Consider the following 56,111-nt stretch of genomic DNA (forward strand, 5'->3'; position numbering starts at 1 on the left):
GTCTTCGACCGGGTGATCGAACCGGACACCGTGGTCCGCCAGCTCATCGACCTGGTCGACCATCGGCCACCAGGAAACCTCTGGTGGGGACGGCCGCGGGCTCGGACCGCGACCGGCTCCGGTCACCTGAGCGGCGGCTCAGTCTCAGGTCTGCGGCCGGGTGAGCAGCACGCTCAGCGCGCCGAGCTCCCCCCGGTTGGTGATGCCGAGCTTGCGGTAGACCCGGTGCAGGTGGTTCTCCACCGTCCGCACCGACAGCACGAGGGTTCGGGCGATCTCGCGGCTGGACAGCCCTCCGGCGGCGAGCTCGGCGATCTCACCCTCGCGGGGCGTGAGGCGTGGCGGCGCCAGCGCTGACAACGCGGGCGAGCGGGGGATCTCGTCGCAGTGGCGCATGAACATGAGGGCGCGGGCGGCGGCGGTGGACGCCATGGCCAGGCGGCCATCGGACCGGTGCCGCTCGGACTCCTCGGCGGCGGCCTCCGCGGCCAGCAGCGGGCTACCCATTTCGGCGAAGTCGGCGGAGGCCTTCGCGAGCGCCGCCGCGTCGCCCTCCGCCATCGCCCGGGCGTGCAGGGCGTAGGACTTCCCGAGGAGTCGCCCGGACTGGCCCGCGAGCGTCCGCAGCCGGTCGGCGGCTGGTCGCGGAGCGCCCAGGCGCGCCGCGTCGTGCAGGGCCAGCGTCTCGAAACCTGCCGAACCCCGGTCCCGGGCCAGTCGCGCGGTCCACTGCGCGTGCGCGGCGGCGTCGCCGTGCCGGGCGCCGATGACCCAGGCGCGGTTGAGTTCCGTCCAGGGGCTCAGCAGCCGCAGGGACACCCCGTCCAAGCGGTCGGCCTCGGCCAACGTGCTGGCCGCGGCGTCGGGTTCGCCGGTCAGCGCGTAGCTGTGCGCGAGCAGCCCCAGCAACACCGCCAGCATGTTGTTCGACCTCTGCTCACGGGCGATCGAGATGCCCTCACGGCACCAGGACGCCTGGTCCCGCAGCTGCCCCCGCATCCGGGCGACCAGGCCGCGCAGCAGGCACGACACCAGGGTCGCGAACTGCCACCGGTTGGCGAGCGCCCGTTCGTAGCTGATGCGGGCCCGCTCCTCCGCATCGGCGAACTGCGCGGTCCACAGCATGCCGTGGACGGTGCCCAGGTCGGCGAGAACGGAGAGCCACGGTGCCTCGTCCGGCCACTCGCCGGCCAGCAGGTCGAGTCCCTCGTGTGGGCGGCCGGAGAAGACCATGGCCAGGCCGGCGGCCACCTGGGCTTCCGGCTCGTCCGGCGCCCCGGCGGCGAACTCCAGGGCATCCTTCGGGGCGTCCGAGAGAGCACGCAGCAGCGCCTGCCGGGCGACCAGCCGCCGACGGGCGACCGGGTCGACGACCTCGTCGACCGCCGCCGCCAGCAGCGCCTCGGCGGGCCCCTGCCGGTCGAGTCCGAAGTAGAGGTTGAACGCGCGCACCATGGCGACCCGGGCCCGGTCGAAGTCGCAGTCCAGCCGACCGAGACCGGACAGCGCGGACTCGGCTTCCGCCGGGCGGCCGGCGAACAGCAGGCCGTAGCCGAGCGGTTCGATCACCGCCGTCCCCCGACCGGCGGCCAGCTCGCGCTGGGCCAGCTGCCCGGCGAGCTCGAAATCCAGTGCCGACCGTGCGGCCCTGGCGGCGACCGCAGTGTTCTCCGGGGACGGCCGCTGGCCACAGGCCAGCTGCCACCGTACGGTCCGCGCGAGGTCGACCGGATCGTGGCTGCTCGCCTCCATCAGGCTGGCGCACTGACCGAGCCACCGTCGCGCGCGCAGACGCGGCGTGACGGCACGCAGGACATCTCCATAGATCGGGTACGTCAGGCGGGCGAGGTCCTGGCCACCGCTTCGCTCGATAGTGATGAGACCGTGCGCTTCCGCTGCTTCGAGCACGTCAGCGGAGACCAGCTCGCCGAGCACGTTCGGGCCGATCGGCTCGGTGACGGCGAGCAGCTCCATGGCGGAACGGCATTCCGGCGACACCGCCGCGAGCCGCTCGTCGATCAGCCCGGTGAGCCAGGACGGGATGGCGAACGGGCCACGGAGCATCCACATGCCGTTCTCGGTCACCAGCCGGTTCGCCTCCAACTGAGCGGTCAGCAGCTCGCGTACCAGCAACGCGTTGCCCGCGGTGGCCTCCCAGAACCGCTGAACCAGAGCACCTTCCACCTGGCCGGACAGCGCCTCACCGAGGATCTGGTGGACGTCGTCGCGGCTGAGCGGGCCAACCTCGATCCACTCGGCCAGCCCGTCGGTCCACAGGTCCGCGATCGGGCGCGGCAGCCGCCGGTCGGGACGCACCGCGGCGAGGAGGAAGAGTTCGCCGCGCCGGGCGAGCTGCACCGCCAGCGCGGCGGATGCCTCGTCCAGCAGGGGAGCGTCGTCCACGAGAAGCGTCAGACGGCGCTTGCCGGCCGGCTTGAGCAGTGCCTCGGCCGCGACCCGGAGCGCGTCGCCCGTGAACGGTGAGCGGAGCAGCCCGGACGGTAGGTGTTCGGCGAGCGCGCCGAACGGGACGTTGGCGGTCGCCACGGTGGTGACGGCCCGGATGACGTGGTGTCGCGCCGGGTCCGCCCGGTGGGCGGCCTCGGTCTGCAGCCGGCTCTTGCCCACGCCTTCCGGGCCGATCAACGCGATGCCGGCGGATCCGCGCCGGTCGGTCGCTGCGCAGATGCGCCGCAGCTCTGAGTGCCGGCCAGCGAAAACATCTCGGAGGCGGTCCCTGATCGTTACCTCGGTGGAATCCACCACCCCACTGTCTTATTGGTCGCTATCGATCGGCTTTCGTCAAACCATCACCCGGGCGGCCTATCGACGAACCGCGAGGCCAGCGCGCTCCTGAGTACCGAATGCGGCCCCTGTGTATCGAGCAGCCGGACCGGTTGAGTACTTCGTCGCGATAACCCGGTAGCGATGAGCAAGCCTTTCCCGCAGAGGTTTCCCAGTATCGTCGCCACTGCCGGCAAGCCCGACCAGAATCAGCTCTCGTGAATTGGGGCGATAATGTCGTATCTGAAGCCGACCGATCCTGCCGTACTGGCGAAGGCCGTCGCTGACAACCTCGTCGTCGCGGCCGACCCCGACGCACCCGCCTCGGGCCTCTACTACTGGGAGATCTCCCGGCCCTGGCGGGACAAGGTCGTCGACGCGGTCCGGACGTGTGGGGCCGACGCGATCCGCACGCTGGGTGAGAGCCTGCTGGCCGACCCGACGGACCACCGACGGTACTGGGCGCTGCACGCGGCGCTGGCGGAGCGGCACGGCCGCGACTCCGCCATCGACAACATCATGCACCTGGGCTGGCGTGCGGAGTGCAACTCGCGTCTGGGCCACGTGCTGAACGAGGACTACACCAGCGACGCCGTCCCGGTGACGGTGGAGGAGATGGCCGCGTTCGACCCGGGGCCGCGGCTGCCCGACGGCGCCGCGCCGGAGGTCCTCGTGGTGATCCCGTTCCACAGCCGGCTGGAGGGCGGCGGCGAGCGGCTGCGCAACCTCCTGGCGTGCCTGCGGTCGCTGCGTGACCAGTCGTTGCCGCGCGAGCAGTATCAGGTGACGGTCGTGGAGAGTGACGAGCAGTCCCGCTGGCGTGACGTGATCAGCCGCTTCGCCGACAACTACATCTTCGCCCCCAAGAGTGGGGTGTTCAACAAGTCCTGGGCGATGAACGTCGGCGTCGCGAACACGCCCGGAGACACCGAGATCATCTGCCACATGGACGCCGACGTGCTGGCCGACCGTGACTTCCTGGCGCGCAACGTCGACCGCATGCGCGAACCCGGCACGATGGGGCACCTGCCGTACCGGGACATGGTGGCGATGGACTACCCCGCCACCTGGCGGGCGATCCGCGAGCGGCTGCACGGCGGCGCGGCGGCGCCCGACCCGCGGCGGCTGCGCGCCTTCACGCTGCGCCGTGGCCCGGGGCTGTGCTTCTTCGCCCGTGCCGAGCTGTACTACCGGACCGGCGGCATGGACGAGCGCTTCCAGGGCTGGGGCGGCGAGGACATCGAGTTCAACTACCGCTTCGGTTTCGACGCGGCGTACGACGCCTTCGACGAGCCGCTGCTGCACATGCGGCACCCGTCCTACTCCGAGCTTCGCGGTGACGGCAAGTTGATCAACGCGCACCTCGTGCCGGGCAGTTGGCAGCCGACCCGGCCGATCGGTCAGCTCGACCAGTTCGCCCCGGCCAGCGTCTAACGTTCGGAGGACGGCGTGACCACAGAGACAAGTACGGCGGTCCGGCGACTCCAACCCGCCGGACCGCACGACGACAGGACCATGCTCGACCATCTCCGGGAGGCCGTGGCCCGGCATCCGCAGCGGTCGGCGGTGATCTGCTGGCACGCCGACGGCCGGGCGACCGAACGGCTGACCTACGCACAGTTGGGTGCGACGGTCGAGCGGTTGGCGGCCGGGCTGGCGAAGCTCGGCGTCCGCCGCGGCGAGGTGGTGACGCTGCAACTGCCCAACTCGTGGCAGCTCGTCGCCCTCGCCCTCGCCTGCGCGCGGATCGGCGCCGTCGCCGGTCCGGTGGCGCCGATCATGCGTCGGCGTGAGCTGGAATTCATGACCCGGCTCACCGAGAGTCCGGTGTACGTGGGGGCGGCCTCCTACCGTGGCTTCTCGTACGACGAGATGAGCGCGGAGGTGGCGGCGGCGGTGCCCTCCCTCCGCCATCGCGTCCTCATCGCTGAGCCGAGCACTCCGGGTGCCCTCGACTTCGACGCCGACCTGCTCAACCGGGCCTGGGAAGACGACGTGCCGCCCGGTGAGCTGGACGGCCGCGAAGCCGGCCCCGACGACCTGGCCCAGGTCATGTTCACCTCCGGCACCACCGGTGAGCCGAAGGGCGTCATGCACAGTCACCGGACGCTCTACGCGATCAACCAACGGCAGATCGAGGTGCTGGGGCTGACCAGCGACGAGGTGACGGCGATGGGCTCGCCCACCACCCTGCAGGGTGGATACACCTGGAACTTCGTCATGCCGCTGCTGCTGGGCGCGAGCGCGGTGCAACTGGACACCTGGGATCCGGCGCTGATGCTGCGGATCTTCGAGGCGGAGCGGGTGACGTTCTTCTACGGCGCGCCGACGTTCCTCAGCGACCTGATCCACGAGCAGCGACGCAGTGGGCGGGACGTCGGCGCCCTCAAGGCGTTCGGCACCGGCAGCGCGCCGGTGCCACCGGTCCTCGTGGAGGAGGCGCGGGAGGTCCTCGGCTGCCGCGTCTACGCCGTCTGGGGCATGACGGAGAACGGCTGCGTCACTGTCACCCGCCCGGAGGACCCACCGATGCGGGCCGCGGAGAGCGACGGCACACCGGTGCCCGGCATGGAGATCCGCATCGTCGACGAGAAGACCGGCAGACCTGTCGAGAAGGGTGAGGTCGGGCGGCTCCAGGTACGGGGCGACAACCAGTGCCTGGGCTACTACCGCCGTCCGAACCTGTACCGCCAGTCGCTGACACCCGACGGGTGGTTCGACACCGGCGACCTGGCGCGCGACGACGGACACGGCGGCATCCGCATGGTCGGCCGCCTGAAGGACGTCATCGTCCGGGGAGCCGAGAAGGTGCCAGTGGTCGAGGTGGAGGCAGCGCTGCTGCGCCACCCGGCGATCCGGGAGGCGGCCGTCGTCGGTTATCCGGACCCACGGCTCGGGGAACGGGCGTGCGCGGTCATCGTGCCGGACGGCGAGGCGCCCTCCCTCGACGAATTGCGTGCCCATCTCACCGAGCTGGGCATGGCCAAGCCGTATTGGCCGGAGCGGATCAGTGCGGTTGACGAACTGCCGAAGACGCCGTCGGGAAAGGTCCAGAAGTTCGTTCTGCGGGAACGATTGAAGGCGACGTGATGGATTTCTCTCTTACTGCTGATCAGCGCGCGCTGGCCGAACGGGTGCGCACCTTCACCGAGAAGCGAATAACGCCGTTCTATCAGGACAGCGACAGGCAGGGACAGTTCCGCCCCGATCTGCTGCCCGAGTTGGCCGCCGAGGGCCTGTTCGCCCTGCGCGTCCCGGTCGAGTACGGCGGGCTGGGGTTGGACGCGGTCAGCACCGGCGTCGCCCTGGAGGAGCTGGCCCGCGGCGACCTCACCGCGTGCTACCCGGTGCTGAACGCCGCCCTGGTGGCCGGCATCATCACCGCCAACGGGACCCCGGAGCAACGCGCGCGCTGGCTGCCGGCGATCGCTCGCGGGGACGCCGTGGTGGCGTTCTGCATGACCGAGCCCAGCCACGGGACCGACGCGGCCGCCGTCAAGCTGCGAGCCGAGCCGAACGGTCCGCACGACTGGCGGCTCGTCGGCGAGAAGACCTCGATCATGCTGGGGGCGTACGCCACCCACGGGATGATCTTTGCCCGTACCAGCGACGCGCCACGTGCCCGTGGGGTCACCGCCTTCTACGCCCGGTTGGACGACCAGCACGTCGTGCGGTCAACCCTGCGTGACCTGGGCAGCCGGTCCGGCGGCCGATCAACTCTGGTCTTCGACGGCCTGCCGGTCCAGGTGTCGGACGTGGTCGGCGAAACCGGACTCGGCTTCGCCCAGGGCATGCGCGGCTTCGACTACTCGCGGGCGCTCATCGCGCTCATGGCGGTCAGCGTCGCACAGGCCGCGCTGGACGACGCCATCTCGCACGCTCAGCACCGGCGGGCGTTCGAGAAGCCGCTCGGCCAGTTTCAGGGCATCGCCTTCCCGCTCGCGGAGTGCGCCACCTATCTGCACGCGGCCCGGCTCGTCGCGTACGAGGCGCTGTGGCGCAACGACGCCGGGCTGGAGCACCGTCTGGCGGCGAACATGGCCAAGTGGTGGGCGCCGAAGGTGGCCGTCGAGGCGACGCACCAGGCGTTGCTGACGCTCGGTCACTTCGGTTACAGCGAGGAGCAGCCGATCGCCCAGCGGCTCCGGGACCTGATCGGCACGCAGCTCGCCGACGGCACCGCCAACGCCACCAAGCTGGTGGTCGCACGGGAACTGCTCGGGCGGGAGTACGCGCCATGAGAACCTTCCCGTCCTATGTGGCCGGCAAGGACGTCGAGTCGGACCGGCACGTCTACGGCATCTCGGCGCGCGCGGCGCTGGAGGACACCTTCGGTGCGTTGAGCCTGAAGCGGCGGCTGGAGGCCGGTGAGTCCGGTGCCGAGGACGACCCGCGCGTTGTCGGACGATGCGCGTTGGCCGACCCGCAGACCGTCCAGCAGGCGTTGGCCGCGGCGGCCGCCGCCCAGCCGGAGTGGGGCAGGACGCCGCTGCGTACCCGGCTGCGTCTGGGCGAGGCGATCCGCCGGCGGCTCGTCGCGACCCGCGAGGAGTTCGTGGAGCTGATGGTCGCCGAGGGGCGGCCGCGCACCCCGTCGTACGCCGAGATCGACGGGTTGCTGCACATCTTCAGCGAGCAGACCCTCTCGTGGTGCGCCGAGCTGCTGCACCGCGAGTTCTCACACGACGGCAGGCGGATCGTTGTGCGCCGCCGTCCGGACGGGGTCGTCTGCGTGGCGCCGCCGCAGAACGCGCCGCACTCGAACGCCATCTACGGCGCTGCCGCCCTGCTCTCCGGCAACACCGTGGTGATCCGGGCGCCGCGCAGTCTGCCGCTGGGCGTGATGTACGCGATCCGGGAGATCATCGCCCCGGCCCTCGACGAGGTGGGTGCGCCACCGGGCACCGTCAACGTCGTGTGCGGACCGCCGATGCTCGACGACTGGCTGGCCAGCCCGCACGTCAACGACATCATCTACTTCGGCGGCAGCGAGAAAGGGCTGGCCTTCCAGAACGACTGCATCGCCGCCGGCAAGAAGCCCATCCTGGAGCTGGCCGGCAACGACTGCGCAGTGGTCTGGCGGGATGCTGATCTCGATGTGGCGGTCCGCGCGCTGACCGAGGCGTTCAACGCCTCGGGGCAGATCTGCAACGTGCCCAACCAGGTCGTGGCGCATCCGGCGATCGCCGACGAGCTGCTTGACCGGCTCCGGGTCGCCGCCGGGCAGATCCGACCCGGCTACCCCGACGACGAGGGCGTGGAGCTCACCCCGGTCCTGGCCCAGCGGAGCTTCTTCGCGGTGCTCGAGGAGGCACTGGCCGGTGGAGCCCAGCTGGTGTGCGGCGGACGCCAGCTGGAGGTGGACGGGTCACCGTCCGACACCGGCTACTTCCTGGAACCGACTGTGGTGCGCGTCGACGGCCTGGCGCGCAGCCGCGAGCTGTCGGTGGTCCGCGCCGAGACGTTCTTCCCGCTGCTACCGGTGGTGGTTCCCGAGCCGGGCCGCAGTGACGACGCGCTGCTCGAGGATGTGCTCGACTTCGTCAACACCAACGCGTACGGCCTGCGCAACTCGTTCTGGTCGGCTGACGAAGCGGTGGTGGAGCGCTTCGTGGGTGGCGTGACCAACGGCGGCGTCATCAAGGTGAACGACGAATCGCACTCCGGCTTCTTTCCGTACCTGCCCTCGCACGGCGGCACCGGCCTCACCGGCGGCGTCTTCGGCGAAGCCAGCTACATGATGATCCGGACGACGCATCTGCAGGCGGTCTCACTGAGGAGCGGCTCATGAGGACGATTCGGGTGACAGCCGGAAGCGCGGTGTCGGCGGATGCCGCGTTCGATCGGATCAGGCAGTTCGACGATGAGTGGACGGTGCCGTTCCGCGGTGGGGCGATTCACTGGCGGCAGCGGTCCGAGCCGGCACCGAGCGAGCGCCGTATCTCGTTCACCCAGACCGATGGCGATTTCCGCAGCCTGTCCGGCGTGTGGCGGACAATCCCCGCGGCGGAGGGCTGTGAGGTGCTCTTCGAGCTGACGTACGACGTCGGGGTGCCGATATATGACCGGATCCTCGACCCGCTGATCGAACGGGTGCTGTCGAGGGCTGTCCGGAGGGCGGTCTCTGACCTCTAGGCGTGTCCCGCGCAGCATGAAGGTGGTCCCTCGAATCGGTTTCCGACTCGAGGGACCACCTCTCGTTGTGGGCGCCCGGCCCAAGTCGTCAGCCCCAGTTGGTATCACGGCTCATAATCTCGCTCCCCCTTCGATCTCGGCTACGGACCGAGTCCACCAGCGTCCGCTGTCGACCTGATATCTGATGGCTGTCGATCCGTCCTCGATGCGCTTAGCGCAAGATGGCGAAAGCGCTTGCCGACTTGATAGCGGGATGAAAGCGGTCAGCTGTAAGCTCACGCGAGCCGCTGCCATAAATGGAGGGACTTGGATGTCAAATGATTGGTGTTCGCATTATTGATGGCGCGTCGGGCCGACCTGTCCCGGGCGTGCTGGTGCGGCTGCACAGCCGCGATGATCGAGGCTGGGCACCATTGATGTCCGGGTTCACGGCAAATGACGGCCGACTGCCGGCGCTGGAGGAGCTTCAGGTGAAGCGCGGCGCCCATCAGCTCACGTTCGATCCCTCCAGTTACTTCGCCGGCCTCGGGACTGTCGCGGAATACCGCGACTTCTCGGTGTCCATCCAGGTACGCGAGATCGAGCTCGACCTGCGGATGGCCGTATACCTCAACGCTGCGGGTTTCGCCGTCTACGGAGAACGTGCATAACGCGCCGGCGGGAGCGGGCTGAGCGGGTCATCAGTGGATGGTGTGCGTGGTCTGGCGCCGCCGGCGGGATGGCGCGGTGTCTGCGCCGCATGGTTGCCCCTGGGCCCGACGGTGCTGGATCAGCGTCGACCGGGGCGTTTTCCGCGCGCTGACCCGCCGTCCCGGTTGCGAGGGAGAGCGGCGGCGGCGACCCCGAGAAAAGCTTGGCGGCCGCGAGCCCTCGGCCTCGCGGGACTTCGCCGCCCCACTCACGATCGCCGAGCGAGCCCCGGCGTGACGCGCCCGCCGTCGTCTGCTCGCTCGGAACTGCGCGCGCCATCGGGTGCACGTTGACGCCACGCCCGTCGGGCTGGTACGGCCCGCATGACCCGTCGAATCACCGTGTCGTACGTTCACCTGCGCCTGGCCAACACGTCATCTCATAGACGCTCTGAAACATCGGCGATCCCGAATCTCGCCTGGTGCCCGCCTGCATGCTTCGCTACCATGTAAAACGTTCTCCTATGCGGGGCGTCAAACGATCATCCGGCCGGCTCCGGGGGGTGCCGTTGGGCTGGCGATGTGTCGTTGTCGACGGGGAGGAAGCTTGTCGACGGGGAGGAAATTTGCAGGTTTTCCGCATACTTGGACCTTTGCACGTTGTGAACGCAAGCATCACCGCCTCCCGGCAGCAGACAGTGCTCGCCATGCTGCTACTGGAGGCCAATAATGTGGTCCCGCTCGGCCGGCTTATCGAGGCGGTATGGGAGGAATCGCCGCCATCGACAGCCAAAAGTCAGATTCAGATCTGTATATCGGCGGTACGACGTGCGCTCCGAGGCACCGGTCTCGACGATCGGATCGTCACCAACCCGGCCGGCTACCAGATCAGAATCGCCGAGGGTGAGCTGGACCTGCACATCTTCAACGACCTTCTGAGCGAAGCCCGCACGGCGCTGCGGGAGCAACGGCTGGAAGATGCCGCGTCGGGTTTTCGGCAGGCCCTGGCGCTGTACCGCGGGGCTCCGCTCAGCGGTGTGGACAGCCGGCTGGTCGAGGCGGCGGCAACCCGGATCGCCGAGCGACGGCTCGCCGTCGTCGAGGACTGCCTCGAACTGGAGCTGCACCTCGGCCGGCATCGCGAGACCATTGACGAACTGATGGCGCTCGTCACCGAGCACCCGCTGCGGGAACGGCTGTGGCAACAGCTGATCACCGCGCTCTACCGGGCCGGCCGGCAGGCGGAGGCGCTGGCGGCATACCGGTCGGCGCGGCAGGCCTCGATCGACGACCTCGGGTTGGAGCCGAGTGAGCCGCTCCGGCTGTTGGAGCGGGCCATCCTCAACGGAGACCTCGAGCCCGGCCCGGCAGTGGAGCAGGAATGGCCGAATCCGATCGAGCCGGCGCCCCCGGTGCCCCGAATGGCTCCGGCCGACATACCTGACTTCACCGGGTACGGGGAGCTCGTGACCGAGTTGGGCGACTTCTTGCGCTATGGCAGCGGTCATTCCGACCACGACTCCGTGCCGGTCCTGACCATCACCGGCCGCGGGGGTGCGGGAAAGACGACCCTCGCCGTGCACCTGGCCCACGAGTTGGCCGGCGAATTCTCGGACGGGCTGCTGTTCACCCGGTTGGGTCCGGAGCGGTCACACAGCGGCGGTGTTTCCCAGATCCTCGACGGTTTTCTCCGCGCGCTCGGCATGCCCGGGTCCTCGATACCCGAAGGGCTTGAGGCGCGCGCGGCGACCTTTCGGAGCCAGATCGCCGCGTCCCGGGTGCTGATCGTCCTGGACGACGTCGTCGACGAGCGACAGGTCTACCCGCTCCTGCCGGGCAGCCCCAGCTGCGGTGTGATCGTGACCAGTCGGCGCCGCCTGGCCGGCATCCCCGGCTCCCGGCTCGTCGAGGTGAGCGCACTCGAACAGCGCGACGCCGTCGAACTGCTGACCCGGATGGTCGGCTCCGAACGGGCCTCCGCCGAACCGCGCGAGGCCCTACGCCTGGTCGAGCTGTGCGGTCGGTTGCCGCTGGCGCTGCGGATCGCGGCCGCGAGGCTGATCGCCCGTCCGCACTGGCGGATGGCGCAGCTGACCGAGCGACTTGAGGACGAGGGCCGGCGTCTGGACGAGCTGGCGCACGGCGGCCTGGATGTGCGAACCAACATCGCGATCAGCTACGAGGGCCTCGACGAGCAGGCGCAACGGCTGTTGCGGCGGCTCGGCCTGCTCGAGACCCACGACTTCCCGAGCTGGACCGCGGCGCCGCTGCTCGACATCGACGTGGCCACCGCGTCCGACACGCTCGACGCGCTGGTGGACGCGCAGCTGCTGGAGGTCGTGGGTGGATTCGGCGTCGATACCCGCTACCGGCTGCACGACCTGGTTCGGGTCTACGCCCGTGAGCGGCTCGCGGCCGAGGAGACCGCGCCGGTCCGGCTGGAGGCCGCTCGGCGTCTCCTCGGTGCGTGGCTCTTCCTCGCCGACGAGGCGCACCGCATCCTGTACGGCGGCGACTACACCGTGATTCACAGCAGGGCGGAGCGTTGGAGTCTGCCACGACACCTCGTCCACGACCTCCTGCGCGATCCGCTGATGTGGTTCGAGAACGAACGAGCCGCCGCGGTGGCCGCGGTGGGTCAGGCATCCCAGGCCGGTGCTCCCGACTACTGCTGGGACCTGGCGATCACCATGGTGGCGCTCTTCGAGACCGGCAGCTACCTCGACGACTGGCGAGCGACGCACGAAATCGCCCTGCTCACCGCGCGGCAGGCTGACGACCGACTCGGCACTGCCGCGATGCTGTACTCGCTGGGCGCGGTGGACATCGTCGAGCAGCGCTTCGACGACGCGCGCGCCCGGCTGACCCAGGCGCTTGAGGTGTTTGACGAGATCGGCGAGGCGCGCGGCCGCGCCCTCGCCCTGCGGCACCTGGCCTTCCTCGACCGGGTGCACGGTGACCTCGATCAAGCGTGGGCGCGCTACAGCGAGGCACTTGCCGCGTTGCATCCGCTCGGGGACGCGGCGGGCACCGCGCACATCCTCAGCGGCATGGCGCGCATCAAGCTGGAATGGAGCGAGCGCGGCTCCGCCGCCGAGCTGCTGGCTGAGGCGCTGCGGAAGGTGACCGAGGTCAACAGCACCCGTGTCCAGGCGATGGTGCTGCATCGGCTGGGTGAACTGCACTTCGAGGACGGTGACCTGACCCGGGCCGAGGAAGAGCTGACCAAGGCCCTGAAGCTGGTACGCGGCGGCCACGACCGGGCAGGCGAGGCGCACGTGCTGCATGGGCTCGGTCTCGTGAAACTGCGGCAGCACCAGCATCACCAGGCGGCGGTGACACTGAACCACGGGTACGCGATCGCCCGCCGAAACGGCGACCGGCTCGCCACCGCGCGATTCTGCCTGGCGCTCGCGCGGGTGCACCGGGCTCGACGGGACTACTCCTCCGCACTGGAGTGGGCCTCCCAGGCGCTCGGGATCTTCGACCAGTTCCACGCACTGCTGGGTCGCCTGGAGGCCGACGAGCTACTCGGGCAGATTCGCGACGAGGCGGCCGGCCGGCACGACGTGCGCGAACAAGCTGTTCTTCCGCCCGCTGTCTGAGGTAGCGCCAGTCCGTCGCAACGGTAGGCGTGCGGGCCCGTTGAGTGCTGGTCGAGCCGCGTGCAGAGTACCCGGCCGACAGTACGTTCATCCCACCGGAGAGTGGGCTCAGCCGTCGCAGCATTGACGCGGCGGTGCGATAAGGCTCCGCGTAGCCGAGGTCCAACCCACTTTCGACAGGGATTGGAGGTTCCCGTGTCGCAATCCAGCAGATTCCGACGAGCCTTGGTGACCGGCGGTGGAGGATTTCTCGGCTCGTACGTCTGCGAGCAGCTCCTCTTCGCCGGCGTGGAGGTGATTGGCGTCGACAATTTCTCCACCGGGCACCGTAGCTATATCGAGCACCTGATGAGCCGACCGGGTTTCACGCTCGTGGAGGCGGATGTCTCCGAGGAATTCGACACGCCGGGATCGGTCGACCTGGTGATGCACCTGGCGTCGCCGGCGTCGATTCCCGAATTCTATCGGCTGCCGATCGAGACCATGCTCGTCGGTAGCTACGGCACCCACAACGCGCTGCGCATCGCCCACCGATGCGGAGCCCGCTTCGTGCTGGCCTCCACCTCGGAGGTGTACGGCGACCCGCTGAAGCATCCGCAGGACGAAGAGTACTGGGGCAACGTCAACCCGATCGGCGCGCGATCCGTCTACGACGAGGCGAAGCGGTTCGCCGAGGCATTCACCACTGCCTACGGCAAGAAGCACGACGTGAGCGTGGGTATCGCGCGCATCTTCAACAGCTACGGCCCGCGGATGCGCCCGGACGGTCGGGTGATCTCCGGCTTCATCGCCCAGGCCCTCGACGGCGTCCCCCTGACGATCCACGGCGACGGCAACCAGACGCGTTCGCCCTGCTACGCCGAGGACACCGCGCGAGGCCTGTTGGCGATCGCGGAGAGCGACTACGGGCAACCGGTGAACATCGGCAACGTCCACGAGGTCACCATCCGTGACCTGGCTCAGATGATCCTCGAGGTGACGGGCAGCCGGTCACCGCTGAAGTTCATCGAGGCCGACGAGGACGACCCTCGGCAGCGCTGCCCCGACATCACTCGAGCCGAGCGGGAACTGGGCTGGCGGCCACAGGTCGCCCTCAAAGAAGGCCTACGGCGGACGGCAGCGGCCGCCAGCAAACCATCAGCGGACTGGAATTAGGAGGCACAGTGCTTACGATCTCCGTGCTGGGCTGCGGGTATCTCGGTGTCACACACGCCGCCGGTATGGCCGAGTTGGGGCACCAGGTCATCGGGATTGACATCGACCCGGAAAAGATCGCCGCGCTGGCGGACGGCCGAGTGCCGTTCTTCGAGCCTGGGCTGGACGAGCTGATCACCCGCAATCTCGCCGAGGGGCGTCTGCGGTTCAGCACCGCGTACGAGGACGCCGCGAGCGCCGACGTGCACTTCATCTGCGTGGGCACGCCGCAGCGCAGTGACACCAGCGCAGCCGACCTCAGCCACCTGCACGCGGCCATCGAGGGTCTGGCACCGTCGCTGGCGGACGGGTGCCTGGTCGTCGGCAAGTCCACAGTGCCGGTCGGCACCGCGGCTCACCTGGCCGAGATGCTCCGCGTTCTGGCGCCCGACCGCGAGAAGGTGGCGGTCGCCTGGAACCCGGAGTTCCTGCGCGAGGGCACGGCGGTGGCCGACACCCTGCGCCCGGACCGCCTCGTGCTCGGCGTGGCCGACACGTCCGCCGAGGCGGTGCTCCGCGAGGTCTACGCGCCGCTGATCGAGGCGGGCGTCCCGGTGGTGGTGGCCGATCTGCCCACCGCCGAAGTCATCAAGACCGCCGCCAACTCCTTCATGGCCACGAAGATCTCCTTCATCAACGCGATCGCCGAGTTCTGCGACGCGAGCGGCGCCGACGTCACAGTCGTCGCCGAAGCGCTCGGACGCGACCCGCGTATCGGCGAGCAGTTCCTCAAGGCCGGCCTCGGCTTCGGCGGCGGCTGCATCTCGAAGGACATCCGGGCCTTCCGGGCCCGCGCCCACGACCTCGGCGTCGGCCACGCCCTGGCCTTCCTGGCCGAGGTCGACGCGGTGAACCTGCGGTGCCGCGACCGGGTGGTGGAGTTGCTCCGCAAGCAGTGCGGCGGCGGGTTCAGCGGACGGCGGGTGGCGGTGCTCGGCGCAGCCTTCAAGCCCAACACCGACGACATCCGCGACTCGCCCGCGCTGTACGTGGCTGAGTTGATCAGCCGTGAGGGCGGTGTCGCCGCTGTCTACGACCCGCGGGCGATGGGGAACGCGCGGCGTGCCTTCCCCCACCTGACCTACACCACCAGCCCGCTGGACGCGGCCCGCGGCGCCGACGCGGTGGCCCTGTTGACCGACTGGCAGGAGTTCGCCACCCTCGACCCACGGGTGCTGGGCAAGGAGGTCAAGAGCCGCAACATCGTGGACGGGCGGCACCTGCTCAACGCCGAGGAGTGGCAGCAGGCCGGGTGGCAGTACGTCGCGCCTGGCCGCCCCGCACTGCAGAACTGACGGTGCCGCGTCACGGACGTGCCTGACGGCGTCGAGTTGCTGAACCAGGAACCCGTCGCCGTCGGCATGTCCCACCGCGCCATTGGCGCGGACGCCGTTGACCCGAGTCATCGTGGTAGCCGCCGGTGGCTACCACGATGCGTCAGTATGCGAGCATCGGCCAATCTCAGGCTCCGGCAGCGGTGCAGCTCGCCCTTTTTCCGTTCCACGGAGGCGTATGACCGGCGCGCTTTTCGAGTAGCGCAACGGGTTGACGTGGAGGACGCCCGAACATATAGCTTTCCCGCCATGAGGACTGTGGAATTGGGGCGTACGGGTGAGCAGGTCAGTCAGATTGCTCTCGGGTGCATGCTGATGGGAACGCTCACCGACGAGGCGTCGTCGGTGGAGATGCTGGACCGTTATCTCGATGCCGGGGGCAATTTCGTCGACACCGCCAACTGCTATGCGTGGTGGCCGTCACCGGGCAACACCGGTGGCGAGAGTGAGGAGTTGATAGGCCGCTGGCTCGCCCGCGGCGGTCGACGCGACAAGGTCTTTCTCGCCACCAAGTGCGGTGCGCGGTTGGCCGATCCGGAAGAGGCGCGTGGCAAGACGTGGGAAGAGGTCCAGGCCCGTTTCGAGGGTGCCGGCGCCGACACCGTACGCCGGGGCATCGACGACAGCCTGCGGCGGCTCGGCACCGACCACGTCGACCTGTTCTACGTGCACGTCGACGACCGGTCGACGCCGCTGGAGGAGACGCTGGCCGCCCTGGCGGAGATCGTCAGCGCCGGCAAGGCGCGGTACATCGGCTGGAGCAACGTGCGCACCTGGCGACTGGAACGCATCCGGCAGCTCTGTGACCGCCATGGTTGGCCCGCGCCGGTAGCGGTGCAGCAACAACACAGCTACCTCCGTCGCCGCGCCGGGCTCGACCACAAGTCCATCGTCGACGACGAGCAGCTCGACTACCTGCGGACGCACGACGACCTGACGTTGGTCGCGTACTCGCCGATCCTCAAGGGGGTCTACGACGATCCGGCGAAGCGGCGAAACCACGACATCATGGATCCGTACCAGGGCCCGGATGCCGAGGCGCGCCTCACGGCTCTCACCGCGCTCGCCGCCGAGCTGGGGGTCAAGCCCAACCAGTTGGTGCTCGCGTGGCTGATGCACCAGACGTCGCCGAGCATCGTGCCGCTGATCGGGCCGCGCACCCTCGACCAGTACGCGGCTGCCATGTCGGCGATCGACGTCAAGCTCGACGCGGCACACGTCGAGCGGCTCGACACCGCCGGCGCCCATGCCGCGTGATCGGGGCAGTGGCGTAGGCGTCCGCTCACCGCACTGGTCATGTGCCGATCGCCTGCGCCGCCCGCTGCGGTCCGACCGGATGACGGCGGGGGTCTCGCCGCCGTCACCGGCCCCGGGCCGAGCCGCAGCATAACCTCCTTCGACGGTTTAGGTGGTAGCCTTGTCGGCATGCCACTCGACGTGTGTCAGCTGCCGTTGGTCGGCGGGCACCCTGTGCTCGATCTGGTCAACACACTCGAGCGAGGGGGCGAGTCGCCGCACGACTTCCTGTCCGACAGCTCCGCCTTGCTGCGCTGGTCGGGTCGGGTGGGCCTGATCAGCGACGCGGAGGCTGACCAGGTTGCTCAGGCGTGGCGCGACGAGCCCGCGGCGGCGCACGCCGGGTTGACCGCCGTGCGAGACATCCGCGAAGGGCTGCACCTCGTGCTGCTTGCGGCGATCATCGACCCGGACGGTGGTACGCCGGGTGACCCCATCGCGGCCGGTGCCGCACTCGTCGCCCTGCACCAGCGCTGGTCCGGCGCGGCCGCCCGAGCGCGATTCGTGCTCGAACCGTCACGGGTGCGGCTGGCGTACGGCACGGTGCCGGCCATGTTGGTGCCCGACCGGATCGCCGAGGCCGCCTTCGACGTCATGCTGACAGCCGACCTGACCCGGGTGCGCCGCTGCCCGGTGCTCGAAGGTGGCTGTGGCTGGCTGTTCCTCGATCAGAGCCGCAACGGTTCCCGCCGCTGGTGCCGGATGGCCGACTGCGGCAACGCGGTGAAGGCGCGACGGCTCACCGAGCGTCGCCGCGCCGCCCGACCCCCACGCTCGTAGGCTGGCGGCCTGCTGCACCGGGCGCCCCGGTGGATGTCAGGCCGACACGCCATCCTCGACAGACCGTCGCGAGCCCCCACGGAGAAGCGGCTCGTGATGACTCCACAGCCACTGCAGATACTGCTGCAGCTCCTCAAGCGTCGCGATCCACCCCTGGTCCGCGTACGTCAGCATGCGCTTCACCTCCCCGGGCACGAGGTCGTAGGCGGTGGCTCCGGTTTCCGGGACCAGCCGGTCCGGGGGCACCGCCACCGGCACCGGAATGATGGGAAGGCGAACGCCTGACTCGGTGAACGCTTTGAGGAGCGTGAGGTAGGCGCGGGGCAGGTGGTAGGGAGAGACGGCGAGCGCCAGGCTCGTGATGCCGTGGGCCTTGACCTGGTTGACGATCCACGCGGCCTGGAGGGCGGTGTTGGGAGCCGGCTCGGCCTGGACGTGAACTCCACCGACGCGACGGAGGCCGAGGCTGCGCAGGTAACCGAGTGTGATGTCGACGTAGGTCTTCTCGGTCGGGTTGCCGTTGGCCACCAGGAGGTAGCGGAGATCGAGGTTCGTCTCCCAGCTGCGGATCGCGTGGGTGAAGCGCCATTCCTCGCCCTGGCCACTGGCGATGACGAGCGCATCGACGTGATCGGCGGCTGACGGCGGGAGAGCCAGAATCATCGTGAGGGCTTTCGTCACGGCCAGGAACTGGCCGGCCGTGAAGCCCGCGAGGTCGTCTTCCCTTGCGATCCGAGGAGTCGTGCTGCTCGGGCTCATCAAATCCCTCGGCCTCATCCTGTAGTTCGAACCATGGACTCTACTCGGTATTGAGTAGATCCATTTCAACACGTAGGTGGTGCTGGCCGCCGACATCCGCACTGGCCGCGTCGAACCCGCACCCAGCGGGGTGAGCGGACACGGGGCGGGGAACGGTCATCGTCGGCACCGCCACAGGCGGGCACCGCAGCCGACCGCCCCCGGTGGCGAGGTCAGGGTTCGCGTGCTCAGGATGTGGTGCTGGGCTGGGCAAACAGGGGCCCGGGCGAGGTGGGTGAACGTCTGCCACTCCCTGCCACCCCAGGTGACCCCCCAGGTCGCTAGACTTGGCCCTCGCGCCCCCGTAGCTCAGGGGATAGAGCATCGGTTTCCTAAACCGTGTGTCGCAGGTTCGAATCCTGCCGGGGGCACCAGGCGAAACGTAGATCCTCTTGGTGAGCTTGTCGGCGCTCGCCGGGTGGCGCAGCGTGGGCGAGCGCCGTCAGAGTGGGTCGAGGCGGCTACGGAGCAGGCAGAACTCGTTGCCCTCCGGATCGGCGAGCACGTGCCACGAGGCATCGGCCGGCTGACCGATGTCGACGGGTACGGCCCCGACGGCCAGGAGGCGCTCAAGCTCGGCGGCCTGGTCGCGGTCGGTGGGGTTGACGTCGATGTGCAGCCGGGCGTGCCCGCTCTTCGGATCGTCGTTGCGGATGAGGAAGATCGTCGGCTGCGGGCCGCCGAACCCTTCGCGCGGGCCTATCTCGATGTAGACGCCCTCTTCGCGATCGAGTTCGACGAAGTCCAGGACCTCGGACCAGAACCGCGCCAGCACGTCGAGGTCGCGGCACTTGAGCACGATCTCACCGATACGGCATGCCATTGACGACACCTACTCTCAGCATGGGAGTTGCCGGGGCGGCCGCACGAGGATCTCACGGGCTCCCTGCAGTACGAACAAGATCGCGATCGTACCGGCTGAGGTGGGCGGGCTCGAACTGGTTCCGGGGCTTCGCCTGGCCGGGTGGCCAGGCGCGGGCCCAGGTCGAATCCTGTCGGGGCAGGTCCTCTCGATCAGAGCGTCGGCAGTTGTTCGGCTCGGGTGATCACGTGGTCGATGAGGCCGTACTCCCGGGCCTGCTGGGCGGTGAACCAACGGTCCCGGTCCCAGTCGCGCTGGATCTCGTCGAGCGTGCGTCCACTGTGCTGGGAGATCAGCTCCTGCATCGTCCGCTTCACGTGCAGCATGTTCTCCGCCTGGATGGTGATGTCCGAGGCGGTTCCGCCCATCCCGCCGGACGGCTGGTGCATCATGATCCGTGAGTGCGGCAGCGCGTACCGCTTGCCGGCCGCGCCCGCACAGAGCAGGAACTGCCCCATCGACCCGGCGAACCCGAGCGCCAGCGTCGCCACGTCGTTGCGGACGTAGCGCATCGTGTCGTAGACCGCCATTCCCGCGCTCACCGAACCGCCCGGCGAGTTGATGTAGAGGTAGATGTCCCGGTCGGCGTCCTCGGCGGCGAGCAGCAGGATCTGCGCGCAGATCTGGTTGGCCGACTCCTCCGTCACCTCGGTGCCGAGGAAGACGATCCGCTCCCGCAGCAGCCGCTCGAACACGTGATCACCAAAGGTCGGTTGCCCACCATCCAGCATCTGTACGCCGTACCTCATCATGTGCCGTCGCCTCCCACGGTGCCGGCGGGCGGTGGTGACCGCCCGGTGGACCGGCCCCTTCAGCGTGGGCACGACGGCGGTGGCTGACCCAGTGATTCTGCCGGCGGCAGATCCGCCGACGGCAGAACCCGCGCGGCCTACGCGGCGGTCAGCTGCCGCAGGCCCAGCCGGGTCCGCGCGTCGTCGGCCAGGGCGGGGGTACGCGGACCGGGGCGGAAGCCACCAGCTGACGCTTTTTCGGGAACGCTGAGGGTCGGATCGCTCGCCATCGGCTCGCGGTGCAGGACGAACCCACTGACACGGGGACCCACCAGCAGGGTGGCGTTGCCGATCTCCCGCCGGGTCGCATCGACCCGTTCCAGGTGGGTGAGCGCGGCGCGCGGCGCGGCCGGGAGGCGGGGCTCGACTCGGCGCATGTCGTCGCGGGCCTCGCCGAGCAGGTCGGCGAGGCTGATGCCGAGCGCTCGGCAGATCGCCGCCAGCACCTCCGACGAGGCCTCTTTGCGGCCCCGCTCGACCTCTGAGAGGTAGGGCACTGAGACGTCGGCCGACGCGGCCACCTCGCGCAGTGTGCGGCCCTGACGCTGGCGGTGGCGGCGCAACACCCCACCGATCACTCGTCGCAGTAACGACATGCGGGCCTCACTCTCGCGGTCGTCGTCCGGGAACACCCCCATCATGCCCGCTGCCGGACCCGACGGTTGCCCGTGCGGGCCCGCGCCGCCGCACGGCGCGGGCCCGACACGTCACCGACCCAGGTGGGTGCGCCAGCTGGCCGGCTCGGGCACCAGCGTGACCGTCGGGAACAGTGCCCTGGTGCCGCCGGTGGGCAGCAGGGCACTGTCGTCGATCGTCACGTTCGCCCCGTTCACGTCGTAGACGGTCAGCGACTCGTTGCCGTTCTGTCCGCCGAACCGTGCCGGGTGTCCGGCGACGGTGGTGTTCGGTTCGACGTACCTGTTGTCGGTGGGATCGGTGATGTTGCGGTAGCGGGAGACGCTCACCGTCATCGTGCGAGCCCGCTGCTGGCCAGGATCGCCGGTGCTCGACCGTGGTGCCCAGGTGGTCGACGCGTACCAGTCGTTCGGCTCGTCCAGCGACTCCTGCACGTCGACCGTGATCACCTGTAGCGATTCGGGTACACCCGCCACCGAGGCCGGCATCGGGGTCGGCTCGTCGCCGAACCGCAGCGCCCTGGCCACCTGGGCCGCGGTGCTCCGGACGTCGGCTCCCACGCCCACCACCTTGAGCTGTGCCCAGCCGTCCGGGGCGTACCGCCAGCGCAGGATCGCCTCCGGCTGCTCGGCCCCGCTGTAGGAGGCGAAGGTGCTGGTGCCGCCGTTCAGTTCCGGGCCGGGCGTGGTCTTGCCGGGCTGTGCCGGTTCGCCGCTGTCCCGCTGTGGGGCCGGAGGTTGCAGCCCCTTCGGATAGAGGGTGACAGCGACGCCCTTCCACTGGCCACTGCCGGGGGCGTTGGACGCGCTGAGGTACACGCCCGGACCGGAGAGCAGCAGTCCGGCCTGGTACTGGAGATTCCGCAGCCCGTCCGGCAGCCAGCCGAACCGGACGTACGCCCGCTGGGGGTCGACCGTGGTGAGCGCGGCCGGTAGCCCGGTCCGGCCCTCGCCGGCCGCGGTGCCCACCGGTGCGGGGGCCGGCGACCGGTCCGGGGTCAGCAGGTCGGGGACGGTGAGCCCGCCGACGGTCAGCGCCACCGCCAGCAGCGCGGCGCCGGCTCCGTGGGCGAGGCGGCGTTGCCGCCGTGCGGTGCGCATCGCCCGCCGCACGTCCAGCACCTCCGACGGCCGCTCGGCCGATTCGATCTCGGTCAGCATCAGGTCGCCAATGTGGCGTTCGTCGAGCATCGTCGCTCCTCTCAGTTGCCGGTCAGGGTGGGGGTGAGCAGGGTGCGCAGGGTGGCCAGGCCCTTGGCGGTCTGGCTCTTCACCGTCCCCGTCGAGCAGCCCATGGCCTGGGCGGTCTCCTCGACGCTGAGGTCCTGGAAGTACCGCAGCACCAGCACCGCGCGTTGCCGTGGCGGTACCTGGCGCAGCGCGCCCACCACCGTGATCCGGTCGCTCGGGTCGGGAAAAGCGGTGGACGCGTCGGGCAGCGCGCCGCCGAGGCGGACCCGCGCCCACCGCAACCGCCGTTCGTCGATCAGCCGCCGCAGCAGCATGGTGCGCACCAGCGCGTCCAGGTGGTCGGCCTGGCGGGCCTCGGGCCAGTTTCGGTACAGCTCGGTGAGCACCCGTTGCAGGATGTCGTCGCCCCGGTCCCAGTCCCCGCACATCAGGTAGGCGGTGCGTCGCCACTGCGCCATCCGGGACCGGACGTACTCGGTGTATTCGTCGTCGGCCTCGGTTCGCCGTCCGCCGCTCGTCGTCACGAGGGTCGCGCCCCCTCCGTCTGCCGGCCTGCACCGGGTCGTCGTTGTCGTCCGGTAGTCGGGTGCGGGCGGGCCGCAGGTTGTCCGCTGCGACCCCGACGTGCGGGCGCCGGTGTACCCGCTATGTTGTGGGCGTGCAGGCGACGGCGGGGGAGCAGGTTCGACGGTGATCCATTTTCCCGCGCAGCGTCGGGGCCCGCTGAGCGCGCTGAGCCTCCGGCTCGCCGCCGCCCTGGGCCTGGTCTTCGCTGTGGTCGCCGCGGTCTACCTCGGCCGGGACGGCTACCGCGATGTCAATGAGGACGGCCTCACCCTCCTGGACTGCTTCTACTACGCGGTGGTGTCGCTCTCGACCACCGGCTACGGGGACATCACCCCGGCTGCGCCGTCGGCCCGGCTGGTCAACGTCCTCTTCATCACCCCGGCCCGAGTGATCTTCCTTATCATCCTGGTCGGTACCACCCTGGAAGTTCTGACCGAGCAGTACCGGACCGGCCGTCGCCTGTCGCGGTGGAGGAGAGCCGTGAAGGACCACGTCATCATCTGCGGCTACGGCACCAAGGGGCGCAGCGCGGTCTCCGCGCTGATGGAGAACGGTCTGGACCGCTCGCGGATCGTGGTGGTGGAGCGCAGCGCCGCCGCCCTGCGGCAGGCCACCTCCGCCGGGCTGGTGGCGATCGAGGGCTCGGCGACCCGGTCGTCGGTGCTGAACGAGGCACACGTCAAGAGCGCCAAGGCCGTGATCATCGCGACCGACAGCGACGACGCGTCGGTGCTGGTCGCGCTGACGGTACGGCAGCTCACCGCCGGGCAGGTCCGGATCATCGCGGCGGCCCGGGAGGCGGAGAACGCCCCGCTGCTCAAGCAGAGCGGTGCGCACCACGTGATCGTCTCCTCGGCCACGGCGGGCCGGCTGCTCGGCCTGTCCACCTCGGCGCCGCCGCTGATCGACGTGGTGGAGGACCTGCTCACCCCCGGCCAGGGCATGGCGCTGGCGATGCGTTCCGCCGAGCGGGACGAGGTGGGCCGTTCACCGCGTGAGCTGGAATCGCTGGTGATCGCCCTGGTGCGGCGGGGCAAGGTGGTCACCCTGGCCGACCGGGCCGGAGCGGTGATCGAGACCGGCGACATGCTGGTGCACGTACGCGACGACCGCCCGCAGTCGGCCACTACCGCCTGATCCTGGCACCGCTGTTGGCCGGTGTGACCGCCCCGCCGTCGGCGTGACCGCTGCTGGACAGCCGCGCCGCTGAGGTGCGGCACCGTCAGCAGGGGCGCAGCGTCAGCGGGGGTCGTCGGTGCCGCAGATCACCTCGGCGCAGTTGACCGTGCCGGTGGCGGCCCGGTTGAGCAACTCGTAGAGCGTCTCCCGCTCGACGGGATTCAGCGCGCCCAGCACCTCGTCCTCGGCGCCGGCCAGGGCGCATTCGGCCTCGCTGAGGCGTTTTGCCCCATCTTCGGTGAGTTCGACCACGTGTCGGCGGCGGTCCTCGGGGGAGCGTCGGCGCTCGATCAGCTGCTTCGCTTCGAGGTCGTTGAGCAGCCCGACGATGTTGGTGCTGTCCATCTCGAGGGTGGCGGCGAGCGCCTGTTGACCGGTGCCGCCGCCGGCCCGCAGCACGGTGAGCGCGACCAGGTGCCGGGGGCGTAGCCCCAGCGGCGCCAGCACCGACTCCGACCGCAGTCGTATCCGCCGGGCCAGGTGGTCCAGGAGGGCGCCCGAGCGGTGCTCCGAGGAGTCGAGCGGCTGGGCGGACATGTGACCCAGTCTACCGAGCTGACGGAACATCGGCTTGCTATAAATAGTTGGTGCTTCGCAGACGATTCCTGGAGGAGGAATAATGCACCTGCTGCATATTGATTCGAGCATCCGAGGTGACTGGTCCGTCAGTCGGCGGCTCACCGCCCGCGCGGTCGACGCATGGCGTGCGGCCCACCCGGGCGGCACCGTGGCCTACCGGGATCTGGGCGCCGACCCGCTCCCGCACCTGGACGCGGCCGGCGGGCTGGCCCGGATGACGCCGCCGGATCAGCACACGCCGGCCCAGCGCGAGTCCTGGGAGCTCAGCGAGCGGTTGGTCGACGAGGTGAAGCAGGCCGACGTGGTGCTGCTCGGGCTGCCGCTCTACAACTACGGCGCGCCCAGCAGCGTCAAGTCCTGGGTCGACCACCTGATCGTTCCTGGGCTGGCGTACGACCCGACGACACAGGAGGGTCTGCTCGGTGACCGCGAGTTCGTGGTGCTCGCCAGCCGAGGTGGCGGATACGGCGAGGGAGCCCCGCGCAACGGCTGGGACCACGCGGAGCCGTGGCTCCCGCACGGCCTGTCGCTGACCGGCCTGCGGCCGCGCTTCATCAGTGCCGAGCTGACCCTGGCGCCGTCGGTGCCGGCGATGGCCGAGCTGATCCCGCTGCACGAGGCGAGCCTCGCGCAGGCCGAGAAGGAGATCGACAATCTCTGGCCACCGGCCGGTGCCGCCCGCTGACTGTCGGTTGCCTCGTCGCAGCGGAGGGTGGCGGTCCACACCGGACGGCCACCCTCCGGCCCGGGACATCCAGTTCTGTGCACCGGGTGGCTGAGGGCCGCAACCCGTCCGGATGAGTCGTGGCTGCCCTGACCCCATCGGTTTCGTCGCGGTCCGGTTTCGGATCATGGAGAAAACCCCTTACCGGGCAGCTTCCTGACCGAACCCTTGCTACGGTGTCCCGGCTTAGAGCTGTCAATGGGTGTCGCTGCCGGGACGTGTCGGCGCAGCGTCGTTGGCGCAGGCACGACGGGGAAAATCTTCAGTTCGGGCGGATTCGCCCATGTGTGTTTCGTCGTTCACCCGTCGCGTCCCCCGCAGGTCATCCCGGGCAGCTCCGAGTGCCTCGTTAATCGAACGACGGGAAGCAATCAGTGGCTGAAGTGGCAACATCCGCAGGAGCCCGACGGCGGTGGTACGCCGGTGTCGTGGCGGGCCTCGCCCTCACGGGCGTGGCGGCCGTGGCACCCACGACCAGTGCTCAGGCCGCCCCCACCGGCGGCGGCGTCTACGACGCGGCGAGCAGCTCGCGACCGGACCGGTTGAGCAAGCTGCCGAACCTGCACAAGGGGAAGCTCACGCTTCCCAAGCCGGGCGCCCAGGGCCGGGCCTTCCAGTCCGGCACGGGTGCCTCTCCCAAGGTCTTCCAGGGGACCCTGGCCAGTGCCTCCGAGTTTCCGTACATCGTGGGTATCGTCACCACCCTCCAGGACGGCCCGGACTTCTACTGGTACTGGTGCACCGGCACGATCATCGCCCGTAACAAGGTGCTGACCGCCGCGCACTGCACCGCCGACGGTCCCGGCACCACTCGGGTCATCGCCGGCAACGACCGGCTGGTCGACAGCAATGGCCAGATCGTCGGTGGCAGCGGGTACGTCGCCGAGGTCAGTTCAACCTGGACCCACCCGGGCTGGAACATCGCCCAGCAGTACAACGACCCCAACGCGCCGATCGTCGACGACGTCTCGGTCCTCACGCTGAAGCAGAACCTGCCCAGCGCGTATACCGCGGTGTCGCTGAGCGCCCAGGGCGACCAGAAGCCGTACGCGGCCGGCACCTCGGCCCAGATCGCGGGCTACGGCATCACCACGTCGGGTGAGCAGCAGCCGGACAGTCGGCTGCGCAAGGCGACCGTTGCGATGCGGTCCGATGCGGACTGCAACGCCGACGGGCTCTACTTTGCCAACCGGATGATCTGCGCCGGCTCGGGCACCAAGGCCGCCCCCAGCAGCGACACCTGCGCTGGCGACTCGGGCGGTCCGCTGCTCGTCAACGGGGTCCAGGTCGGCATCACCGACTGGGGCTTCGAGCCGTGTGGTTCCTCGCCCGGCTACTACGAGCGGTTGAGCTACTACAACAACTCGATCAAGGCGGACCTGACCCGTCCGGCGCTGGTCAACGCGGACTGGTCCGGCGACGGTCACACCGACCTGCTCGCCCGCGACTCCGCCGGCAACCTGGGGTTGTACTACGGCAGTGGCTTCTCCAACAACGGGTACGGCGGCTTCTACATGGCTCGCCAGATCGGCACGGGCTGGAACATCTACAGCCGCGTCTTCCGGGTCTACAACTGGAACGGCGACAAGAAGCCCTCCATCATGGCGATGAAGCCCAACGGTGAGCTGTTCCTCTACAACACCGATGGCAAGGGCAACTTCGTCGGAGGCGCCAAGAAGGTCGGCACCGGTTGGCAGGGCTTCACCGCGCTCATGGTGACGAACAACTGGCTGGGCAACAACCGGCCGAGCCTGCTGGTGCGCAAGTCCAACGGTGACCTGATCCGCTACACCAGCAATGGTGCGGGCGGTTGGGAGAACCCGCTCGGCACCAAGATCGGCAACGGTTGGAACGGCTTCAACCTGTTCCTCACCCCCGGGGCCTGGAAGGGCGACGGGCGTGAGGTGCTGATCGGTCGCACCTCGACCGGTGACCTGAAGATGTACCAGTCCGACAGCAAGGGCGGCTGGACCAACCCGCTCGGCACCAAGATCGGCAGCGGTTGGCAGGGCTTCAAGAACATCATGGTTCCGGGCGACTGGAGCGGCGACAACATGATGGACATGCTGGGCGTCAACAGCAAGGGCGACATGCGGCTCTACACGACCAACGGCTACGGCCAGTGGATCGACTCGAGCGGCAAGGTCGTCGGCACCGGCTGGGGCGCCTTCAACCTGGTCTTCTGATCCGGTTGTTCCAGCGGTAACGAAACGGAAGGGCCCGCAACCAACCGGTTGCGGGCCCTTCCCGTTGTCGCACGATCAGACGATCGTCCAGGTGTCGCCGCTGCCCAGCAGACCGGCGAGCTGCTGCTCGGGGGTCTCGGTGACAGTCGCCTTGGCGGCCGCCAGCTGACCCTGCACCACGCTGTCGTAGGACGGCCGGTCCACCGAGCGGAACACCCCGATCGGGGTGTTGCGCAGGTCCAGGCCGGGCAGCCGGGACAGCGCGAAGGCGTACGCCGGGTCGGTCACCGTCGCGTCGTGCACGACGATCTCCTCCGGGCGCACCGAGCTGGTGTCCCGAACCTCGAGGCCGAAACCGCCCGGCGGGTGCACCACGCAGAACCGCCCGTCGGCACCGAAGGTGATCGGCTGCCCGTGCTCCAGGCGGATCAGGTAGTCGTCCCGGGTGGACGGGTCCTTCAGCTGGTCGAACGCCCCATCGTTGAAGATGTTGCAGTTCTGGTAGATCTCCACGAAGGCCGAGCCCTCGTGTTCCGCGGCGGCCCGCAGCACCGACTGCAGGTGCTTGCGGTCGGAGTCGATGGTCCGGCCGACGAAGCTGGCCTCCGCGCCGAGGGCGAGCGAGAGCGGGTTGAACGGGGCGTCCGCCGAGCCGGCCGGCGTGGACTTGGTGATCTTGCCGACCTCGGACGTCGGAGAATACTGACCCTTGGTCAGACCGTAGATCCGGTTGTTGAACAGCAGGATCTTGAGGTTGACGTTGCGCCGCAGCGCGTGGATCAGGTGGTTGCCGCCGATGGAGAGCGCGTCGCCGTCGCCGGTGACCACCCAGACCGACAGGTCCGGCCGGGACACCGACAGGCCGGTCGCGATCGCCGGGGCCCGACCGTGGATCGAGTGCATCCCGTACGTGTTCATGTAGTACGGGAAGCGCGACGAGCAGCCGATCCCGGAGACGAAGACGGTGCGTTCCCGGGGGATGTTCAGCTCCGGCATGAACTGCTGGATGGCCGCCAGGATCGCGTAGTCACCGCAGCCGGGGCACCAGCGCACCTCCTGGTCGGACTTGAAGTCCTTCGCGGTGAGCTTGACGGCGACGGGCTCAGACATTCTTCAGCACCTCTTCCAGCGTCGTCTCCAGCTCGGCGGCCGTGAACGGAAGGCCGCGGACCTGGTTGTAGCTGATCGCGTCGACCAGGTAGCGGGCCCGGATGACGTGGGCGAGCTGGCCCAGGTTCATCTCCGGGATGACCACCTTGTCGTACGAGCGCAGCACCTCGCCGAGGTTGGCCGGCATCGGTGCCAGGTGCCGCAGGTGCGCCTGGGCGATGGAGAGACCGCGCTGGCGCACGCCGCGGCACGCCGCGCCGATCGGCCCGTACGTCGAGCCCCAGCCGAGGACCAGCACCCGGGCGTCGCCGTCCGGGTCCTCCACCTCGATGTCCGGCACCGGGATCGTCTCGATCCGGGCGGCCCGGGTGCGCACCATGAAGTCGTGGTTGGCCGGGTCGTAGGAGATGTCCCCGGTCTTGTCGGCCTTCTCCAGACCGCCGATCCGGTGCTCCAGGCCCGCCGTGCCGGGGATCGCCCACGGCCGGGCCAGGGTCTCCGGGTCACGCAGGTAGGGCAGGAAGGTGGTGCCGTCCTCGCCGTTGGGCTTGGTGGCGAACTCGACCCGCAGGTCGGGCAGCGACTCCACGTCGGGCAGCAGCCAGGGCTCGGAGCCGTTGGCGACGTAGTTGTCGGACAGCAGGATCACCGGGGTGCGGTAGGTGAGCGCGATCCGGGCCGCTTCCAGCGCCGCGAAGAAGCAGTCCGACGGTGAGCGGGGCGCGATCACCGCGATCGGCGCCTCACCGTGCCGACCGTAGAGCGCCATGTTGAGGTCGGCCTGCTCGGTCTTGGTCGGCATGCCTGTCGACGGGCCGGCGCGCTGCACGTCGACGATCACCAGCGGCAGCTCCAGCGCCACCGCGAGCGAGATCGTCTCGCTCTTGAGCGCCACACCGGGGCCGCTGGTGGTGGTCACGCCGAGCGACCCGCCGTAGGAGGCGCCCAGTGCGGCGCCGACCGCGGCGATCTCGTCCTCGGCCTGCATGGTGAGGACACCGAAGCGCTTGTGCTTGCTCAGCTCGTGCAGGATGTCCGACGCGGGCGTGATCGGGTACGCGCCCAGGAAGACCGGCAGCCCGGAGCGGACCCCGGCGGCGACCAGCCCCAGCGAGAGTGCCGCGTTGCCGGTGATGTTGCGGTACGTGCCCGGCTGCATCTTCGCCGGCTTGACCTCGTAGCGGACCGCGAAGTCCTCGGTGGTCTCGCCGAAGTTCCAGCCGGCCTTGAAGGCGGCGACGTTCGCGGCGACCAGCTCCGGACGGGCCGCGAACTTGCGCTCCAGGAAGCGCAGGGTCGACTCGAAGGGCCGGGAGTACATCCACGAGAGCAGGCCGAGCGCGAACATGTTCTTCGACCGCTCGGCGTCCTTCTTGGACACCTGGTGGGCGGCGAGCGCGCCGACAGTCATCGAGGTCAGCGCCACCGGGTGCACGACGTAGCCGGCCAGCGAGTCGTCGTCCAGCGGGCTGGTCTGGTAGCCGACCTTGGCGAGGTTGCGCTTGGTGAACTCGTCGGTGTTGACGATGATGTCCGCGCCGCGCGGCAGGTCGGCCAGGTTGGCCTTGAGCGCCGCCGGGTTCATCGCCACCAGCACGTTGGGCGCGTCACCCGGCGTGAGGATGTCGTAGTCGGCGAAGTGCACCTGGAAGCTCGACACACCCGGCAGGGTCCCGGCGGGAGCCCGGATCTCGGCGGGGAAGTTTGGCAGCGTGGAGATGTCGTTGCCGAGCTGCGCCGTCTCCGAGGTGAACCGGTCGCCGGTCAGCTGCATGCCGTCGCCGGAGTCGCCGGCGAACCGGATGACGACCCGGTCGAGTTGACGGATCTGCTTGGTCACTGTGCCACCTTCGTTCGCGACTGCGGGGCTTGCCCGGCCACGGAACCTCCTTGACGCAACGCTTCACCGCACCGCCCCAGGCTGGTCCGGCCGCTGTCGTTCCTCACCTGAGAGCCTACGTCTAAGGGAGCCCTAACTATCGCCGGAGGTCCGCCGACTGGGACCAGACGGTGGTGAAAAATGCCCGCCTTTGCGGTATTACGTCCCGCCCGCCGTAATTCAGATCACCCCCGGACGCGTCGATGACCCCGGCCGGGCGGGGCCGGGGTCGTCCGTCGATCAGTCGGCGGGGTTGGTGGCGGGCTCGGGCGGCGGGCCGCCGAACCGGCGGCGCAGCGAGGTCATGGCCAGCGTGAGGGCCAGCACCACCAACAGCGTGGAGACCACGATCAGGATGACAGCGGTGCGCTGCACCGAGGTCAACCCGCCGTCTCCGCTCGCGGCGCCGGCCGGCAGGACGCCCTGCGAGCCGGTCGGTGCGGGAGGGGAGACCACCGGCGTGGCCAGGGCGGCCGCCGCGGTGATCCGGAAGCTCATCTGCACCCGACGGGTCGGGCCGCTGCGAGGATCGAGTTGACCGATCACGGCACCGGACAGCGGAGCCTCCCGCTGGGCCTGCGGTGTCGCCTCCACCGGCAGCCGCACCTCGGCGGTCGTGCCGGCCAGCACCATCCCGGCGTCACAGCGGGTACGCGACGGGTCGACCGCCACACAACCGGACGGCGGGGTCGGCACCGTCACCCCGGCCGGCAGGACGACCTCGACCCGTCCGGCGGCGTCCACCGTGCCGGTGTTGCCCAGCCGGAGCGTGAGGGTGCCGGGGCTGCCGCTGATGTCGAAGGCCACCTCGTCGGCGGCGAGCGCGATCCCGGGCACCGGCGGACCGGGTGGGAAGAGCACCGCGAAGCCCTGGTCGTCGGTCGCCTCGCCGGCGACTCCCGGTGCGTCCGCGATGACCCGGACGGAGCCGCTGAGCGGCATCTGCTTCCACGCCGTGCCGGCGACCCGCAGGCGCAGCACCGTGCTGAACCGGACGCCCGCCTCCGCCGTCCAGGCCCCGCAGCGGTACGCGCCACCACCGGCGGCGACGCAGCCCTTGGTGCCGGCGTCGCTCAGCCCGACGGGCAGCGTGTACGAGAGCCGGATCCGTTGCGTGGTGGTACCCGTGTTCCGCACGGTGACCTGCAGGGTGGCCGCCGTGCGCGCCGCGTTCCAGTACGCCTCGCCGAGGGTGACGTCACCGGTGGTGACCTGCACGCCCAGCGGGCTCCGCGGTGGTGCCGCCGAACCCGGCGCGGACGGGTGGACCGGCGGAGCCGGGGGTGTCGCGGGAGCCGGCGGCGTTGGCGGGGCCACAGGTGTCGGCGGCACCGGGGGAGCCGGGCTGGGCGGTCGGGTGGTGCCGCCCGGCGCGGGCGCGACGGTGGTCGGCACCGGCGGGACCTCCGGCGCGGTGGTCACCGGTGCTGGTGGCGTCGTCTCCGGTGGTGGCGCGGTGGTCTCCGGGGCCGGCTCGGTCGGCCCCGGTTCACCGCCCGGATCCTCGGTCGGGGTGGGCTCCTGCGCCGGCGTGGTCGGGGGCCCGTCTCCCGGCTCGTTGACCGGGCCGGCCGAGCTGAGGACCGGTTCCGTATCCGGTGTGGCCGCACTGGCGCCGGCAGGTCCCAGGGCGAGCGCCGCGAACAGGCCGAGCGCGAGCGCCAGCACTGGCGTGCGGCGCCGCCCCTCCGCCCGTTTGCCGGGCGGTGCCTTCACGCGGGCCATCTGTCCTCCGGTGCCGTGGGTGGGGTGTCCAATATTCGGTAACAGTTGCCACAGTGCACTAGTCCCATCCGGAAACAAATCCGTAACGTGTTGGGGACAGCGCGTCCGGGGCGGGCGGTAGGCTGCCGACTGTGACCGGATACCTGGGCTCGTACGCGACGCTCGGGCTGCTGTTGCTCGCCAGCGTCCTCTTCTTCGTTACGGCGTTCTCCGCCAACCGGGTGTTACGCCCGACGCGTCCGGCCGACCCGCCGGGCAAGCGGGCCAGCTACGAGTGCGGGCTCGATCCGGTCGGCGCCGACTGGGCGCAGATGCAGATCCGCTACTACGTGTACGCCTACCTGTACGTGCTGTTCGCGGTCGAGGCGGTGTTCCTCTTCCCCTGGGCGGTGGTCTTCGACCGGCCGGGCTTCGGCCTGGTGACGGTGGTCGAGATGGCGGTGTTCGTGGCGGTGCTCGCGCTGGGCATCCTCTACGCCTGGCGTAGGAACATCCTCCGCTGGACCTGAGCGCACCGGCCTCCGGCGATCGTGTCGGCCCGTCCGCCCGAACGAGGTCGGTTACGGCGACAACCGGTCAGGCGAGCCCTCGGCGGGTCGCGGTGGGCGGGCGGTCGCCCCGGATCGAGGCCACCATGTCCAGCACCCGGCGGGTCGGGCCGACCTGGTGGGCCCGGAAGACCCGGGCGCCCAGCCAGGCCGAGACCGCCGTCGCGGCGAGCGTCCCCTCCAGCCGTTCGGCCACCGGCAGACCCAACGTCTCGCCGATGAAGTCCTTGTTGGAGAGCGCCACCAGCACCGGCCAGTCGGTCCCGGTCAGCTCGTCCAGCCGACGGGTGATCTCCAACGAGTGCCGGGTGTTCTTGCCGAAGTCGTGCGCCGGGTCGATGAGAATGCCGTCGGGGCGTACCCCTGCCGCCACCGCGCGCTCGGCGAGCCCGGTCACCGTCGCGACCACGTCGGCGACCACGTCGGTGAAGGCGGCCCGGTGCGGCCTGGTCCGCGGCGTCAGGCCGCCGGCGTGCGAACAGACCAGGCCGGCGCCGGTCCGCGCGGCCACCCGCACCAGGGCCGGGTCGGCGCCCGACCAGGTGTCGTTGAGCAGGTCGGCGCCGGCCGCCACGGCCTCCGTCGCCACCTCGGCACGCCAGGTGTCGATGGAGATGACCACCTGCGGAAACGCGGCCCGGACGGCGGCGATGGTGTCCACCGTGCGCCGGATCTCCTCGGCGACGCCCACCTCCGCGCCGGGGCCGGCCTTGACCCCGCCGATGTCGATGATGGCCGCGCCCTCGTCCACCGCCCGCTCCACGGCGCGGAGCGCGCTGTCGGCGGCGTAGGTGGCCCCTCGATCGAAGAACGAGTCCGGCGTGCGGTTGATGATCGCCATCACCACCAGCTCGCCGGGGGCGAACGTGTGCCCACCGAGCCGAAGCGCCCCGGCCATGTCCGCCTCCTGGAAGTTCGCGCCGTCGCCGCCGCGTCGGCCGGTCCCGACGCTAGTCGGTCGCCCGTGCGCGATTCCGGGCGGGCGGCGGCGTCGATCGTGATCGAGGCGGGTGGCGGGGTCGCTCCGGGCCGGCTGCCATGCCACGATCAGTACATGGGTCAGCTTCTGCTCCTCCTGGTCGTGGCGTTGACCGTCGCGGCGGTGATTTTCGGCGTGACGGTGCTGGTCAGCGGCCGTGATCCCGGCCTGGTGCCGGCCGAGCCGGATTCGCAGGCCGTGGCGCTGCCCGGCACTCGCCCGTTACGCGAATCCGACGTGGGGGCGGTCCGTTTCGACACCGGGCTGCGCGGGTACCGGATGGACCAGGTCGATCAGGCGATGCGCCGTGCCGCCTACGACATCGGTTACAAGTCCGAGCTGATCGGCGTACTGGAGTCGGAGGTCATCGCGTTGCGTGAGGGACGCACCGACGACGCGGACGCGCTGCGCCAGGCCCGCGAACAGTCCACCAGCAAGGTGGCGACCGCCGACGCGGCAGAGCCGACCGAGGCTGCCGAGCCCGGTGAGACCGCCGAGCCGGGTAAGGACGCGCCGCTGACCGCCGAGGCCGGCTCGGCCCCGGTCGGCTCGACGGCCCCCGGTCCGGTGCCCGCCGCCACCTCGTCCGCGGCGGACTCCGACGGGGTGGCGCCCGCCGTCGACGAGTCGGCCGATCGTGGGCAGACCGCCGCCGCGTCCGCCGACGGCACCGAGCAGCGCGACGCGGTGGTTCGGTCGGAGTCGGCGTGACCGACCCGGCGGGCGCTGACGATCTTCGGGAGGCGGCCCAGCCGGGTGCCGGCGAGGTGACCGCCACGGTGATCGTGGACGCCCCGGCGGAGCGGGTCTTCGCCGCGTTGCTCGCCTGGGAACGGCAGTCGGACTGGATCCCGTTCACCCGGGTCCGGGTGGTCGAGGGCGACGGGCGTGAGGGCAGCCGGATCGAGGCGGTGACCGCGCTCGGCCGGGCGACGTTGCGCGACGAGATGCGGGTGGTCCGGGTCGACGAGCCGTACGAGATCGGCGTGGTGCACCACGGCCAGCTGCTGCGTGGCCCGGGGGTGCTGCGCTGCACCCAGCTGGGCCGGGACCGCACCCAGGTCGTCTGGCACGAGTGGTTCCACCTGCCGGGCGGGCGGGCCGGTCGACTGGCCTGGCCGGTGCTCTGGCCCGGCTCCAAGCTCGGCCTCACCCAGGCACTGAAGAGGTTTGCCCGTCTGGTCGAGCAGGGCCGGCTGCCCTGACTGTGCGGCCCGGTGCCGGTTGCCAGCCCGGGGCCCGGAAGAGATACCCGGCGCGCTGCCGCCAGCTCGCCGCGGCGCGCAGGTCGCGGGCGATCGAGGCGTACTCGTGGAAGGCCACCCGGACCGGGTTGTAGCTGCCGACGTTCTTGGTCAGGCCGTACACGCAGCGCTCCCGTTCCGGGGCGAACGACCCGAAGAGCCGGTCCCAGACGATGAGGATGCCGCCGAAGTTGCGGTCCAGGTAGCTGCCCTGTGACGCGTGGTGCACCCGGTGGTGCGACGGGGTGTTGAACACCGCCTCGTACCAGCGCGGCATCTTGTCGATCCGTTCGGTGTGGATCCAGAACTGGTAGAGCAGGTTGACCGAGCCGCAGAACGCGACAACGGCCGGGTGGACGCCGACCACGATCAGCGGCAGGTAGAACACCCAGCTGGTGAGGCCGGTCCACGGCTGGCGCAGTGCGGTGGAGAGGTTGAACCGCTGCGACGAGTGGTGCACCACGTGGGAGGCCCAGAGGATGCGGATCACGTGGTGGCTGCGGTGCGACCAGTAGTAGCAGAAGTCCTGCGCGAGCAGAACCAGCGGCCAGGTCCACCAGAGTTCGGCGACCCGCAGCGGGGTGAGTGCGTAGAGCAGCGCGTACGCGGCGGCGATCGGCACCTTCCAGAGCAGGTCGGCGACGAGGCTGCCCAGCCCCATGGTCAGGCTGGTGGCGGTGTCGGCGCCGCCGTAGCCGACCTCGTCGTCGTCGCGGTGCAGCAGGTAGGAGACCCGTTCCAGCACGATGAGCAGCACGAAGGCCGGGATCGACCAGGCGATGATGTCCGGGAATTCCTTCACCGTGGCCTCCGCTCGCCGTCACCGGTCGGGGGCGCACCGTCGGGTGACCTCGACCTACCGGTCGGTAACAAGCACGATAGGCAGCCGGACGGCCGGTGGCAATGGGGTGTCGGACCGATGCCCTAGCGTGTACGAGGTGACTGACCTGGTGATCGGCGCTGATGGGCTGGCCCGCTGCGCCTGGGGGTCGAGCACCCCCGACTACGCCGTCTACCACGACACCGAGTGGGGGCGACCGCTGCACGGCGACGACGCGCTCTACGAGCGGATGACGCTGGAGGCGTTCCAGTCCGGGTTGTCCTGGCTGACCATCCTGCGCAAGCGTCCGGCGTTCCGGCTGGCCTTCGACGAGTTCCACCTCCCGAGCGTCGCCGGCTACGGCGACGCCGACGTGACCCGGCTGCTCGCCGACGCCGGCATCGTCCGCAACCGAGCCAAGATCGAGGCGGCGATCGCCAACGCCCGCGCCGCCCTGGAGCTGCCCGAGGGCTTGTCCGCGCTGCTCTGGTCCTTCGCGCCGGAGCCCCGCCCGGCCCGCCCGGCCTCGTTCGCCGAGCTCGCACCGATCACCCCGGAGTCGACGGCGATGGCCAAGGCGCTCAAGAAGCGCGGCTTCCGGTTCGTCGGCCCCACCACCGCGTACGCACTGATGCAGGCCACCGGAATGGTCGACGATCACATCGTCGGCTGTCACGTCACCGTCGCACCGACGGCGTGATGAGATGGCAGACATGACGACCGAGACCGCGTACCGGGCCGGTGCGGCCGGCAACGCCGACGGGGTGGGCACCTGGGCCGTGCTGCTGCCCGCCGAGCGGTACGACGCCGAGCGGCTCGTGCACCACGACACGCTGGAGTTGACCGGGCTGACCGACGCCGTCCGGCCGGGGCTGGGAGACCAGGTGGCGGTGCTTGTCGACGCGCCGCCCCGGCTGGTGGCCCTCGGTCGGGTCACCGCGCCGGGTCAACGCCACCGCGAGGACCCGGACGACCCGCAGTCGCCGAGCGAGCCGGGGACGCTCGTCGTCGCGTACACCCGACGGGCCTTCGACGAGCCGGTGCCGGCCGACCTGCTGACCCTCGACGGGCCGGTCACCGCACTGGAGCCGGCGGCCTTCCGGGCGCTGACCGACCAGCTCGGCCCGCCCCCGGCGCGGCGCACCTGGCTGGTCAGCCTCGACCTGCCGATCGAGGCCGACACGCCCGCCGAGGCGGTCCGACTGTTCTGGTCCTACGTGCAGGAGCTGGGGCCGCGTGAGCTGCCCGCCTTCGTCTCGCCGGCCGGTGACGAGCTGGCCATGCAGGCGTTCGTGCTGGGCGAGCAGGCCAACCAGGACCCGGAGGAGGACGACTAGCGGGGCGGGTCAGCGTCCCTCGAAGACCGGCTTCTGCTTGGCGACGAACGCGAGCGTGGCCGCTCGGTGGTCGGCCGTGGCACCGCAGATCGACTGGGCCTGCGCCTCGGCGGCGAGGGCGTCGGCGAGAGTGCCGGCATCGGCGATGGAGAGTTGCCGCTTGATCGCCCCGTACGCGACGGTCGGGCCGGCGGCGAGGCGGGCGGCCAGTTCCTGGGCGACGGGCAGCACCTGCTCGTCGTCGTCGGTCAACCGGTTGAGCAGACCCAACCGGCAGGCCTCCTCGGCGCGGACCGGTTCGGCCAGCATCAGCAGCTCCACCGCCTTGGCGTGCCCGACCAGCCGGGGCAACGTCCAGGACGCGCCGGTGTCGGCGGCCAGACCGACCTTGGCGAAGGCCATCAGGAAACTGGTGGTCGGACCACCGATGCGGATGTCGGCCAGGAACGCCAGCGACGCGCCCGCTCCGGCGGCCATCCCACGGACCGCGGCGATCACCGGCTTGGGCAGGTTGGCGAGCCGGGCGGCGATCGGGTTGTAGTGCGCCCGAACGGTGCCCAGCGGGTCGGCGGAGCTGTTCTCCAGCGTCGACACGTGCTCGCGCAGGTCCTGGCCGGCGCTGAACGACCCGCCTGCCCCGGCCAGGACGACCGCCCGGCAGGACCTGTCGGTCTCCAACTGCGCCAGCGTGTCCCGCAGCGCCTCCTTGAGCGCCACGTCGAGCGCGTTCATCGCGTTCGGCCGGTTCAGCGTGAGGGTGACGACGGAGTCGGTCCGGTCGACCAGCAGCGGCTCGGTCACGTGTCTAACGACCCTTCTGTCGGACGATGCGGTTGCCGGCGTCGAGGCACTGTTCGACGTACCGGTCGGCGGCCGGCCGCAGGCGGGCCGCGTGCCGGTCGAAGAAACTGGCCGCGGCGGTGCCAGGCCACCGCTCGGGCAGCAGCGCCGGGGGCAGCTGCGGATCCTGGAAGAGGAACGTACGCCACGCGTGCACGAGGCGGAACCGCGCCGCGTACGCCTCCTCGTCGGTGCTGCGCACGGTGATCTGGGCGAGCAGCGGGCGCTGGTCCGCGACGAACCGTTCGTACGCGTGGCCGATCTCGGTCAGGTTCCACGCTCGCCGGACCACGCCCATCGCGCCGGGGGTGCCGGAGAAGTGCGAGGCGGTGAACCGCTCGAACCGGATGCCCGTCTCGGCGAGGAGCAGGTCGACATCCTCGCCGGGGCGGGTGGCGACCCAGGTCTGCTCGTCGAGCGTCCCGTAGCCGAGGAAGCTCAGGTTGGCGGCGAGCCGCTGGCGGTCACGTCGGGAGCCCGGGGCCTCCAACACCAGCAGATCGAACCGGCCGTCCCAGGTGACCCGGCCGGTCCGGTAGATCCGGGCGGCTGCCTCGTCGAGTCGCCGGGCGGCTTTCGGTGTGATCGAATATCCCGGACCGGAGACCAACCGGAGTGGCTCGAGCCAACCCTGGCGCACCATCCGGGACACGGCGGTGCGAACTGCCGGCGGCGCGATTCCCAGCGGCGCCAGCAGCTTGACCAGGGCAGCAACCGGTGCCCGGCCACCCCTGGGACGGAGGTGGTCGCCGTACAGGTCGAAGAGTGCCGACCGTGCCTGCATGACCGCACATTGTGACAGGCCTTCTCAAGATAAGCTAGATGCTGTTACATCAATGCTGCTCCGGTTTGGGTCCGGCGGTGTTCATCAGGGAAAATCGTTTGTCGACACCCCCGTGACCGTTGCGGGTGGTCGTGACGAAGTGGCTGTGGGGCAACCCACCGACCCTGGTGTAGGTCTGAGGGGAGACAACATGGCGGCGATGAAGCCGCGGACGGGCGACGGTCCGCTGGAAGTCACCAAGGAGGGGCGGGGCATCGTCATGCGGGTCCCGCTGGAGGGCGGTGGCCGGCTCGTCGTCGAGATGACTCCCGACGAGGCCAACGCGCTCGGTGACGCACTGAAGGCAGCGGCCGGCTGAGTAAGGAGTGCTCCGGGCGGCGTGAGCCGCCCGGACCGTTCTTCGGACCCTGAGCCACCGGAATCGCCGGTGGCTCAGGGTCTTCAACGCTGCGGGCAGGTGGGTTCGCTTCCGGTCCGCGACATTTTCCTGGAGGTTCGGTTCCGCGTGCTCGCCATCCGTCTGATCGCCGAGCCGGACCGGCTCGACGCTCTCGTCCTGCCTGTCCGACCCGCCGACTCGACGGCGGGCGGTGATACCTCGGCCGCGCCTCTGTCGACCGCCGTGGCACCCCCGGACGGCACTGCCGAGGAGGCCGCCGCGCTGGCGCCAGCGGCCCGACTGACGGGCCGAGCCGGCGAGATCCACACCCAGCTGCGCCCCGGGCGTACCCCCGGCCGGCTGGTGCTGCTCGGCATCGGTGGCGGGGACGAGGCGGCCTGGCGGACGGCCGGCGCGACAGTGGCCCGCGCCGCCTCGGCTGAGACGCATATCACCATCGCGCTGCCGGCCGAGGTGACCCAGGCCGCCGTGCGCGGACTGGCCGAGGGTCTGCTGCTCGCCGCGTACCGGTTCCGGCTCACCGAGGCCGGCGACCGACCGGCGCTCACCGGCGTCGACCTGCTGCTCAGCGATCCGACCCGGTACGAGGACAGCGTCGCCACGGCCCGGACCACCGCCGCGATGACCCATCTCGCCAGGGACCTGACCAACACCCCCTCCTCGGTGAAGACCCCGCAGTGGTTCGCCGACCAGGTGGCCTCCGCCGCGGCCGATCTTCCGGATCTGCGGTTGCGGGTCCGTGGCCCGGCCGAGCTGACCACCGAGGGCTTCGGCGGGATCCTCGCCGTCGGCGGTGGCTCCGCCAGTGGACCCCGGCTCGTCGAACTGGACTGGCACCCCGCCAACGCGCGTACGCACGTGGTGCTGATCGGCAAGGGCATCACCTTCGACACCGGCGGCATCTCGATCAAGCCGGTCGCGTCGATGAAGCTGATGCGCAAGGACATGGCCGGCGCGGCCGCTGTCGTCGCCGCCACCCTGGGTGCCGCCGCGCTGCGACTGCCGGTCCGGGTCACCACGTTGACCCCGCTCGCCGAGAACATGGTCAGCGGCTCGGCGTTCCGCCCGGGGGACGTCATCCGGCACTACGGCGGCACGACCAGCGAGACGACCAACTCCGACGCCGAGGGTCGACTGGTCCTCGCCGACGCGCTGGCGTACGCGGTGCAGCAGCTCAAACCGGACCTGCTGCTCGACCTGGCCACGCTCACCGGCGCTAACTCGGTGGCGCTGGGCAAGCGCACCGCCGCCCTGTACAGCGAGAACGACGAGCTGGCTGCCGGCGTGCTGGCGGCGGCCGAGGCGGCCGGCGAATCGGCGTGGCGGATGCCGCTGCACACCGACTACGTCGAGTACCTCGGCAGCGAGATCGCCGACCTGTACAGCGCACCGGCACAGGGTGCCGGCTCGGTGCTGGCCGCGCTCTACCTGCGCGAGTTCACCGGCGAGCTCCGCGACCGCTGGCTGCACCTGGACATGTCGGCCCCGTCCTGGGCCGACGGCGACCAGGCCGAGGTCAGCCGCGGCGCCACCGGCTGGGGCGTCCGGTCGCTGCTGCGCTGGCTCGCCGACGTCAACTAGGGCCTGTTTCATAAGGGCGGCCGAGCCGAGGCGGAGTCCGGGCGGCGATCCGGCAAGGCGCGGTTTCGTCCGGATACCGGTGTCGTATCCAGACGAAACCGCAACGCCGCCGGTCGTCGTCCGGGCCCGCCGCAGGCCGGCCAGTCCTTATGAAACAGGCCCTAGGGCGTGAGGTCGGAGACCCGGCTCGATCCGGCGCGGGCCTGGGTCAGCACTTCACCGCGGCGAGCAGCCCGTGCCCGACCGGAAGCAACGCGGGGATCCAGTGCTCCGACTCCCGGACCGCCTTGATCGTCTCGCGAACCGTCACCGTCTCCGCGTCCCGGGCGGCCGGGTCGCCGATCCGGTCGCTGGCCAGCACGCCGTTGAGCGCCAGCACGCCCCCCGGCCGCAACAGCCGCAGCGCCGCCTCCACGCAGGCGTGGAAGCCGGTCGCCTCCGCGTCCACGAAGACCAGGTCGTACGCGCCGTCGGCGAGCCGGGGCAGCACGTCCAGCGCGCGACCGGTGATGATCCGCGTACGCCCGGCCGCGAAGCCCGCCTCGGCGAAGATGCGCCGGGCGATCCGCTGGTGCTCCACCTCGACGTCGATCGTGGTGAGCACGCCGTCGGCACGCATGCCGCGTAGCAACCAGACGCCGCTCACCCCGGTACCGGTGCCGATCTCCACCACCGCACGGGCATTGCCGGCGGCGGCCAGCAGCCGCAACGCCGCTCCCGCGCCGGGGGTGACCGCGTCGAGGCCCACTTCCCGGGCCAGGCTGCGGGCGGTACGCAGGACGAGATCCTCGGTGACGTACGACTCCGCGAACTGCTGAGCGTGCGTCGTCGAACTGCCGGAACCGGCGACCGTGGCGATGGGGCACCTCCGGGGGCGGTGCGTGGTGCGGGGGCGGGTTGGCACTGTGAGCGTAGAGGCGACCGTCGTGGGGCGCAGCCGCGCCTCCGCCGGAAGCGATCACCGGGGCAACCGCTGACTGCACCGCGCCCATCCGTGCAATCCTGGAGGCGGTATCCCGTCAGCCGCGACCAGACCGGCCCGTGGCCGGGCGACGCGGCGCGGGATCCGGGGACGGACTGGGAGGCACCGACGTGACCGACGGCTGGGACTGGCGCCGGGGCGGTGAGACTCCGGATCCGGCGCGACCGCCCGGGGCAGGAGCCCCGCCGGTGGGGCCGACCATGCCGGGGGCTGACCGCGCGCCCCTCGCCTCGCCGGGAGGTGGGCCGGCACCGGGCTGGCCGGGGGCTCCCGTGGGGCCGGCACCGGGCTGGCCGGCGGCTCCCGTGGGGCCGGCACCGGGCTGGTCACCCGCTCCCGTGGGGCCGGCGTCCTCGGCTGGACCGGCTGCGGGTTGGCCGGCGTCTTCTGCGGTGCCGGCGTCCTCGGTCGGACCGGCACCGGGCTGGCCGGCACCGGCTGCGGGCGGGCCCAACCCGGCCGACGCGTCGCCCTGGTGGTCCGACGCCCTCGCCGACCCGTGGCGCGACCCGGCGGCACCGACAGCTGTGGTGGTGCCCGGAATGGTCGCCCCCGGCACCGAGCCCGAGCCGGTCACCGACCCCGATGCGCCGGGCCGGCCGACGGTGCGCCAGCTGCTGCTCATTCCCGTGATCACCGCGCTCCTGGCCGGCACCCTCGGCGGTGCGCTGGGCTACGCGTTCGCGGTGCGCGGCGGCGCCGGTGCCGCGGTTCTCGGTGCTGCGCCCGCCGAGGCGCCGGCACTGGCGCAGCGCAAACCGGAGTCGCTGGCCGGGGTCGCCGAGCGGGTCCTGCCCAGCGTCGTGACCGTACGGGTGAGCAGCCTCGGCGGGACCAGTGAGGGCTCCGGATTCATCGCCACCGCCGACGGCCATGTGATCACGAACGACCACGTGGTGGCCGGCGGCACCGGCAAGGCCTCGGTGGTCTTCAACGACGGCAGCACCGCGCCGGCGACCATCGTGGGGCAGGACGCGGAGTCGGACATCGCCGTGATCAAGGTGAGTCGTCCCGGGTTGCGGCCCGTGGAGTTCGGCGACTCCGACGCGCTGGCGGTCGGCGACCCCGTGCTCGCCATCGGTTCGCCGTTGTCGCTGGCCAACACGGTGACCGCCGGCATCGTGAGCGCCCTGGACCGGACGATGCAGGCCGGCGAGCCGGGCGGGCCGGTGCGTTACTACGCCGCCATCCAGACCGACGCCGCCGTCAACCACGGCAACTCGGGCGGCCCACTGGTCGACGGCGCGGGCCGGGTGGTCGGGGTGAACTCCACCATCAAGTCGCTCGTCGCCGAGGGGCAGGAGGCGGGCAACATCGGGCTCGCCTTCGCCATCCCGATCAACCAGGCCAAGCGGGTGACCCAGGACATCATCGGCACCGGCAAGGCCCGCCGTACGGTGATCGGCGCCCGGGCGGACGGCCCGACCGGGGTCGTCGGGGGTGGCCTGCGGCTGGCCGAGGTGGAGCCGTCCGGGCCAGCGGACGGTGCCGGCTTGAAGGTCGGCGACGTGATCCTCAAGATCAACGGACGGCCGATGACCGAGCCGACGGACCTGACCGCGTTGGTCCGCAAGTACGCGCCGGGATCGGTCGTGACGGTCGAGTATCGGCGGGGCTCCGCCCGGCAGAACACCTCGGTAACTCTCGCCGCGGATGCGAAGTGAACAGCGGTGTACCCCTTGCCCGAAAGCCGTCTGGCGTGCGTAGTCTTGCTGCTGACGCCGTGAGGAGGCCCGCGGGATGCTCGACAACCTGAACTGGTGGGAGATCGGTGCGCTGCTGCTCCTGGCGCTGTTGATCTTCGGCGACCGGCTCCCCGCCGTGATCACCGACGGCCTGCGGTTGGTGCGCAACCTGCGCAACATGGCCCGCAACGCCACCGGCGACCTGAGCCGTGAGCTGGGCACCGACATCCAGCTGGAAGACCTGCACCCGAAGGCGTTCATCCGCAAGCACCTCCTCAGCGAGGAGGACGAGGCGGCCATCCGCAAGCCGCTGCAGGGCGTTTACGACAACCTGCGCGCGGACGTCAGCGGCGTACACGACGACCTGAAGGACGTGGCCAACGCCGCCGACCTGCGGTCCGACGGGGCCCGCTCCGGCACGGCCACCAGCAGCCCCTCCGCGCCGGCCCCCCGCGTCAGCTACGACGACGCCACCTGACCGGCTGGTACCCGCGCTGCCAGGGCTCGGCCGGCTGATGTCCGCCCGGGCCGGACGGCTGCTCTGATCACTCGGTTTTCCGGAAGTCGGCCCGTCAACCGGCGCCGGACACCGCGACTTCCGGAAACCCGAGTCGATCATGTGCGCCCCCGGCCCGCCCCCGGCCCGCCGGCCGCCCGCCGCCGGCTGCCCCGCTGGCCATGTCCGTGGAGACGACTCAGCCCGCCGGCCAACAGCGGCCGACGGGCTGGCGGTGGTCGTTGTTGGTCAGCGACCGGCGGGCTTGAGGCCGAGGGGCTTGCCGAGCAGCGACTCGCGGCGCACGGCGAGCCGGTCGGCGATCGCGCCGAGTGCCTGCGCGGCCGGGGACTCCGGCTCGGCCAGCACGACCGGGTTGCCGGCGTCGCCGGCCTCGCGGACCCGGGTGTCCAGCGGAATCTGACCGAGCAGCGGCACCTGCGCGCCGATGGTCCGGCTCAGCGACTCGGACACCGCCGCACCACCGCCGGCGCCGAAGATCTCCATCCGGGAACCGTCCGGCAGCTCCAGCCAGGACATGTTCTCGATGACGCCGACCACCCGCTGGTGGGTCTGCAGGGCGATCGCCCCGGCTCGTTCCGCCACCTCGGCGGCGGCGGTCTGCGGGGTGGTGACGATCAGGATCTCCGAGTTGGGCAGCAGCTGGGCCAACGAGATGGCCACGTCACCGGTGCCCGGCGGCAGGTCGAGCAGGAGCACGTCCAGGTCGCCCCAGTAGACGTCGGCCAGGAACTGCTGCAGCGCCCGGTGCAGCATCGGGCCGCGCCACACGACGGCGGCGTTGCCGGAGGTGAACATGCCGATGGAGATGACCTTCACGCCGTGCGACTGCGGCGGCATGATCATGTCTTCGACCCGGGTGGGTCGGCCGTCCGCACCGAGCATCCGGGGCACCGAGTGGCCGTAGATGTCCGCGTCGACCACCCCGACGGAGAGCCCCCGGGCGGCGAGCGCCGCCGCCAGGTTGACAGTCACGCTGGACTTGCCGACGCCACCCTTGCCGCTGGCCACCGCGTACACGCGGGTGCGCGAGCCGGGCTGGGCGAACGGGATGACGGGCTCCTCGGTGGCGCCGCCGCCACGCAGCTGCGACTGCAACGACTGCCGCTGCTCCGGGGTCATCACACCGAAGTCGATCTCCACGCCGGTGACGCCGGGCACCGCGGCGACGGCGGCGGTGATGTCGGTCCGCAGCTTGTCCTTCAGCGGGCAGCCGGCGACGGTGAGCAGCAGTTCGACGCGTACGACACCGCTGGCGCCGATCGTGGCGGAGCGGACCATGCCCAGCTCGGTGATGGGCCGGCGGATCTCCGGGTCGTTGACGGTGGCCAGGGCGGCCTGGATCGCGTCCTCGACGGTGCTCACGGGTGCTGACATGCCCGCAATGCTACGTCGAGGGGCATCCGTTGCCGCCGCTGCCCGGGGCGGTGTGAGCCAATCGATGACCCGTTGGTCAGCCCTCCGACCGGCGCGGGGCGGTGCCGTCCGGCCGGGCGTCCCGGGTGAGGTCGCCGTCCAGGTCGTCGCGGGGTTCGTCCAGGCCGACACCGTCGTTCGGGCGGTGCGCACGCCGCTCCTGCCGGTTGTCCTTCTCCTGTTGGCGGCGCTCCAGGCGCTGCCGGCGTTGGCCCATCTCGTCCAGCTCCTCGGCCAGCCGGGCCAGCTCGGAGCGGAGGAAGTCGCGGGTGGCGACCTCACCCAGGGCGATCCGCAGGGCCGCGATCTCCCGGGCCAGGTACTCGGTGTCCGCCTTCTGCGCGGTGGCCCGCCGCCGGTCCTCCTCCAGGGCCACCCGGTCCCGGTCGGCCTGCCGGTTCTGGGCCAGCAGGATCAGCGGGGCCGCGTAACTGGCCTGCAACGACAGCACCAGGGTCAGGAAGGTGAAGGTGTACGGGTCGAAGCGCAGGTCCGCCGGGGCGAGGGTGTTCCAGACGAACCAGATCGTGATCACCACGGTCATCACGACGATGAAGTTCGCCGTGCCCATGCCCCGGGCGATGCCCTCGGACCACCGGCCGAACGCCTCCGCGTCGAACCGGGGCAGCTTGACACCCCGGGGCTCGCGTGGCTGGTCGAGACGCTCCGTCCGCCGCTGGTCAGCCATCTGTGCCGTCCAGCGCGGTGTCGGTGCTGCCCGAGGCGGTCAGCGCGTCACGGTCCCGCCAGTCGCGGGGTAGCGAGTGGTCCAGCACGTCGTCGACAGTCACGGCGCCGACCAGCCGATTGTTGCGGTCGATCACCGGCATGGCGACCAGGTCGTAGGTGGCCATCCGACGGGTGATCTCCGGCAGCGGGGTGGTGGGACGAAGTGGGTCGATGTCGTTGACCACCACCTTGCCCAGCAGGTCGGCCGGCGGTTCGCGCAGCAGCGCCTGGAAGTGCACCATGCCCAGGTAGCGGCCGGTCGGGGTGTTCTGCGGCGCCCGGGTCACGAAGACCTGCGCGGCGACGGCGGGGGAGAGCTGGGGCTCCCGGATCCGGGCCAGTGCCTCGGCGACGGTGGCGTCCGGCGGCAGGATGACCGGCTCCGAGGTCATCACACTGCCCGCCGTGCCGGGGGTGTACTTCAGCAGCTGACGTACCGGGTCGGCCTCGTCCGGCTCCATCAGGTCCAGCAGCACGTCCTGCTCGGGTGGGGGCAGTTCGTTGAGCAGGTCCGCGGCGTCGTCCGGGTCCATCTCCTCCAGGACGTCGGCGGCCCGCTCCCGGTCGAGGGCGGCGAGGATCTCCACCTGGTCGTGTTCGGGCAGTTCGCTGAGCACGTCGGCCAGTCGCTCGTCGTTCAACGCGGCCGCGACCTCGTTGCGCCGCGCGTCGGGCAGGTCCTGCAACGCGTTGGCCAGGTCGGCGGGGCGCATGTCCTCCAGTACGGCGAGCAGGTTCGCCGTACCCCGGTTGTCGGCGATGCCGCTGAGCCCGCGCACCCGGTCCCACTCGACCTGGTGCAGGTGGCCGCGGCGGCTGAGCCGACCGGTCTGCTCGCGGACGGCGACGCGGGTCAGTGACCATTCGCCACCCCTGGTGCACTCCATGGCGACGTCCACGACCGCGCCCGGCTGGCCGCCCGGGTCCAGTTGCACCCGCCGGTCGAGCAGTTCCTGGAGCACCAGCAGCTCGTTCGGTCGCTTCTCGAACCGGCGCAGGTTGAGGGTGCCGGAGCCGAGCACGACGGCGTCCGCGTCGATGGAGGTGATCCGGTTGATGGACAGGAAGATCCGACGACGCATCGGCATCTCGGCGACCAGCCCCACCACCTCCGGGGGACGCTTGGTCGCCCGGAGCCGTGCCACGGCGTCACGGACCCGCCCCACCTGGTCACCGTTCGGGTCGAAGACGGCGACTCCGGCGAGACGGGCGATGTAGACCCGGGTCGGCGTGCTCACGCGCACCAGCCTAAGCGCCTACTGTTTATCAACATGTCGACCTTGGCCTACGAGATCGTGGACGTCTTCACCGATCGCCCCTTCGCCGGCAACCCGCTGGCGGTGGTGTTCGGCGCGGAGGCGCTGGCCACCGAGCAGATGCAGGCGCTCGCGCTGGAGTTCAACCTTTCCGAGACGGTGTTCGTGCTGCCACCGACCCAGGTCGGCGCCACCTACCGCGCCAGGATCTTCACCCCGGTGGAGGAGTTGCCGTTCGCCGGGCACCCCAGCGTCGGCGCGGCGGTCACCGCGTGCCGGCGGGGGATGTTCGGTGTGGGGCAGGTCACCCAGGAATGCGGGGCCGGTGTGCTGCCGATCGAGGTGACCGCGTCCGGGGCGACGTTGACCGGTGGCACCCCGACCCTCGGGCCGGAGCTGGATCCGGAGCCGTTGCTGGAGATCGCCGGGCTGGCCGCCGACGACCACGTCGGGCCCGCGCCCCGGGTCGCCGGCTGCGGGCTGGAGTTTCCGTACCTGCCGGTGCGGCCGGAGTCGGTGGCCCGCGCCCGGGTGAACGCGGCGGCGGCGGAACGGTACGGGGTGTCGCACGTCAGCGTCTTCTCCTGGGACGCGGCAGCGCAAACCGCGCACGCCCGGGTCTTCGTGCCGGGGATGGGCGTTCCGGAAGACCCGGCGACCGGTTCGGCGGCGCTCGGCCTGGGTGTCTGGCTGGTGGCGAGTGGTCTGCTGCCCGGCGAGGGGCGGTCGGAGTACGCGGTCCGCCAGGGCGTGGAGATGAACCGCCCGTCCGCGTTGGCCTGCACGGTCACCGCGGCGGACGGCGCGGCGGTCGGTGCGACGGTCACCGGTCAGGTGATGCCGGTGGCCCGCGGCGAGATCGCCGTGCCGCCGTTCGTGGGCTGAGCGCAGGCGCCGATGCGGGAGGATGCGGGTGTGACGGACAAGGACGCCCCCGGGGGCACCCCACTGGTCGACGAGGCGATGAAGAAGGCCGCCGTGGCCTGGGTCAGCGTTGCCGGTGGGCCGGCGCTCGCGCTCTGGTGCGCCCCGCTGGAGGGCGCGCTCCTGGTGGTCAGCGGGCCGGGTGAGCAGGCCGCGCCGGGTCTGGCCGACGCGACCGAGGCCCAGGTCACCCTGCGCGGCGACCACGGCGGTCGGATCGTCACCTGGCCGGCCCGGGTGAGCCGGTTGCAGCCGGGCACCGAGGCGTGGGACACCACCGCCCCGCTGGTGGCGGCGAAGCGTCTCAACGCGCCCGGACCGACCGCCGACCTGGTGGCCCGCTGGGCCGCCGACGGTTGCGCGGTGAACCGCCTCGTCCCGGCCGGTACGCCGCTGGCTGGCGCGGAGTTGCCGGCCGACGCGCAGGCCGAGCCGCCCCGGGCGACTCCGGCGGTGCGAGCCACCCGTAAGCCGTTCCGGCTGCACCGGGTCCGCCGCCGCTGATCAACGGATCAGTCCGCCCGACCGCCGACGCCCGCCACCGCCGCGTCGTGGTCGACCAGGGCGAGCACCTCACCCAGGGTCCCGAGCGTCGGGCCGCGCCAGTCCCGGTCGGCGTTGAACACCATGTGGGTGGCCAGATCCGGTGCGGCGAGCCGGACGGCTGTCATCCCGGCCCGCTCGGCGCCGGTCAACTCCTGGCTGCCACCGTCACCGACGTAGAGACAGTCGCCCGGGGTGAGCCCGAGCCGCTGGCAGGCGGTCAGGTAGAGCGTCGGGTCCGGCTTGCACCGGCCGACCTGCACCGAGAAGACCTGTACGTCGAGCAGCGGGGCGACCGCCAGCTGCGGCAGGAAGGCCGGCAGTTCGTGCGTACAGTCGCTGATCACGCCGGTGCGCAGGCCGCGCTGGCGCAGGGCCGCCAGCACCGGCACCGCGTCGGCCCGCAGCCAGGTGTCCGCGCGGACCGCCAGGTGCCGGGACGCCACGGCCGCCCGCACCGCCTGGTCACTGGGGTGTACGCCGACCTGGGCGCACACCCAGCGCAGGGTCGCCTCCGCGTTGCCGAACCGGCCACTGGCCCGCTCGTAGTAGGTGCGGTTCAGCACCTCGGACAACGCGTCGGTGGGGCACCCGAGCAGCTCGGCGGTGCCGGCGTGCGCGGCACCGCGTTGCACCGAACGGGTCAGGGTGCCGAAGAAGTCGAACAGCACCGCCTGGTAGCTGGACATGGGGGAACGCCTCCGGGCGGTCGAGGGTCGCCGGCGCGGACCCGCGTGATCGTAACGGAGTGATGACCCTCCGTGTCGACCGTCATACGTGTGAGGATTACGTCCCGTGCCCCCACCTTCACCTCGACCGACAGTGGATCCGTTGACCACCGGCGCGGTCGGACTGGCAGTGGTCGCCGTGTCGTCGTCAGCGCCGCTGATCGCGTACGCCGCTGCCCCCGCCCTGGCCATCGCGTTCTGGCGCAACCTGCTCGCGGTGGCCGTACTGAGCCCTGTCGCGCTGGCCCGGCGTCGTGCCGAGTTCCGCCGGTTGACGGTGGGCGCGGGCCGACGGGAGGGACTGTTCTGCGTCCTGTCCGGGGTCGCGTTGGCCGGGCACTTCGCGACCTGGGTGCCGAGCGCCCAGCTCACCACGGTCGCCACGTCCACCGCGCTGGTCGCCACCCAGCCGGTCTGGCAGGGGCTGATCGCCCGCGCTCAGGGGCGACCGCTGCCCCGGGTGGTGTGGGTCGGCATCGCGGTGGCGGTCGGCGGCGCGGCGATCGCCACCGGTGTGGACGTGGGTGTCTCCGGCCGGGCCGTCCTCGGCGACGTGCTGGCGCTGACCGGCGCCATGTTCGCCGCCGTCTACACCGCCTTCGGCGAACGGGCCCGGACCAGCATCAGCACCACCACCTACACCACCATCTGCTACGGGATCTGCGCGCTGATCCTGCTGGCCCTGTGCCTGGTCGGTGGCGTACGACTGACCGGGTTCGACGGGCGTACCTGGCTGGCCATCCTGGCTCTGGTGGCCGGTGCCCAACTGCTCGGGCACTCGATGTTCAACTACGCCCTGCGGAAGATCCCGGCGACCACGGTGAGCGTGCTGATCCTGCTGGAAGCGCCCGGCGCCGCACTGCTCGGCTGGGCCTGGTTGGGTCAGGTGCCCCGCCCGTACGCGCTGCTCGGGATGGCGTTGCTGCTGGCCGGTGTCGCGGTGGTGGTGCTGGGTGGCGGTCGGGCCGCGCGCCGGGGCGCGTCTCCCGCGCGGTTGGCTAGCCCTCCCGCACCTCAATGACCCGGGTCGTCGGGGCGGCCTCACCCAGCTCGCCGCGCAGGGCCGCCCGGTCCGGGTCGACGAGGAACGACTCGTACCCGGCCCGGGAGTCGAACCGGATCACGTGCACCTCGGTCTGGCCGTCGGTGCCGCGCAGTCGCCGCTCCAACCAACCGCCGTGCCGCCCCAACAGGGCCAGCACGGCATCCTCGTAACGCCGCCCGGCGGCCTCCGCCCCGACGGTGAACTCGACGACCGCGACGAGTGTCAGCCGGCCGGCCACCTCAGGTGTCCAGACCGACGGCCTTGGCGCTCGCCGCCCACAGCCGGGCGGCGAGCTGTGGATCGGCCGCCTTCCGCAGGGGCCGACGCGGCCGGCGGTCGACGTAGTAACCCCCGTTGATGAGCCGGGAGCGGTCCTGGTTGGCCAGCCACACCAGCGTCTCGGCGCCCTTCTCCGGGCTGCGGAAGGGCATGAAACGCATGCCGAATGCGACCAGCCTGCTGTCGTTGGCGAACCGGGTGCGAACCACCCCGGGGTGGAAGCAGTACGCGGAGATGTCCGGCCAGCGCCGGGCGGCCTCGGCGGTGAACAGGATGTTCGCCTGCTTGCTGGTGCCGTACGCGCCCATCGGCCGGTAGTCACGCAGCGGCCTGTTGAGGTCGTCCGGGTCCAGTGCGCCGAAGCGGTGCGCGCCGGAGGCGGTCACCACCACCCGGCCCACCCGGTCGGCGAGCAGACTGGTCAGCAGGAACGGGGCCAGGTGGTTGGCCTGGATCGACATCTCGAAGCCGTCGACGGTGCTCAGTGGTTGCAGCGCGATCGCGCCGGCGTTGTTGGCGAGCACGTCGATCCGGTCGTACGCGGCCCGGAGCTGGGCGGCCAGTCGGCGTACGTCGTCGAGGACCGCGAAGTCGGCCCGGAACAGCTCCGGCCGCTCGCCGGAGGTCTCCCGGACCCGTTCGGCCGCCGCCTGCAGCCGGGCCGGGTCCCGCCCGACCAGCACCACCTGGTCGCCACGGCAGGCGAGGTGCACGGCGGCGGCCAACCCGATGCCGGAGCTGGCCCCGGTCACCACCACCAGTCGACGCCCAGTGAGATCTTCCACAGGTCCATTCACCCCGGTCATGGCGCGAGGTTACCGTGGCGTCACAACGACCTTTGGGATCGTTAAGGTTTCGGATCTGTCGTCAGGTGGCGTCGGCGTGCCCGCCGGACGCTGGAAGGAGCGCATCCATGGCCGCAGTCGGTCGCCCCCGCAGGTCCTGCCTCGCCGTACCGGGTTCCAGCGTGAAGATGCTCGGCAAGGCCCAGGGGCTCCCGGCCGACCAGGTCTTCCTCGACCTGGAGGACGCCGTCGCCCCGCTGGCCAAGCCGGACGCGCGCAAGAACATCGTGGCCGCGCTCAACGAGGGTGACTGGGCCGGAAAGACCCGGGTGGTCCGGGTCAACGACCTGACCACCCCGTGGACCTACCGGGACGTCATCGAGGTCGTCGAGGGTACCGGCGCCAACCTGGACTGCATCATGCTGCCGAAGGTGCAGACCGCCGAGCAGGTGCACTGGCTGGACCTGCTGCTCACCCAGATCGAGAAGACCCTCGGCCTGGAGGTCGGCCGGATCGGCATCGAGGCGCAGATCGAGAACGCCGCCGGCCTGGTCAACGTGGACGCGATCGCGGGCGCCTCGCCCCGGGTGGAGACCATCATCTTCGGCCCGGCCGACTTCATGGCGTCGATCAACATGAAGTCGCTTGTGGTCGGTGCGCTGATCCCCGACTACCCGGGCGACCCGTACCACTACATCCTGATGCGGATCCTGATGGCCGCCCGGATGCACGACAAGCAGGCCATCGACGGCCCGTTCCTGCAGATCCGCGACGTGGACGGGTTCCGTGAGGTGGCCAAGCGTTCGGCCGCGCTGGGCTTCGACGGCAAGTGGGTGCTGCACCCCGGCCAGATCGACGCCGCCAACGAGGTCTACCAGCCGGCGCAGGCCGACTACGACCACGCCGAGCTGATCCTCGACGCGTACGAGCACTACACCTCGGAGGCCGGCGGCAAGCTCGGCGCGGTGATGCTCGGCGACGAGATGATCGACGAGGCGTCCCGCAAGATGGCGCTGGTGGTCGCCGCGAAGGGCCGGGCCGCCGGGATGAGCCGTACCTCGTCGTTCACCCCGCCGGCGCAGTGACGGGCCGGGCCGGGACGGCGGCCGCCGGCTTGTCGACCCGGCTCGACAATCGGCGGTACGCCGGCCCGCCCGCCGGTCAGTAGCTGCCGCTGTCGTTGCTCGTCGCGATCGCGTAGATGATCGCGGCGGCGTAGATGGCGAGCACCAGCACCAGGAACCCGGTGAGGATCCAGCCGATGATGATGGCGGCCTTCGCCATCCCCGCGCCGCCCTCGCCGCTGATGCGGATCTGCTTCTGCGCGACGTGCCCGAGGATCGCGCCGATCGGCGCGGTGATGCAGGACGTGAAACCGATCATGGCCAGCACGAACGCGGCGATGGCCAGTCCGTTGGTCTTCGGCGGCTGCGGGTAGCCGTAGCCGGGGTACTGCTGCGGGTAGCCGGCCGGGGCGTACCCGGGCGGGGCGTACTCGGCCATCGGCTGGGTGGCGGGCGCCTGCGCGCCGGCGTACGGGTCGACCGGGGCGTACGGGTTCACCGGGGCGTACGGGTTTGTCGGACCGTACGGGTCGACCGGGCCAGGCTGCGGGGGCACCGGCTGACCGGCCACCAGGGTCGGGTCGGGTGTGGGGCTCGATGGCGGGGCCGACCAGGTGGGATCGCTCCAGTTGCCGGGCGGCGGGGGATTTGTCATGCGAACTCTCCGTCAGGTCGGGGTGCGGAGACAGGGTAGCCACAGCCACCCAAACCCGATGCCCCTGCTTCCGGGTGCCGCGTTGCCCGGGCCGGTCGTAACGGGCAGGATCCCTGGCATGGCATTCGACGCGCGCGCTGCGGACCGCTCCGGCAGTCGACCCCGACGGGACGTCAGCCGTCCGGGCGCGGCCCGGCGGGCCCGGACGGCCGCCCCGGCGGGCAGCTCGGGCAGCGACGAGCCGGTCGCGCTCGCCGATCCGGTGACCATGCGTCTCGACGGGCGGGTCGCCCTGGTCACCGGGGCGGGCAGCCCGGACGGCATCGGGTACGCGACAGCCCGGCGACTCGCCGACCTCGGTGCCCGGGTGGCCATCGTGTCGACCACCCGACGCATCCACGAGCGGGCGACCGAGCTGGGGGTGACCGGTTTCGTCGCGGACCTGACCGACGAATCCGAGGTCGGCGCACTGGCCGACGCGGTCGCCGAGCAGTTGGGTGACGTCGAGGTGCTGGTCAACAACGCCGGCCTGGCCAGTCGCGCCAGCCAGGGCGTGCTGCGACCGGTGGCCCAGCTGAGCTACGACGAGTGGCGTGGCGAGATCGACCGCAACCTCTCCACCGCGTTCCTGTGCAGCAGGGCGTTCATCGGGGGAATGGCCGAGCGGGGCTGGGGTCGGATCGTCAACCTGGCGGCCACTGCCGGCCCGGTCAACGCCCTGCCCACCGAGGCCGCGTACGCCGCGGCGAAGGCCGGGGTGGTCGGGCTGACCCGGGCCCTGGCCATGGAGATGATCGCCGACGGCGTGACGGTGAACGCGGTGGCGCCCGGCACCATCTACACAGCGGCGTCCACCATGGCCGAGATCAAGCAGGGGCTGGGCACGCCGGTGGGGCGACCGGGCACGCCGGACGAGGTCGCCGCGGCGATCAGCTTCCTCTGCTCGCCGGCCGCCTCGTACATCACCGGGCAGATGCTGGTGGTGGACGGTGGCAACAGCGTCCGCGAGGCCCGTTTCCGCTGACCGGAACGCTCCGCACCCGCGCGTCGGTCAGTAGCCGCCGCTGTCGCCGTTGTTGGCGAAGGCCACCAGCGCCAGCCAGCCACAGCAGGCCAGCACGGTGAGCCCGGTGAAGACGTAGCCCAGGATCAGCCCCCAGGTGGCGAGCTGGTCGCCGTCCTCGCCGCTGGTGCGGATCTGCCGTTTGGCCACGTGGCCGAGGACCGCGCCGGCCGGCGGAAACACGAAGGCGAACACCAGCGACAGGATCGCCAGCACGTTGGTGCGCTGCCCCGGCCCGGACGGCGGCGGGCCGTACTGACCGTAGGGGCCCTGCGGGGGGTACGGCGGCTGCTGGCTCCAGTGCGCCGACTGCTGCGGCCGCTGGTCACCGTACGACGGCTGGTCGCCGGGTGGCCCGTACGGTGAACGTTCCGCTGGTAGCTCGTACGCCGGCTGGTCCGGCTGCGGCGCGTACGGCTGTTGGCCGGCCGGCGGTGGCGCGTACGGCGACTGGTCAGCTGGTGGTTCGTAGGGCGACGGCGGCGGCTCGTCGCCGGGTGGTCCCGACGGCGGCGGGTGGCTCACAGCTGTCCTCCTCCTGCCGGTGCCGGAAAAGTCCCTCTTGCCGGACGCTACCCGCAGCGGTGAACCTTTTCACAGCGGTTGTGTGGACTGGTCACCTTGGCCTCGCCGACCCGAGAGACCGATACTGACCCAGCGTTCAGTTACCCACGAGTAGTGCGCGGATCCCCGGAGGCTGTGATGGCTCGACTCGCCCAGACGCCCGGCCTGACCGATGTGCAACAGTCGATCCTGGAGACCGTTCGGGACTTCGCGGACAAGGAGATCATCCCGCACGCGCAGCGGCTGGAGCACGCCGACGAGTACCCCACCGACATTCTCGACGGCATGCGCGAGATGGGGCTCTTCGGCCTCACCATCGACGAGGAGTACGGCGGGCTCGGCGAATCGCTGCTCACCTACGCGCTCGTGGTGGAGCAGCTGTCCCGAGGCTGGATGTCGATCTCCGGCATCGTCAACACCCACTTCATCGTGGCGTACCTGATCTCCCAGCACGGTTCCGCCGAGCAGAAGGCCCGCCTCCTGCCGAAGATGGCCACCGGCGAGGTGCGCGGAGCGTTCTCCATGTCCGAGCCCGAGACCGGCTCCGACGTCTCGGCGATCAAGTCCCGGGCCGTCCGTGACGGCGACAGCTACGTGCTCAACGGGCAGAAGATGTGGCTCACCAACGGGGCGTACTCCTCGGTGGTGGCCACACTGGTCAAGACCGACACCGGCGCGGAGTCCGTCTACGGCAACATGAGCACCTTCCTGCTCGAGAAGGAGCCGGGCTTCGGCGAGACCGCTCCCGGCCTGACCATCCCCGGCAAGATCGAGAAGATGGGTTACAAGGGCGTCGAGACCACCGAGATGGTGCTCGACGGGGTGACGGTGCCCGACTCCGCGATCCTCGGCGGCGCTGACCAGGTGGGCCGTGGCTTCTACCAGATGATGGACGGCATCGAGGTGGGCCGGGTCAACGTGGCCGCCCGCGCCTGCGGCATCTCCATCCGCGCCTTCGAGCTGGCGGTGCAGTACGCCCAGCAGCGCAAGACCTTCGGCCAGCCGCTCGCCAGGCACCAGGCGATCGCGTTCAAGCTCGCCGAGATGGGCACGAAGATCGAGGCCGCGCACGCCCTCATGGTCAACGCCGCCCGGCTCAAGGACGCCGGCCAGCGCAACGACGTCGAGGCCGGGATGGCCAAGCTGCTCGCCTCGGAATACTGCGCCGAGGTCGTCCAGGAGGCGTTCCGCATCCACGGCGGCTACGGCTACTCCAAGGAGTACGAGATCGAGCGGCTGATGCGGGAAGCCCCGTTCCTGCTCATCGGCGAGGGCACCTCGGAGATCCAGAAGACCATCATCAGCCGAGGCCTCCTCAAGGAGTACAAGATCTGATCCCCTTTACCTCCGCGATCTTGCA

53 protein-coding genes and 1 tRNA gene are annotated in these 56,111 nt (G+C 70.8%); 30 read left to right on the plus strand and 24 right to left on the minus strand.

What is annotated here, in order from left to right; genetic code table 11:
• Window positions 1–144: 144 nt before the first annotated feature.
• Window positions 145–2,763: a LuxR family transcriptional regulator gene (locus tag AB0C03_RS31270; protein WP_156057343.1), complete on the minus strand. Its 2,619-nt coding sequence runs from the start codon at window positions 2,761–2,763 to the stop codon at window positions 145–147.
• Window positions 2,764–3,018: 255 nt separating this feature from the next.
• Here AB0C03_RS31270 and AB0C03_RS31275 point away from each other — a divergent pair, with 255 nt between their 5' ends.
• The 11 genes from AB0C03_RS31275 (at window position 3,019) to AB0C03_RS31325 (ending at window position 17,757) form a co-directional block, all read left to right on the plus strand.
• Window positions 3,019–4,218 (plus strand): glycosyltransferase, encoded by a 1,200-nt coding sequence (locus AB0C03_RS31275; RefSeq protein ID WP_030329305.1) that lies wholly within the window; start codon window positions 3,019–3,021, stop codon window positions 4,216–4,218.
• A 15-nt stretch (window positions 4,219–4,233) separates the two neighbouring features.
• Window positions 4,234–5,874, plus strand: a complete 1,641-nt coding sequence (locus tag AB0C03_RS31280) for an AMP-binding protein (protein ID WP_357640836.1) — start codon at window positions 4,234–4,236, stop codon at window positions 5,872–5,874.
• On the plus strand, window positions 5,874–7,025 hold the full coding sequence (locus AB0C03_RS31285) for an acyl-CoA dehydrogenase family protein (RefSeq protein WP_030329301.1): 1,152 nt from the start codon (window positions 5,874–5,876) through the stop codon (window positions 7,023–7,025). The genes AB0C03_RS31280 and AB0C03_RS31285 overlap by 1 nt, the downstream gene beginning before the upstream one ends.
• Window positions 7,022–8,575 (plus strand): aldehyde dehydrogenase family protein, encoded by a 1,554-nt coding sequence (locus tag AB0C03_RS31290; protein WP_030329299.1) that lies wholly within the window; start codon window positions 7,022–7,024, stop codon window positions 8,573–8,575. The genes AB0C03_RS31285 and AB0C03_RS31290 overlap by 4 nt, the downstream gene beginning before the upstream one ends.
• A complete protein-coding gene (locus AB0C03_RS31295; RefSeq protein WP_051708203.1) occupies window positions 8,572–8,919 on the plus strand; it encodes a type II toxin-antitoxin system RatA family toxin in 348 nt (115 codons plus the stop codon). The genes AB0C03_RS31290 and AB0C03_RS31295 overlap by 4 nt, the downstream gene beginning before the upstream one ends.
• A 317-nt stretch (window positions 8,920–9,236) precedes the next feature.
• Window positions 9,237–9,569, plus strand: a complete 333-nt coding sequence (locus AB0C03_RS31300) for a hydroxyisourate hydrolase (protein ID WP_167337272.1) — start codon at window positions 9,237–9,239, stop codon at window positions 9,567–9,569.
• Between the two features lie 503 nt (window positions 9,570–10,072).
• Window positions 10,073–13,153 carry an AfsR/SARP family transcriptional regulator gene (locus AB0C03_RS31305; protein WP_256443292.1) on the plus strand — a complete coding sequence of 1,027 codons (3,081 nt, stop codon included), beginning with the start codon at window positions 10,073–10,075 and terminating at the stop codon, window positions 13,151–13,153.
• 195 nt (window positions 13,154–13,348) lie between these two features.
• Complete coding sequence (locus AB0C03_RS31310; protein ID WP_435823387.1) at window positions 13,349–14,308, plus strand: GDP-mannose 4,6-dehydratase; 960 nt, start codon at window positions 13,349–13,351, stop codon at window positions 14,306–14,308.
• An 8-nt stretch (window positions 14,309–14,316) separates the two neighbouring features.
• Entirely contained in the window at window positions 14,317–15,642 is a 1,326-nt protein-coding gene (locus AB0C03_RS31315) for a UDP-glucose dehydrogenase family protein (protein ID WP_209444497.1), read from the plus strand.
• Window positions 15,643–15,930: 288 nt separating this feature from the next.
• Window positions 15,931–16,938: an aldo/keto reductase gene (locus AB0C03_RS31320; protein WP_030329286.1), complete on the plus strand. Its 1,008-nt coding sequence runs from the start codon at window positions 15,931–15,933 to the stop codon at window positions 16,936–16,938.
• A gap of 168 nt (window positions 16,939–17,106) precedes the next feature.
• Complete coding sequence (locus AB0C03_RS31325) at window positions 17,107–17,757, plus strand: CGNR zinc finger domain-containing protein (RefSeq protein WP_051708201.1); 651 nt, start codon at window positions 17,107–17,109, stop codon at window positions 17,755–17,757.
• 36 nt (window positions 17,758–17,793) lie between these two features.
• On the opposite strand, the gene AB0C03_RS31330 is transcribed toward AB0C03_RS31325, so the two are convergent.
• Window positions 17,794–18,516 carry a YdcF family protein gene (locus AB0C03_RS31330; RefSeq protein WP_051708200.1) on the minus strand — a complete coding sequence of 241 codons (723 nt, stop codon included), beginning with the start codon at window positions 18,514–18,516 and terminating at the stop codon, window positions 17,794–17,796.
• A gap of 337 nt (window positions 18,517–18,853) precedes the next feature.
• On the opposite strand from AB0C03_RS31330, the gene AB0C03_RS31335 reads away from it, so the two are divergent.
• Window positions 18,854–18,929, plus strand: a tRNA-Arg gene (locus tag AB0C03_RS31335).
• A gap of 68 nt (window positions 18,930–18,997) precedes the next feature.
• On the opposite strand, the gene AB0C03_RS31340 is transcribed toward AB0C03_RS31335, so the two are convergent.
• From AB0C03_RS31340 to AB0C03_RS31360, 5 genes are all read right to left on the minus strand, one after another.
• Entirely contained in the window at window positions 18,998–19,378 is a 381-nt protein-coding gene (locus tag AB0C03_RS31340) for a VOC family protein (protein ID WP_030329280.1), read from the minus strand.
• A 191-nt stretch (window positions 19,379–19,569) separates the two neighbouring features.
• Window positions 19,570–20,169, minus strand: a complete 600-nt coding sequence (locus AB0C03_RS31345) for a ClpP family protease (protein WP_030329277.1) — start codon at window positions 20,167–20,169, stop codon at window positions 19,570–19,572.
• A gap of 137 nt (window positions 20,170–20,306) precedes the next feature.
• Entirely contained in the window at window positions 20,307–20,804 is a 498-nt protein-coding gene (locus AB0C03_RS32390; RefSeq protein WP_030329275.1) for a helix-turn-helix domain-containing protein, read from the minus strand.
• Window positions 20,805–20,915: 111 nt separating this feature from the next.
• Window positions 20,916–22,034, minus strand: a complete 1,119-nt coding sequence (locus AB0C03_RS31355) for a hypothetical protein (RefSeq protein WP_357640849.1) — start codon at window positions 22,032–22,034, stop codon at window positions 20,916–20,918.
• Window positions 22,035–22,045: 11 nt separating this feature from the next.
• Complete coding sequence (locus AB0C03_RS31360) at window positions 22,046–22,558, minus strand: SigE family RNA polymerase sigma factor (RefSeq protein ID WP_357640852.1); 513 nt, start codon at window positions 22,556–22,558, stop codon at window positions 22,046–22,048.
• Between the two features lie 166 nt (window positions 22,559–22,724).
• Here AB0C03_RS31360 and AB0C03_RS31365 point away from each other — a divergent pair, with 166 nt between their 5' ends.
• The gene (locus tag AB0C03_RS31365; RefSeq protein WP_030329269.1) at window positions 22,725–23,738 is read left to right on the plus strand and encodes a potassium channel family protein; all 1,014 of its coding nucleotides are present in this window, start codon (window positions 22,725–22,727) and stop codon (window positions 23,736–23,738) included.
• 102 nt (window positions 23,739–23,840) lie between these two features.
• Here AB0C03_RS31365 and AB0C03_RS31370 read toward each other — a convergent pair whose 3' ends face one another.
• Complete coding sequence (locus AB0C03_RS31370; protein WP_156057341.1) at window positions 23,841–24,317, minus strand: MarR family winged helix-turn-helix transcriptional regulator; 477 nt, start codon at window positions 24,315–24,317, stop codon at window positions 23,841–23,843.
• Window positions 24,318–24,399: 82 nt separating this feature from the next.
• Here AB0C03_RS31370 and AB0C03_RS31375 point away from each other — a divergent pair, with 82 nt between their 5' ends.
• Both AB0C03_RS31375 and AB0C03_RS31380 read left to right on the plus strand, forming a co-directional pair.
• On the plus strand, window positions 24,400–25,044 hold the full coding sequence (locus tag AB0C03_RS31375) for an FMN-dependent NADH-azoreductase (RefSeq protein ID WP_245233536.1): 645 nt from the start codon (window positions 24,400–24,402) through the stop codon (window positions 25,042–25,044).
• A gap of 467 nt (window positions 25,045–25,511) precedes the next feature.
• A complete protein-coding gene (locus AB0C03_RS31380) occupies window positions 25,512–27,269 on the plus strand; it encodes a trypsin-like serine protease (RefSeq protein ID WP_051708199.1) in 1,758 nt (585 codons plus the stop codon).
• Between the two features lie 75 nt (window positions 27,270–27,344).
• Here AB0C03_RS31380 and AB0C03_RS31385 read toward each other — a convergent pair whose 3' ends face one another.
• The 3 genes from AB0C03_RS31385 to AB0C03_RS31395 all read right to left on the minus strand — a co-directional run bounded on the left by AB0C03_RS31385 (window position 27,345) and on the right by AB0C03_RS31395 (window position 31,983).
• Complete coding sequence (locus AB0C03_RS31385) at window positions 27,345–28,379, minus strand: 2-oxoacid:ferredoxin oxidoreductase subunit beta (RefSeq protein ID WP_030329260.1); 1,035 nt, start codon at window positions 28,377–28,379, stop codon at window positions 27,345–27,347.
• Complete coding sequence (locus AB0C03_RS31390) at window positions 28,372–30,219, minus strand: 2-oxoacid:acceptor oxidoreductase subunit alpha (RefSeq protein WP_030329258.1); 1,848 nt, start codon at window positions 30,217–30,219, stop codon at window positions 28,372–28,374. Before AB0C03_RS31390 ends, AB0C03_RS31385 begins: the two co-directional genes overlap by 8 nt.
• A 279-nt stretch (window positions 30,220–30,498) precedes the next feature.
• Window positions 30,499–31,983 (minus strand): hypothetical protein, encoded by a 1,485-nt coding sequence (locus tag AB0C03_RS31395; RefSeq protein WP_210857511.1) that lies wholly within the window; start codon window positions 31,981–31,983, stop codon window positions 30,499–30,501.
• A 131-nt stretch (window positions 31,984–32,114) separates the two neighbouring features.
• Between AB0C03_RS31395 and ndhC the strand changes: the two genes are divergently transcribed.
• On the plus strand, window positions 32,115–32,492 hold the full coding sequence (ndhC, locus tag AB0C03_RS31400; protein WP_030329256.1) for an NADH-quinone oxidoreductase subunit A: 378 nt from the start codon (window positions 32,115–32,117) through the stop codon (window positions 32,490–32,492).
• Between the two features lie 67 nt (window positions 32,493–32,559).
• Here ndhC and folP read toward each other — a convergent pair whose 3' ends face one another.
• Entirely contained in the window at window positions 32,560–33,429 is an 870-nt protein-coding gene (folP, locus tag AB0C03_RS31405; protein WP_030329255.1) for a dihydropteroate synthase, read from the minus strand.
• Between the two features lie 156 nt (window positions 33,430–33,585).
• Here folP and AB0C03_RS31410 point away from each other — a divergent pair, with 156 nt between their 5' ends.
• Window positions 33,586–34,221, plus strand: coding sequence for a DivIVA domain-containing protein (locus tag AB0C03_RS31410; protein WP_030329254.1), 636 nt, complete (start codon window positions 33,586–33,588; stop codon window positions 34,219–34,221).
• Window positions 34,218–34,715, plus strand: a complete 498-nt coding sequence (locus AB0C03_RS31415) for an SRPBCC family protein (RefSeq protein ID WP_030329252.1) — start codon at window positions 34,218–34,220, stop codon at window positions 34,713–34,715. The genes AB0C03_RS31410 and AB0C03_RS31415 overlap by 4 nt, the downstream gene beginning before the upstream one ends.
• Here the strand turns inward: AB0C03_RS31415 and AB0C03_RS31420 are convergent.
• A complete protein-coding gene (locus AB0C03_RS31420; RefSeq protein ID WP_036410865.1) occupies window positions 34,660–35,556 on the minus strand; it encodes a sterol desaturase family protein in 897 nt (298 codons plus the stop codon). The genes AB0C03_RS31415 and AB0C03_RS31420 overlap by 56 nt on opposite strands.
• Window positions 35,557–35,692: 136 nt before the next feature.
• Here AB0C03_RS31420 and AB0C03_RS31425 point away from each other — a divergent pair, with 136 nt between their 5' ends.
• Together AB0C03_RS31425 and AB0C03_RS31430 are read left to right on the plus strand one after the other, a co-directional pair.
• On the plus strand, window positions 35,693–36,274 hold the full coding sequence (locus AB0C03_RS31425; RefSeq protein ID WP_030329248.1) for a DNA-3-methyladenine glycosylase I: 582 nt from the start codon (window positions 35,693–35,695) through the stop codon (window positions 36,272–36,274).
• 13 nt (window positions 36,275–36,287) lie between these two features.
• Window positions 36,288–36,911 carry a hypothetical protein gene (locus tag AB0C03_RS31430; protein ID WP_357640861.1) on the plus strand — a complete coding sequence of 208 codons (624 nt, stop codon included), beginning with the start codon at window positions 36,288–36,290 and terminating at the stop codon, window positions 36,909–36,911.
• A gap of 9 nt (window positions 36,912–36,920) precedes the next feature.
• Here the strand turns inward: AB0C03_RS31430 and AB0C03_RS31435 are convergent, their stop codons facing one another.
• Together AB0C03_RS31435 and AB0C03_RS31440 are read right to left on the minus strand one after the other, a co-directional pair.
• On the minus strand, window positions 36,921–37,712 hold the full coding sequence (locus tag AB0C03_RS31435) for an enoyl-CoA hydratase-related protein (RefSeq protein WP_210866503.1): 792 nt from the start codon (window positions 37,710–37,712) through the stop codon (window positions 36,921–36,923).
• Between the two features lie 4 nt (window positions 37,713–37,716).
• On the minus strand, window positions 37,717–38,535 hold the full coding sequence (locus AB0C03_RS31440) for a PaaX family transcriptional regulator (protein ID WP_030329243.1): 819 nt from the start codon (window positions 38,533–38,535) through the stop codon (window positions 37,717–37,719).
• A 190-nt stretch (window positions 38,536–38,725) separates the two neighbouring features.
• On the opposite strand from AB0C03_RS31440, the gene AB0C03_RS31445 reads away from it, so the two are divergent.
• Both AB0C03_RS31445 and AB0C03_RS31450 read left to right on the plus strand, forming a co-directional pair.
• Window positions 38,726–38,893 carry a DUF3117 domain-containing protein gene (locus tag AB0C03_RS31445; RefSeq protein ID WP_007455245.1) on the plus strand — a complete coding sequence of 56 codons (168 nt, stop codon included), beginning with the start codon at window positions 38,726–38,728 and terminating at the stop codon, window positions 38,891–38,893.
• A 147-nt stretch (window positions 38,894–39,040) separates the two neighbouring features.
• The gene (locus AB0C03_RS31450) at window positions 39,041–40,516 is read left to right on the plus strand and encodes a leucyl aminopeptidase family protein (RefSeq protein ID WP_357640923.1); all 1,476 of its coding nucleotides are present in this window, start codon (window positions 39,041–39,043) and stop codon (window positions 40,514–40,516) included.
• Between the two features lie 208 nt (window positions 40,517–40,724).
• Here AB0C03_RS31450 and AB0C03_RS31455 read toward each other — a convergent pair whose 3' ends face one another.
• Window positions 40,725–41,294, minus strand: coding sequence for an O-methyltransferase (locus tag AB0C03_RS31455; RefSeq protein ID WP_030329239.1), 570 nt, complete (start codon window positions 41,292–41,294; stop codon window positions 40,725–40,727).
• A 596-nt stretch (window positions 41,295–41,890) separates the two neighbouring features.
• On the opposite strand from AB0C03_RS31455, the gene AB0C03_RS31460 reads away from it, so the two are divergent.
• Both AB0C03_RS31460 and AB0C03_RS31465 read left to right on the plus strand, forming a co-directional pair.
• Window positions 41,891–43,162, plus strand: coding sequence for a S1C family serine protease (locus tag AB0C03_RS31460; protein WP_307857905.1), 1,272 nt, complete (start codon window positions 41,891–41,893; stop codon window positions 43,160–43,162).
• Between the two features lie 76 nt (window positions 43,163–43,238).
• Complete coding sequence (locus tag AB0C03_RS31465; RefSeq protein ID WP_030329235.1) at window positions 43,239–43,661, plus strand: twin-arginine translocase TatA/TatE family subunit; 423 nt, start codon at window positions 43,239–43,241, stop codon at window positions 43,659–43,661.
• 267 nt (window positions 43,662–43,928) lie between these two features.
• Here AB0C03_RS31465 and AB0C03_RS31470 read toward each other — a convergent pair whose 3' ends face one another.
• From AB0C03_RS31470 to AB0C03_RS31480, 3 genes are all read right to left on the minus strand, one after another.
• Window positions 43,929–45,077: an Mrp/NBP35 family ATP-binding protein gene (locus AB0C03_RS31470; protein WP_030329233.1), complete on the minus strand. Its 1,149-nt coding sequence runs from the start codon at window positions 45,075–45,077 to the stop codon at window positions 43,929–43,931.
• Between the two features lie 76 nt (window positions 45,078–45,153).
• On the minus strand, window positions 45,154–45,804 hold the full coding sequence (locus AB0C03_RS31475; protein WP_030329231.1) for a DUF1003 domain-containing protein: 651 nt from the start codon (window positions 45,802–45,804) through the stop codon (window positions 45,154–45,156).
• On the minus strand, window positions 45,797–47,083 hold the full coding sequence (locus AB0C03_RS31480) for a magnesium transporter MgtE N-terminal domain-containing protein (RefSeq protein ID WP_030329229.1): 1,287 nt from the start codon (window positions 47,081–47,083) through the stop codon (window positions 45,797–45,799). Before AB0C03_RS31480 ends, AB0C03_RS31475 begins: the two co-directional genes overlap by 8 nt.
• A 33-nt stretch (window positions 47,084–47,116) precedes the next feature.
• On the opposite strand from AB0C03_RS31480, the gene AB0C03_RS31485 reads away from it, so the two are divergent.
• Both AB0C03_RS31485 and AB0C03_RS31490 read left to right on the plus strand, forming a co-directional pair.
• Complete coding sequence (locus AB0C03_RS31485) at window positions 47,117–47,986, plus strand: PhzF family phenazine biosynthesis protein (RefSeq protein ID WP_210861882.1); 870 nt, start codon at window positions 47,117–47,119, stop codon at window positions 47,984–47,986.
• A 12-nt stretch (window positions 47,987–47,998) separates the two neighbouring features.
• A complete protein-coding gene (locus AB0C03_RS31490; RefSeq protein ID WP_051708197.1) occupies window positions 47,999–48,529 on the plus strand; it encodes a hypothetical protein in 531 nt (176 codons plus the stop codon).
• An 8-nt stretch (window positions 48,530–48,537) separates the two neighbouring features.
• Here AB0C03_RS31490 and AB0C03_RS31495 read toward each other — a convergent pair whose 3' ends face one another.
• Window positions 48,538–49,257, minus strand: coding sequence for an HAD family hydrolase (locus AB0C03_RS31495; protein WP_030329223.1), 720 nt, complete (start codon window positions 49,255–49,257; stop codon window positions 48,538–48,540).
• A gap of 106 nt (window positions 49,258–49,363) precedes the next feature.
• Here AB0C03_RS31495 and AB0C03_RS31500 point away from each other — a divergent pair, with 106 nt between their 5' ends.
• Window positions 49,364–50,317: a DMT family transporter gene (locus AB0C03_RS31500; protein ID WP_030329221.1), complete on the plus strand. Its 954-nt coding sequence runs from the start codon at window positions 49,364–49,366 to the stop codon at window positions 50,315–50,317.
• Here AB0C03_RS31500 and AB0C03_RS31505 read toward each other — a convergent pair.
• Complete coding sequence (locus tag AB0C03_RS31505; protein ID WP_210863933.1) at window positions 50,295–50,579, minus strand: hypothetical protein; 285 nt, start codon at window positions 50,577–50,579, stop codon at window positions 50,295–50,297. The genes AB0C03_RS31500 and AB0C03_RS31505 overlap by 23 nt on opposite strands.
• Window position 50,580: 1 nt before the next feature.
• Window positions 50,581–51,405: an SDR family NAD(P)-dependent oxidoreductase gene (locus AB0C03_RS31510; RefSeq protein WP_210866621.1), complete on the minus strand. Its 825-nt coding sequence runs from the start codon at window positions 51,403–51,405 to the stop codon at window positions 50,581–50,583.
• A 128-nt stretch (window positions 51,406–51,533) separates the two neighbouring features.
• Here AB0C03_RS31510 and AB0C03_RS31515 point away from each other — a divergent pair, with 128 nt between their 5' ends.
• Complete coding sequence (locus AB0C03_RS31515; protein WP_357640873.1) at window positions 51,534–52,490, plus strand: HpcH/HpaI aldolase/citrate lyase family protein; 957 nt, start codon at window positions 51,534–51,536, stop codon at window positions 52,488–52,490.
• Window positions 52,491–52,566: 76 nt separating this feature from the next.
• On the opposite strand, the gene AB0C03_RS31520 is transcribed toward AB0C03_RS31515, so the two are convergent.
• Window positions 52,567–53,124: a DUF4190 domain-containing protein gene (locus tag AB0C03_RS31520; RefSeq protein ID WP_357640876.1), complete on the minus strand. Its 558-nt coding sequence runs from the start codon at window positions 53,122–53,124 to the stop codon at window positions 52,567–52,569.
• Between the two features lie 118 nt (window positions 53,125–53,242).
• Here AB0C03_RS31520 and AB0C03_RS31525 point away from each other — a divergent pair, with 118 nt between their 5' ends.
• Window positions 53,243–54,148, plus strand: a complete 906-nt coding sequence (locus AB0C03_RS31525; RefSeq protein ID WP_030329208.1) for an SDR family NAD(P)-dependent oxidoreductase — start codon at window positions 53,243–53,245, stop codon at window positions 54,146–54,148.
• A 27-nt stretch (window positions 54,149–54,175) separates the two neighbouring features.
• Here the strand turns inward: AB0C03_RS31525 and AB0C03_RS31530 are convergent, their stop codons facing one another.
• The gene (locus AB0C03_RS31530) at window positions 54,176–54,712 is read right to left on the minus strand and encodes a DUF4190 domain-containing protein (protein ID WP_030329206.1); all 537 of its coding nucleotides are present in this window, start codon (window positions 54,710–54,712) and stop codon (window positions 54,176–54,178) included.
• Between the two features lie 177 nt (window positions 54,713–54,889).
• On the opposite strand from AB0C03_RS31530, the gene AB0C03_RS31535 reads away from it, so the two are divergent.
• A complete protein-coding gene (locus tag AB0C03_RS31535; protein WP_210866597.1) occupies window positions 54,890–56,086 on the plus strand; it encodes an acyl-CoA dehydrogenase family protein in 1,197 nt (398 codons plus the stop codon).
• Window positions 56,087–56,111: the final 25 nt, after the last annotated feature.

Source organism: Micromonospora parva, from assembly GCF_040649675.1.
Classification (GTDB): Bacteria; Actinomycetota; Actinomycetes; order Mycobacteriales; family Micromonosporaceae; genus Micromonospora; species Micromonospora parva.

What these genes read in the sequence shown, in the direction of transcription:
- AB0C03_RS31320 (WP_030329286.1), top strand. Translation starts at nt 15,931, where the DNA reads ATGAGGACTGTGGAATTGGGGCGTACGGGTGAGCAGGTCAGTCAGATT.
- AB0C03_RS31305 (WP_256443292.1), top strand. Translation starts at nt 10,073, where the DNA reads ATGCGGGGCGTCAAACGATCATCCGGCCGGCTCCGGGGGGTGCCGTTG.
- AB0C03_RS31470 (WP_030329233.1), bottom strand. Translation starts at nt 45,077, where the DNA reads ATGTCAGCACCCGTGAGCACCGTCGAGGACGCGATCCAGGCCGCCCTG.
- AB0C03_RS31375 (WP_245233536.1), top strand. Translation starts at nt 24,400, where the DNA reads ATGCACCTGCTGCATATTGATTCGAGCATCCGAGGTGACTGGTCCGTC.
- AB0C03_RS31370 (WP_156057341.1), bottom strand. Translation starts at nt 24,317, where the DNA reads ATGTCCGCCCAGCCGCTCGACTCCTCGGAGCACCGCTCGGGCGCCCTC.
- AB0C03_RS31440 (WP_030329243.1), bottom strand. Translation starts at nt 38,535, where the DNA reads ATGCAGGCACGGTCGGCACTCTTCGACCTGTACGGCGACCACCTCCGT.
- AB0C03_RS31285 (WP_030329301.1), top strand. Translation starts at nt 5,874, where the DNA reads ATGGATTTCTCTCTTACTGCTGATCAGCGCGCGCTGGCCGAACGGGTG.
- AB0C03_RS31300 (WP_167337272.1), top strand. Translation starts at nt 9,237, where the DNA reads ATGATTGGTGTTCGCATTATTGATGGCGCGTCGGGCCGACCTGTCCCG.
- AB0C03_RS31275 (WP_030329305.1), top strand. Translation starts at nt 3,019, where the DNA reads ATGTCGTATCTGAAGCCGACCGATCCTGCCGTACTGGCGAAGGCCGTC.
- AB0C03_RS31410 (WP_030329254.1), top strand. Translation starts at nt 33,586, where the DNA reads ATGGGTCAGCTTCTGCTCCTCCTGGTCGTGGCGTTGACCGTCGCGGCG.
- AB0C03_RS31330 (WP_051708200.1), bottom strand. Translation starts at nt 18,516, where the DNA reads ATGAGCCCGAGCAGCACGACTCCTCGGATCGCAAGGGAAGACGACCTC.
- AB0C03_RS31485 (WP_210861882.1), top strand. Translation starts at nt 47,117, where the DNA reads ATGTCGACCTTGGCCTACGAGATCGTGGACGTCTTCACCGATCGCCCC.
- AB0C03_RS31445 (WP_007455245.1), top strand. Translation starts at nt 38,726, where the DNA reads ATGGCGGCGATGAAGCCGCGGACGGGCGACGGTCCGCTGGAAGTCACC.
- AB0C03_RS31525 (WP_030329208.1), top strand. Translation starts at nt 53,243, where the DNA reads ATGGCATTCGACGCGCGCGCTGCGGACCGCTCCGGCAGTCGACCCCGA.
- AB0C03_RS31465 (WP_030329235.1), top strand. Translation starts at nt 43,239, where the DNA reads ATGCTCGACAACCTGAACTGGTGGGAGATCGGTGCGCTGCTGCTCCTG.
- AB0C03_RS31520 (WP_357640876.1), bottom strand. Translation starts at nt 53,124, where the DNA reads ATGACAAATCCCCCGCCGCCCGGCAACTGGAGCGATCCCACCTGGTCG.
- AB0C03_RS31495 (WP_030329223.1), bottom strand. Translation starts at nt 49,257, where the DNA reads ATGTCCAGCTACCAGGCGGTGCTGTTCGACTTCTTCGGCACCCTGACC.
- folP (WP_030329255.1), bottom strand. Translation starts at nt 33,429, where the DNA reads ATGGCCGGGGCGCTTCGGCTCGGTGGGCACACGTTCGCCCCCGGCGAG.
- AB0C03_RS31340 (WP_030329280.1), bottom strand. Translation starts at nt 19,378, where the DNA reads ATGGCATGCCGTATCGGTGAGATCGTGCTCAAGTGCCGCGACCTCGAC.
- AB0C03_RS31355 (WP_357640849.1), bottom strand. Translation starts at nt 22,034, where the DNA reads ATGCTCGACGAACGCCACATTGGCGACCTGATGCTGACCGAGATCGAA.
- AB0C03_RS31490 (WP_051708197.1), top strand. Translation starts at nt 47,999, where the DNA reads ATGCGGGAGGATGCGGGTGTGACGGACAAGGACGCCCCCGGGGGCACC.
- AB0C03_RS31430 (WP_357640861.1), top strand. Translation starts at nt 36,288, where the DNA reads ATGACGACCGAGACCGCGTACCGGGCCGGTGCGGCCGGCAACGCCGAC.
- AB0C03_RS31290 (WP_030329299.1), top strand. Translation starts at nt 7,022, where the DNA reads ATGAGAACCTTCCCGTCCTATGTGGCCGGCAAGGACGTCGAGTCGGAC.
- AB0C03_RS31345 (WP_030329277.1), bottom strand. Translation starts at nt 20,169, where the DNA reads ATGATGAGGTACGGCGTACAGATGCTGGATGGTGGGCAACCGACCTTT.
- AB0C03_RS31295 (WP_051708203.1), top strand. Translation starts at nt 8,572, where the DNA reads ATGAGGACGATTCGGGTGACAGCCGGAAGCGCGGTGTCGGCGGATGCC.
- AB0C03_RS31385 (WP_030329260.1), bottom strand. Translation starts at nt 28,379, where the DNA reads ATGTCTGAGCCCGTCGCCGTCAAGCTCACCGCGAAGGACTTCAAGTCC.
- AB0C03_RS32390 (WP_030329275.1), bottom strand. Translation starts at nt 20,804, where the DNA reads ATGTCGTTACTGCGACGAGTGATCGGTGGGGTGTTGCGCCGCCACCGC.
- AB0C03_RS31475 (WP_030329231.1), bottom strand. Translation starts at nt 45,804, where the DNA reads ATGGCTGACCAGCGGCGGACGGAGCGTCTCGACCAGCCACGCGAGCCC.
- AB0C03_RS31325 (WP_051708201.1), top strand. Translation starts at nt 17,107, where the DNA reads ATGCCACTCGACGTGTGTCAGCTGCCGTTGGTCGGCGGGCACCCTGTG.
- AB0C03_RS31535 (WP_210866597.1), top strand. Translation starts at nt 54,890, where the DNA reads ATGGCTCGACTCGCCCAGACGCCCGGCCTGACCGATGTGCAACAGTCG.
- AB0C03_RS31395 (WP_210857511.1), bottom strand. Translation starts at nt 31,983, where the DNA reads ATGGCCCGCGTGAAGGCACCGCCCGGCAAACGGGCGGAGGGGCGGCGC.
- AB0C03_RS31515 (WP_357640873.1), top strand. Translation starts at nt 51,534, where the DNA reads ATGGCCGCAGTCGGTCGCCCCCGCAGGTCCTGCCTCGCCGTACCGGGT.